The sequence below is a fragment of the Afipia sp. P52-10 genome (assembly GCF_000516555.1).
GTDB lineage: Bacteria > Pseudomonadota > Alphaproteobacteria > Rhizobiales > Xanthobacteraceae > P52-10.
The window spans coordinates 2,578,279-2,633,582 of the sequence record NZ_AZSJ01000003.1 but is presented as its reverse complement, the minus strand read 5'-3'; the positions used below and the strand labels follow the sequence as shown (position 1 = coordinate 2,633,582).

The following is a 55,304-nucleotide window of genomic DNA, read 5'->3' as shown; positions in this document are numbered from 1 at the left end:
CCGAGCGAAACAGAGCTCAACAAGGCCCGGTTGTGGCACCGATGACTGCTGCCTCCGCAACTCCTTCATGCCGACATGTCAGCGCGGCCTTGCGCAGACGCGCACAGAGCGTCGCGCGTGTCAGCCAGCGCTCCCGAACAGACGGAAGATCGTCGAACATCGGAGCGTCGGGCCGGCCCATAGATTGCAAAACGCGAGAAAGGATGCCGATCGCGTCCGCCTCGCGTATTGGATTCTCAGGCCGCGCCGCAATGCGCTTTGGCGATCTATCGTGGCGGATGAAATCCCGCATCGGATCCTCGATCCTCACGTCAGACAGCGGAAACACGTCCACGCCGCGCCGCGTCCCAAGATCGTACAGCGCTTCGGCATAGCGAAACGCCCGATGCGTGGGAGGGATATGCTCGAAGTGCGCACCCGTGACGCTAATCGGAAGTTCAAGACACGTGACCGTCGCCTCTACGAACTCCGCCAGCGTCACGATATCGTCCGGGCGGAACGCGAAGTCGTTGTCAGCCGGCACGAAGCCTTTCAGCGCCGCCCACTGAATGTCGGCAAAGGCCAAATGTTCGGCGTCGACGTCGGCAAAATAGGTCAACTGACCTCCGCGCCGAATGACCTCATCCTGGATCGCGCCGACTGGCACGTCGGCCGGCTTGCAGCCGAGATCGAGCACAAGCGCGGCGGCAATACCTGCGGCAATGCCGGTCTGGATGCGGGCCGCCTCACATCGAAGGGCGCTGAAGGCCACATGGGTCGCGCTGACGGCGCCGCAAACCAGCAAGTTGTCGACGCCGCGCGGCAACAGGCAACCGTAAGGAATCTGGAACGGAGCCTGGGTGACGCGGCAGAACAGAAAGCCCTCGGGATAAGGATACCCCGCACGAACCTCATCTTCACACCCCTGCGATTCGATCATCCAATCACCGACCGCGACAGCGTCGGATTTCAACGGCGGCCGCAATCCGTCGCCCGAGACAAAGGGATTGACGTCGCCTTCGCTCAGCTTTGCGATACCGTCGATCCTCCGGCCCTCGCGCACGTAAAGCTGGCGCGGGAAATGGTTGTTATCGACAAACTCATCATCGGCGAGTCCGAGCTCGGGCATTTGGCCGTCATTCTGGATGAAGTAGAGGAAGCCCAGCGAGTGATCCATAAAGGCGCGCCGGATGGCTCCGCGCTCGAGCGGATGTGCAAGGACATAATCCCGCGCCAGGGCGGCAAGGTTGTTGCCGAAAGCCATCCTGTTGAGCAGGCATTTGTTGTTCACGACATTATAGAGGGTGTTGAAAAAGGTCGGCTGCCCCTGCGCATCCCTGCCCGTAGGCGTCCACTTGTAAGCGCCTGCATCGTATCCGGTCGGAGGCGCGATCAGACGGTGGGCAGCGTCACGACCCGTGTCAGGATAGAGCTTACAAATCATCCGGAAGCTGAACGCCATAATAGCGTCACTCGCCTCGCCGGTGCTGCCAGGCAAGAGCGACTGTGCCAGGTAGCCCTCCGGCGCCGCTTCCAAATTATTCGAATAGATGACGCCGGCATGCGGCTCGGCCCGGCTATAGGCTTCGCGGCCGATGGTGAAGGGAGCGCCAGCCCAGGCGGCAATATCTCCCTCATAGCTCGCATCGACAACGATGCGCGCGGCGACGTCCCGGTCCTGACTCGAGTCACCGCCTACGGCGCCCATGGAGTCGCTGGCTGGGCGCCAGGTCACTCGCGCGATCCGCCCCCCGCGCACACTCACGGCGACCGGAACAGCACCGCAAATCGCTGTGATGTGGGGCTCGTCGGCAACGAGTTCGGTCCAGATTCGCGCTGCAACGTGAGGCTCCCACACCTGGTCCGAGCGGCGCTGCTGCAGGGGATCATCAGGAAGGGTCTGCTCATAGTATTTCTTGAACAGCCCCTCGACCTCCTTGGCCAAGCCGCTCAGTGCGGCTGGCCGGGCAGTATCGAACCCGCAGACGCCGTTGGCGTTCATGCCGCCAAGCGTCGAGGTGGCCTCCAGCAAGACCACGCGACACCCGGAACGCGCTGCGGAGATGGCGGCTGCGCAGCCGCCCGGATTGCCGCCGATGACGACAACGTCCGTCTCAACGGCTCTGGTAGTCATGATGGCCCCTTCTCGCGAGGCGTTATGATGTCAGCAGGCTCAGGACGTTGAACTTTCGGTTCAAATCCGCGACGTGCGATCACAACCGTTCGTGCGCACTGAAGCACGATGACACCTTCCTGCGTATAACCGACAGTCTGCAAGGTTATGATCCCTGCGTCCTTGCGGCTTGCTGATGGACGCAGCGCCTCGACCATCGACTGGCTATAGATTGTATCTCCTTCGAAGACCGGCGCCGGCAGGCGCACCTTGTCCCAGCCAAGATTGGTAATGACGTTGGGAGTGAGGTCCGCGACCGACTGGCCGGTGACGAGCGCAAGCGTGAGCGTCGAGTTCACGATAGGACGGGTGTGGCCCATCGCCTTGGCGAAATGCTTGTCGATATGCAGCGGAGCCGGGTTCTGCGTCATCAGCGTGAACAGCATATTGTCGTATTCAGTGATCGTCCGCGACTGGCGGTGCTTACAGACATCGCCGACCGCGAAATCTTCGAAGCATCGATCGCGCCACAGCATCTCGTCCATGTAAACGTCCCGCACATGATGATGATCAGAGCGACTGGTTCGGAACCACCGATACGTCACGTCGACATCACTACCGTCGATACGGAGGCGCCGTCCGTTCCGTTCACAGTGCCACCCTTGCAATAGCCGAGCGCAAGCCGTGCGTTCTCGACTTGACGCCCGCCGGCCTGCCCCGTCAGTTGCCAATATAGCTCACAGACCTGGGCCATGCCGGTGGCGCCGACGGGGTGACCACGCGACAGGAGACCTCCACTAGGGTTGACCGGCAGCGCCCCACCCAACGAGGTTCGCCGCGTCGCGGTCCATCGCCCACCCTCGCCGCGTGGGATAAGCCCGAGACCTTCCATCCTCACAATCTCAGCGATCGTGAAGCAATCGTGCATCTCGACGAAATCAATGTCTTTTGGATCGATCGCGGCAGCGGCATAGGCGAGCTCACCCGCCCGACGCGAGATATCTTCCTCGTTGAAGTCGTAGAGGCCGGTGCGTAGCGTCCCACTGACAAGCCCGACCGCACGCACTTCTGGCAAGTTCGAGGGCCGGTGGAGCCGCGTGAGACCTTTCTCGCTGCAAAGCACGGCCGCAGCCGCGCCGTCGCTGATCGGACTGCAGTCGAGCACGCCGAGCGGATCGGCAATCAAGCGGGCGCTTGTGACGGCTTCGAGTGTCACCGCATGCTGGTACTGAGCGTAGGGATTGAAGCGCGAATGGGCATGGTTTTTTACTGCAACCATCGCGATCTCCTCGCGGGACGCGCCATGATCCTCCATGTAGCGGCGGGCGCTCATCGCATGCCCTGCCGTCATGATGAAGCCATGGACGGCATCAAGGTCCGACGGATCCGGCGCCACGCCCCCTTTCACGCGATCGGTCATCTTTTCGGCGCCGATGACGAGAACGATATCATAGAGCCCGGCAATGATGGAAAGCCAAGCCTCGCGGAGCGAAGTCGCGCCGCTCGCACAGTAATTTTCATGGTTGCTGACCGGCAGGCCGCCCAATCCGAGTTCCACCGCGACGCGTTGTCCGGCGACCGGGCCGCCGAAGACGTGCCCAAGATAGACCGCCTCAATATTGGCACGCCCCGCGCCAGCATCCTTCATCGCCGAAGCCGCGGCGCCGACAGCGAGCTTCTCGAATGTGACGGTTGGATCGTATTTTCCAAACCGGACCATACCTGCTCCCGCAACAAAGGCCCTAGTCATCATGAAGCTCCCATGCTGGCCGGAGCGGGCTCGAACGCATAGATCGCCATGGAGCTCGCATCCGTTGTCCGGATGTAGAATGCCGCCCGGACCTTCATGCCAATATGGACGGCTTCCGGTTCTGCGCGCACCTGCGCCATGATGCGAACGCCCTCATGGAGATCGACGAAGGCGAGCACGTATGGCACCGCATGCCCCGCCGGAGCCTGACGAACGACAGTGAAAGTGAATACCGTTCCCTCGCCCCGAAGAGGTCGCCGTTCAAGCTTGTCTGCGGAGAAACACGCCGGGCAAAATGCGCGGGGCGGAAACGAGAAGTTCTCGCACGCCTTGCAACGCGCACCGACGAGGGCCAAAGGATCGCCGCCGATAAGGTCCCCTCCGATCGCAGTCATGTTGGGAGATAATGCTGTGATTGGTTCGAATTTCATTGTTGCTTCTCACCACGGGCGAAGGCTGGCGTACATCAAATGCCATCGATCGCATCGCGGATTCAACGTCCTAACAGTTATGTTGTCGCGCTATAGGGAACGGCCCTGAACCCTGGTCAGCCACCGGGCCGATGTGACTCGGGCGCTGCAAAAGAAGGTGCCGAAAAGCTCGGAGACTTCGACGGCGCAGCCGGGTTCGCTGCTCAAGTTCAAGGCGATGCGCGCCGGGACCGAGAAAGAAGCGTGCGCGCTCGATGGGAAAAGTTCACCTCCCAACGTGATGTATCTGAAGATCTCCCAGCGCAAATACGGCCCGGCCTCGGTGCTGTCGACGTCCGTGTTCTTCTACGACATGAAAGCCGGCGGGAGATTGCGGTCGAGATCGAGGATGGCAAGACGCTGGTGGTTATGTTCACCGCCCTCGCCAACACGCGCGAGGACGGGCACGTCGAGGTGTTCTTCGGGCTGAAGTCCAGCCGCGCGTCATCGCAGTTTCGAACCACTGGTGCGAGCGTAAACGCGCGACGCAACGAGAAGGACAGTTACGACGCGTACATGGCGGCGCCGATGCCGGCCTTGGTAACGTCGATCAGCGTCGCAGTCGGGCAGAGAATCAGGGTCGCTGGATTAATGCATCAGCCGGACCGCACGCGACCGAACTAACAGCGTCGACCGTCCGCTCCGAAGGCAGTCGCGCTGTACTCTGCCAGAGTCGAGACATATACGAGGAGCAACTCACATGTCTCGATGAGACGCGGCCAAGGTTGCCACGGCCGGAAATGCGAGACCGCAGGAACCTCAGACTTGGTCGACACGGACTTGGTCGAAACTGTCACTGTGTTCCCTGATCCAGGATGCCAAGCATAGCCGTATGGCCGTCGAGATAGCAGGCCGGCTAACGCCGTGCTCGGGGAAAGGCCTACCCAAATCGGGTCGAAGGAGGCGGGAAAGGTGGTAGCGGGGGAGGGACTCGAACCCCCGACCCCAGGATTATGATTCCCGTGCTCTAACCAGCTGAGCTACCCCGCCAACTGTTCGCGGCAGCGAATGCCGAAAGCCGACGGGCGGCTGCGAACGGGCGCATATAAGGAAGCGGCCAAATCCCTGTCAAGCAAAGGAAGCCCCTTCCTGATCATCTTATTTGGGACGGGTTGAAGGATCGCCGCCCGGTTGGCGCGGCGGTGGGATCACCGGCGTTTTACCGACGTCCGGGGCTTCCTTCTGCATCTCCTGATCGAGATGGGCCGGCGGGCACAAGACGCCGTCCGATTGGGAGAGCCGATCCGTCAGCGATCCCGGCGCCTGTCCAACCGTACCAGACGGCGCCCGTTCGCTGCCCTGCCCCGGGTTCTGTGGCATAGGCGCGCAGCGCGCTGTCCCCTGTTGCGGTGGCTGAGCTTGCGCACTGTCCCGCGATGGCGGCATCTGAGCTGTCGCCGCCGTCGTGATGACCAGGAATGTCGTCAACACCATGAGGGTTCGCATGGACGGTCAACGGATGGGACGGCCTCAAGTTCCGGCCTATCCGTGTCGCAGCGCATTCGTGAACGCCTCCGCTCCGCAGCGAGACAGTTGCCTGAACCTTGCTGGTTCCGCTGACGATGTCAGGCCTTGCGGTAGCGGATCAGTGAGAAATGCCCGAGCGGCGGCATCGGCCGGCGTTCGATCATGGTCACGCCACCATGCCGCGACGCCCAATTCACCAGCCGCTCCCAGGGGAATTCCGGCCGCCAGCCAAGTTTGCGCGCCACCGGGGCAAACGCTGTTTCGAACATGCGCCGCGGTCCCGCTTCCGCTCCGATATGATTGACGAGGATCAGCTCGCCGCCGCTCTTCAACACGCGCACGAAGTCGTCGAGCGTTCCCTCCGGATCGGGGACCGTGGTGATGACATACTGCGCCACCACGGCGTCAAACGTGTTGTCGGCGAAGGCCAAGGTCTTGGCATCCATCACCGCCAAGGTTTCCACGTTGGTCAGGTTCATGGTCCTGACCCGCTCCTGAGCCTTGCGGAGCATCGGCTCGGACAGATCGACCCCGCAGATTCGCGTCGTCGGTGCATAGTCGGACAGCGAAAGTCCGGTGCCGACCCCGACGTCGAGCACCCGTCCGCCAACCCTGTCGGCGGCTTCAATCGATGCACGCCGGCCCTTCTCGAACACCGCGCCGAATACGAGATCGTAGACCGGCGCCCAGCGCGCGTAGGCCTTCGCGACGCCATCGCGGTCGATATCGTTGGTCATCCCCCGCCCCAACTCACCTATTCTAGAACTTGCTCAGTTCTGATTGAATCAGAACCGAAGCTCTCGATTCTTGTCTCGACGCGTTTCGTCGCAGAGCGATTCTTTCGGTCCAGGATCGGCCGATCCCGCTGCGGCAGCGGATGACCAACGGCCGCGATCGAACCGCTAAACCGGTGATGCCGCAACCAGCGGCCTCCCCGCAAGGGTCGGCTGCGCCGCATCGGCCATCGCGACTGTTCGGGCGATGAAGCCGCCGCCAAGCACGCGCGCCTGCCCGGCTGGGGCATCGTAGAAGACGCAGGCCTGACCGGGCGAGACGCCCTCCTCGCCATCGACGAGCTCGACCTCGCAACGGCCATCGACTGCGCGCAACAGTGCTGGCCGCGGCGGCCGGGTCGAGCGAACACGAACGTAGATCTCGCGCGCTTCGCCGGCATGCGGCAACGCGCCGTCACCGATCCAGTTGATGTCGCGCAATGCGATCGAGCGGGTGCGCAGTGCCGCGCGGGGTCCGACCACGACGCGATGAGTATCGGCTTCCAGACGGACCACGTACAGCGGTTCGGCCGCAGCAATGCCGAGGCCACGCCGCTGGCCGACCGTGAAATGCACGATCCCCTCATGCCGGCCAAGCACGCGTCCGTTGAGATCGACGATCTCACCGGGCTCGACCGCATGCGGCTTCAGCCGTTCGATCACATCGGTATAGCGGCCTGTCGGCACGAAGCAGATATCCTGGCTGTCGTGCTTGTCGGCCACCGACAGACCATAGGTCCGGGCGAGATCACGCGTCTCGGCTTTCGTCATATCGCCGAGCGGGAAACGGACGGTGGCCAGTTGGTCCTGCGTGGTCGCGAACAGGAAATAGCTCTGATCGCGGTCGGCATCCTTCGCACAATGCAAGGCGCGCGATCCATCCGCCAATCTGCGCGAGGCAACATAGTGGCCGGTCGCGAGCACGCGCGCGCCGAGCTGCCGCGCTGTCGTCAGCAGATCATCGAACTTGATCGAGCGATTGCACTCGATGCACGGCACCGGCGTCTCGCCGGCCGCATAACTCTCCGCGAAGCGATCGATCACCGCTGCGCGGAAACGATCCTCGTAGTCGAGGACATAGTGCGGAATGCCGATCCGCTCCGCCACCATCCGCGCGTCATGGATATCCTGGCCCGCGCAGCAGGCACCCTTGCGATGGGTCGCAGCGCCGTGGTCGTAAAGCTGCAAGGTCACGCCGACCACGTCGTAGCCTTCCGCCTTCAGCAGCGCAGCCGTTGTCGAGGAGTCGACGCCGCCCGACATGGCGACGACGACACGGGTGTCCTGCGGACGGCCTTCAAGATCGAGGCTGTTGAGCATGGGTCCGGCTGGTTTCAGCGGCCTCAGGGCCGCGCTTGAATCGCTGTTTCTGGTGTAGTGCCATGTACTTATAGCCCGCGCCGGGGCTGTGCAATCATGCAAGCCAAGAAACAGCCTGACAGGGTAATTCTTGCCGCTGGGCAAAATGCCGCTGCGCAGGACAACCGAGCGGCCTCCCCTCGATCAGGGTAAGCGCCTGGAAAATATGGACTAATTTTGCGGACCGGGTGGCCCGCTCCTTGCTGAAGACAGGAGGAAATCTCCTTCCCGTGTGAGGCGAGCCTTGTCCAGCGTTGCAGTCGAAGCCAGTTTGAATGGTTCCAATCGGTCCTCCGCGCCCCGGTCGGGCGGCAAACCCGCTGCAGAGCGGCAGGACGGCTTTGCGACCCTGGTCGACAGCAATCTGTCGGCGTCCTCCCGCAACCAGCCGCGATCACCATCGGCCGCCGACGATCCGGCTGTCACCCGGCGACCAGTACCGGCGGAGTCCCCGCAATCCGAGCGGCAAACACAGCCTCCGGCCGAGGGCGGGACGCGGATCGAGCGCAGCCCGCAGGCCGAGAGCTCCGCGAATACAGCCGCGCAGACCACGACCGATGCCACGGACAACAAGGACGACGCGGGCGATCCAGCCGCGAACGCGCCGGACCCGGCGCTCGTCACCTCGGTCGTCAGCGCCGATGATGCGATCCCGGTGGTGAACCCGCCGGCGACGGTGGTGCCAACGCCAGCAGAAACAGCCGCGGCCGCGTTGAGCCGCGTTGCCGCCGATACGGCACCGCCGGTTGCAGCCGCAACCGCCGCAGGCGCCGAAGCCACAACCGAGACCGCCGCGGCGGCACTGCCGACCGAGATCAAACCCGAAGGCGATATCAAGGCCGACACCGTCGCCGCCCAGGTGGACGCAAAGGCGCAGAACGAACTCGCATCGCCAGCCAAAGCGACCGATGCAAAGCCCGGCACTGTCGAGCACGGCCAGTTCATCCGCGCAGCAGAGGACGCCAAGCCGAACGGCGACCCGAAACCGGTGGAAGCCACGCCGGATCCGCGCAAGCCCGGCACGACACCGGATGCCCGCAGCAGCACGCAGCCGCACCTGGCTGCGGACCGATCCGACGTCGAGACGCCGAAGCCGGCCCGAGCCACGGCATCGGATGCGAACGTGACAGCAGCGCCGGCTCATACGCAGTCCGCATCCGACCTGTTACAGCCGAACGGCTTCGGCGTTGCCCATACCACCGCGCCGCAGGTCGCCGCCCCCGCTCAGATGGCGCAGCTTACGGCGGTCGCAGCGTCTTCAGTGCCGGTGCCGCTCAATGGTCTGGCCGTCGAGATCGTCGCCAATGCGCAGATCGGTCGCAGCCGCTTCGAGATCAGGCTCGATCCGCCGGAGCTCGGCCGCATCGACGTCAAGCTCGACGTCGATCGGCACGGGCAGGTCACCTCGCACCTGATCGTCGAGAAATCCTCCACCCTGGACATGCTGCGCCGTGACGCGCCGCAGCTCGAACGCGCGCTGCAGGATGCGGGTCTGAAGACCTCCGACAGTGGCCTGCAGTTCTCGCTGCGCGACCAATCGCAGTCGCAGCGCAACGACGACAACGACACCGGGCGCAATGCCCACCGGCTGCACATCATCGAAGACGACCAAGCCACGCCCGAGCCTGCGACGCGCAGCTATGGCCGTATGATCGGCGCGCGCGGCGGCATCGACATCAGAGTATAAGGACAACGCCCATGGCCATTGACGTCTCGCTGCCCTCGCAGGTGATCTCGGCGCCGTCGACCAACACGTCGTCGTCATCGACGTCGACCGGCTCGATGGGCTCTGGCAGCGGCGCAACGCTCGCCGGCAACTTCCAGACGTTCCTGACCTTGCTGACGACCCAGCTGCAGAACCAGAACCCGCTCGATCCGCTGGATACCAACCAGTTCACCCAGCAGCTCGTGCAGTTCGCGCAGGTCGAGCAGCAACTGAAGCAGAACGATCAGTTGAAATCGCTGATCGACCTGCAGAAGACCTCCCAGGCGACTCAGGCCCTCAACCTGGTCGGCGCAACCGTGGTGGTGGACGGCACCAGCGCTGCGTACAAGGATGGTATGGCCACCTGGACCCTCACCACGCCGAAGGATGTCCGCGCCACCGTCAGCGTCGTCAATGCGAGCGGCCAGACGGTCTATAGCGGCACCTACAATCTCAATGCCGGCAACCACAACTTTGTCTGGGACGGCAAGGGCAACGACGGCGTGCAATGGCCGGAGGGCACCTACAAGGTCTCGATCAAGGCGGTCGATGCCGACGGACAGGCCGTCACCATGTCCGCGGACTCCAAGGGCGTGATCGATTCCGTCGATCTGACATCGACCCCGCCGCTCCTGATCATCAACGGTGAAAGCATCACCCTCGACCAGATCAAGCGCGTGGTCCGCCCGACCAGCAGCGGCAGCGATACCACCAGCTGAGCGGCGGTCAACCTTTTACTTAAATCTTAACGACGCCCCCCGGCGCTCCTGACAGGAGGCCATACACGGGCATGTGCAAGAAGGATCGTATTGCAACCTTGCACTTAGCCAAATTTTAAGCCGCCTAGAGTACCGTCCAACTCACGAGTTCAGTCAGTAGAGTTGTGAGTACGCCATGACAGAGCCCCACCGCCCGAGGGTCAAATACGTCATCGGGCCCGACGGAAGCCCGTTGACCATCGCGGATTTGCCCGCACCAGGTACGAAACGGTGGGTGATCCGCCGCAAGGCCGAAGTCGTTGCCGCCGTCCGCGGCGGACTGCTCTCCCTGGAAGAAGCCTGCAGCCGCTATACGCTGACCGTCGACGAATTCCTCTCTTGGCAGTTCTCGATCGACCAGCATGGTCTCGCCGGACTGCGCACCACCCGGATTCAGCAGTACCGCCAGTAACCGCCTTTAAGATTTCGTTAGGATTTCCATAAGCGCCGGCTCGACCCTCGAGCCGGCGTTTTACGTTTGCGGTGTTTAAGAAGCGTTAACTATATCGAAACCATCCGTAGGCAAATTTTGCCCAGTGGCGCGTGACGCCGAATCGGCAGGGGCTGGTACCGTTGCAAGGGCTGTTGGGATTTTTGCGGAGTCTGGGCGCTGCGCGCCTGGCAGCGATGGTCGCGGTCACCGTGGCCCTGGTCGGCTTCTTCGCCTTCATCATCATGCGCGTCACAGCGCCGCAGATGACCACCCTGTTCACCGACCTCTCCTATGAGGACTCCTCGGCGATCATCAAGGACCTCGAGCGCCAGTCGATCCCCTATGAGATGCGCAACGACGGCGCCGTGCTGCTGGTGCCGAAGGATAAGGTCACTCGCCTGCGCATGAAGCTCGCCGAGTCCGGCCTGCCGAAGGGCGGCGGCGTCGGTTACGAAATCTTCGACAAGTCCGATGCGCTCGGCGCCACCTCCTTCGTCCAGAATATCAATCACCTGCGCGCGCTGGAAGGCGAACTCGCCCGTACCATCCGTGCCATCGACCGCGTCCAGTTTGCCCGCGTCCATCTGGTGCTGCCGGAACGACCGCTGTTCTCGCGGGAAACGCCTGAGCCATCGGCATCGATCGTGCTGCGCGTGCGCGGTGCGCTGGAGCCGGCGCAGGTCCGTGCGATTCGCCATCTCGCCGCCTCGGCGGTGAACGGACTGAAGCCGCAGCGGGTGTCGATCGTCGATGAACGCGGTAATCTGCTGGCCAACGGCGCGGCCGAAGGCACCATTGACGGCATCAGCAGCGAGGAGCGCCGGATCGGCTTCGAACGGCGCCTGCGCGATCAGGTGGAGGCCATCGTCTCCTCGGTGGTCGGCTCGGGCCGTGCCCGCGTGCAGCTCGCGGCCGATTTCGACTACAACAAGATCACCCAGACCTCCGACCAATACGACCCCGAGAGCCGGGTGGTCCGCTCCAGCCAGTCGCGCGAGGAATCGTCGCAAACGGCGGACTCCCGCGACAACCAGGTCACCGTCAACAACGAGCTTCCCGGCGCCCAGCGTCAGGACGGCCAGCCCGCCGCCACGCCGAAGGATCTCAGTAAGAAGACCGAAGAGATCGTCAACTACGAGATTTCCCGCACCACCAAGACCGAGGTGATCGAAGCCGGCCGCGTCAACCGGATTTCGGTCGCCGTGCTGGTCGATGGCGTCTACGGCAAGAACGAGCGCGGCGACGTCACCTATCAGCCGCGCAGCAAGGACGACCTCGACCGCATCGCCGCCCTGGTCCGCTCCGCCATCGGCTTCGACCAGAAGCGTGGCGACCAAGTGGAGGTGGTGAACCTGCGCTTTGCCGACGGACCGATGGAGCTGCCGCTCGCCGAGCCGGCCGGCCTGCTCGGCAAATTCCAGTTCACCAAGGACGACATCATGTCTGCCATCGAACTGGCGGTGATGGCCTTCCTCGGCATCGTCGTGCTGCTGTTCGTGGTGCGGCCACTGGTGAAGCGCATCCTCAGCCCTGAGGCGATCGCCGCCGCGCTGCCCGCTCCTGCAACGCCGGCCGTCGCCGGTCCATCCGACAGCACCGCCGTCGCTCTCCCGGGAACGATGCCGACCAACCTGATCGACGTCGCCCAGGTGCAGGGCCAGGTGCATGCCCAGTCTGTGCATCGCGTCGGCGAGTTGGTCGACCGCAACCCGTCCGAAACCGTATCCATCATCCGCCAGTGGCTCTCCGAGCCCGCGACCCCGTAAACCGTCATGAACGCCGCCAATCAGACCGACATCGCAGGCACCCTGGCCACGCTCGCCACGCGACAGGCCGGGCGGAGCAAGACCACCAAGCTGCCGGGGCCGAAGCGCGCGGCATTGCTGATGCTCGCCCTCGGCGAACAGTACGGCGGCAAGATCTGGTCCTTGCTCGACGACGACGAACTGCGCGAACTGTCCCTGGTGATGTCCTCGCTCGGCACGGTCGAGGCGGATGTGGTCGAGGACCTGCTGCTCGAATTCGTCTCGCGGATGTCGGCGTCCGGCGCACTGATGGGCAACTTCGACGCCACAGAACGCCTGTTGCAGCAGTATCTGCCGAAGGAGCGCGTCAGCGGCATCATGGACGAAATCCGCGGCCCCGCCGGCCGCAACATGTGGGAGAAGCTCTCCAACGTCCAGGAAGAGGTTCTCGCCAACTACCTGAAGAACGAGTATCCGCAGACCATTGCCGTCGTCCTCTCCAAGCTGACGGCTGAGCATGCGGCTCGTGTGCTGGCGATCCTGCCCGAGGAGCTTGCGCTCGACGTCGTCAACCGTATGCTGCGGATGGAGGCGGTGCAGAAGGAAGTGATCGAGCGGGTCGAACAGACCCTGCGCCTCGAATTCATGTCGAACCTTTCCCAAACCCGCCGGCGCGACGCCCACGAGGTAATGGCCGAGATCTTCAACAACTTCGACCGGCAGACCGAGACCCGCTTCATCACGTCGCTGGAAGAGGAGAATCGCGAATCCGCCGAACGCATCAAGGCGCTGATGTTCACCTTCGACGATCTGGTGAAGCTGGACACCGCCTCCGCCCAGACGCTGATGCGCCACGTAGACAAGGACAAGCTCGGCATCGCGCTGAAGGGCGCCAACGAAGACATCCGCGCCTTCTTCCTCGGCAACATGTCGAGCCGCGCCGCCAAAATGCTGCTGGACGACATGCAGGCGCTCGGCCCGGTGCGGCTGCGCGACGTGGACGAAGCGCAGGCGCTCTTGGTCAACCTCGCCAAGGACCTTGCCGCCAAGGGCGAGATCATGCTGGCGAAGAGCCGCGCCGACGACGAGCTGGTGTATTGAGATGGCAGCTCCCGCAAAGTTCCTGTTCGACCTGGACTTCTCCAGCCCCTCCTCGCGCAACGACGCGGCAAGCACAGCCGATGTCGCGCGCAAGGTCGCGGAAGCCGAAGCCCGCGGATCGCGCACCGGCTATGCCGCGGGTCAGGCGGATGCCGCCAACGAAACCGTGCGCCGCAACGCGATCGCCATGGAAGGGCTGGCGCAAGCGATGGCGCGCATCGCCAATCAGCTCGGCGCGGCCGAAACCCGGATCGAGACCGAGGCGGTCGCCGTTGCCGTGGCCGTCGCACGCAAGCTGTGCGGCGAACTGATCAACCACGAGCCCTTAGCGGAGATGACCGCGCTGTTGACCGACTGTTTGCGTCATCTCGTTTCGACGCCGCACCTCGTCGTCCGCGTCAACGATGCGCTCTACGACGAGGCGCGCGGTCGCATCGAAGCAATCGCCAAGCAAAACGGCTTCGAGGGCCGGCTGGTGATCCTGTCCGACCCGGACATCCAGGGCGGCGACTGCAAGCTAGAATGGGCCGACGGCGGCGTCGCCACCGATCGTGCCGCGACCGATGCGAAGATCGCCGAACTGGTGAACCGATACATGGCCTCGCGTAACGTGGCGGAGACTTAAACGATGAGCGATACAGACAGCCAGGTTCCGCTTCCGAATCTGGACGGGCCTCAGCAAGGCCCTCCGGACGACATCGAAGCCTACAGCCCGGACGAGCAGACCGCGCGCGTCGCCGCCGATCTCGAAGCGGTGTTCGACGTACCGGTGCAGGTCTCGGCCGTGCTCGGCCGTTCGCGCATGGATGTCGGCGAACTGCTGCGGCTCGGCCCCGGCACGGTACTGGAGCTCGACCGCCGCGTCGGCGAAGCGATCGACATTTACGTCAACAACCGCCTGGTGGCGCGCGGCGAGGTGGTCCTGGTCGAGGACAAGCTCGGCGTCACCATGACCGAAATCATCAACAACAACGAGCGCGGATAACGATCCGCCGTCGCGCCCGGCGCGACACGCTATGACAGGAGCAAGACATGCGGCTTCTCATCGCCGGTACCCTGAAGGGCCAGCTTACGACCGCAACCAAGATCGCCATGGACAACGGCGCGACTGTCACTCACGCTGCCGACATCGAGCAGACGATGCGGGTGCTGCGCGGCGGCAAGGGCGCGGACCTGCTGATGGTCGATGTCGCCCTCGATATCCGCGACCTGGTGATGCGCCTCGAAGCCGAACACATCCATGTGCCGATCGTCGCCTGCGGCATCACCAACGACGCCCGCGCGGCGGTCGCCGCGATCCACGCCGGCGCGAAGGAATACATCCCGCTACCGCCGGACCCGGAGCTGATCGCCGCCGTCATCGCTGCGGTCGCCAATGACACCCGCGAGTTGATCTATCGCGACGAGGCGATGGCCAAGGTCATCAAGCTTGCCCAGCAGGTTGCCGCGTCGGAAGCCTCGGTGATGGTCACCGGCGAATCCGGCACCGGCAAGGAGGTGCTGGCACGCTACGTTCACTCACGTTCCAACCGGGCCAAGCGGCCGTTCATCTCCGTCAACTGCGCCGCGATCCCCGAGCACCTGCTCGAGTCCGAGCTGTTCGGCCATGAGAAGGGTGCCTTCACCGGCGCCATCGCCCGCCGCATCGGCAAGTTCGAGGAAGCCAATGGCGGCACGCTACTGCTCGACGAAATCTCCGAAATGGACGTACGACTGCAGTCCAAGCTGCTGCGCGCGATCCAGGAGCGCGTCATCGATCGTGTCGGCGGCACGCGGCCGGTGCCTGTCGATATCCGCATCATCGCCACCTCGAACCGCAATCTTGCTGAAGCGGTGCGCGCCGGGACTTTCCGTGAAGATCTGCTGTTCCGCCTCAACGTCGTCAACCTGAAGATCCCGGCGCTGCGCGAACGCCCGGCCGATATCATCGAGCTCGCACAACACTTTGCGCGGAAATACGCCGAAGCGAACGGCCTGCCGCCCCGGCCGTTGTCGACGGAGGCGCGCCGCGTGCTAAGCGGAAATCGCTGGCAAGGCAATGTGCGCGAACTGGAGAACACGATTCACCGCGCGGTGCTGATGGCAAGCGGCGACGAGATCGGCGCCGACGCGATCCTGTCGCCGGAAGGCGACCGGCTCGATCTCGCCAAGACCTCGCCAGTGGTCGCGCATGCCACGCTCGCAGCCGAGCAGGTCACCCGCGCGCTGGTCGGCCGCACCGTGGCCGACGTCGAACGCGACTTGATTCTGGAAACGCTGAAGCATTGCCTCGGCAACCGCACCCATGCGGCCAACATCCTCGGCATCTCGATCCGCACCCTGCGCAACAAACTGAATGAATATGCCGACGGCGGCTTGGCCATTCCGCCGCCAGGCCAGGGCGAACCGCGCTTCGCGCTCTAACGCCTGAAGCCTCCGACGCTCACGATGCCCGGCCTCGCGCCGGGCATCGGCTTTTTTAAGAATGCGTCGTTCTGAAGCAGCCGCCAGCGCAACCGGCTGATGGTCCGCGGCATTGTACCGGTTTTCACCGGAGCCGCGCATGGAGGACGATCTTGGACGACGATCTCGACCTGCTCGATCGGGAGGCGCTGCTGGCTGAGGCCAAGCGCCTCCGCGTCGCGATCCGACAACATCGCGACAGCACTGGACACGACCTGTGCTGGCATCATCCCGATCTCTGGGACCTGCTACCGGAAAAAACCCCACCCCAGATCGAAGTGCCGGAGTGGCCGCAATTCATGCGCGGCTGCATCCGCTATCGCCAGTCGCTCGATCGCGACCGCGCCGGCGCACCGCGCATCTCCGCTGAGTATGACGCCGGCAAGGGCGAGCAAGAATGAAGCTCGCGGGAATGAGGCTAGGTCTTGTCGCGATCGAACGGCCACTCGCGATTGAGCACCTCGACCAGATCCGCCGGCTGAACCGAAGCCCGCTCGTCCGCAGACGGTTCAATCCTGGGCCGTTCACCCTTCGCCGGTTCGGCTTTTGGCCGCTCACTGCGCAAACGTTCAAGCGCCGGTAGTTCGTTTGGCAGCGGCTTGCGCTGCGACGGCGCAGCCGGTCTGGCCGCTGAGGGCCGCGCGATCGCGCGCATTGCGAGGGCCTGGCGATAGTAGCGACGCGCCCACCAGCCCTGATGATCGGCGCCCTCGCGGACAAACGGACTGAAAAAATAGCTGCGCAGCAGGCGGCGGTTGACGATGCGCGCCGGAAATTTCAACGGCTTCTCGAAATCGACGAACAGAACGACCCGCGTATAATCGCTCTCGTTGCGCGCCTCATGCTCGTAGGTGTCGTCGAAGATCAGCGCGCGCCCCTCGTCCCAATGATGCACCTTGCCATCGACGCGGATCGCCACCGCCTCGCGCGGCTCCGGCACGATCAGACCGAGATGCAGCCGCAGCAGGCCGTTATAAGGACCGCGATGCGGCGGCAGCCGCCTGCCGGGCTCCAGCACCGAGAACATCGCACTGACGAGACCCGGCACCTTCTGCACCAGCCGCCACGTCTCCGGACATTGGGCGATGTTGTGCTCATACTGCTTGAAGTAGTTCGCGAGCATGAAGGTGGTCCAGCCGCGATCCTCCCCAATCGTGGCGGACGACGCGGGCGATTGGCCTACCAGCGCCTCACGACGCATCATCAACCTGGCAAGCTCACCACGGATGATCGTCCAGCCGCTTTCGAGATCGGCGGCCCAGGGGAAGATGCGGCTATCATAAACGGATGGATTGCCGTGCACGGCGGCTGCGCGGTTCTTCCGCTCCGCCCACTGCACAGCATTCATGAATTGGCGCATGATCGCGCTCGGCGCGCGGACCGGCGGCACATGCTCCTGCAAAGGCGTATTCTCGTTCGCAAACGGTTGCGCGGGTGTGGCCGATGAAGCCCGCACTGAACTGTTTTGCGCCATGATGTCGTCCCCAACACACGCGCGAGCCGCGACTGATTCGCCACCTTCAACCATTTAAAGGTATCACACGGCGCAATTTCCAGCGTTAATTGCAGGTGATGGCAAGGATGTGGCGCTCCACATCACAGACACAATTCGACCGGGGCACCAACAATGCGCGATCGCTCAAATCCGAGTCGAATGCGGCGCGAATGTTTCGCCCGAGCGCTATCGGACGAAATGGAACTGCCGCCCCGCGGCTAACTCCAAGGGACCGTGGCAATCACGCATGTCGGATGATACCAGGACGCAGCTTCGCGGCTGTGGAGATCGTCGCGTTCCGCCGCACCGCCCCTGCAAGCGCGAACAAAATGACGGAAAATGAGAAGCTGCAGAGGCTACTCTTGATCGCCGCCGGCGCCACGTCCCTGAAAAACAAAAGCCCCGATCTTTCGATCGGGGCTGAATGGTAGTGATGCTCCGGGTTGAGCCCCGGATTGGTATTGATATCGGTCTTACTCCGCGGCCTGAACCTTCGGAGCGATGTTCTTCATGTTGCCGCCGTAGCGCTCCTTGAAGGCCGTGGTGTCGATCTCCTCGAGGTCGATCTCGCGGTTCAGCACCTGCTCCTTCCACTTGAGCAGCTTCGGATGTGCGTCGTGGAACTCCGGCATCACTTCCTTGGCGAACAGCTCGAGCGACTCGCAGATGTGCTCGTGCGTGTTCTTGCCCGCCTGGTTCAGCAGCACGACCTGATCGATGTTGGACGACTGGAACTTGCGCAGCTTCTTGCGGATGGTGTCCGGAGAGCCGATCAGGCCGCCGCGCAGCGCCGCTGCGTGGGCTTCCGGGTTGGCCTTCTTCCACTTGTTGTACTCGTCCCACATGTTGACGGTGCCCGGCGGCGGACGCTGACGGCCCGACGACGCGCCATAGTACTTCAGCGAGAACTGGAAGAAGGTCTCGCCGTCGGCGCGCTCGCGCGCTTCCTCGTCCGTCTTCGCGCACATGAAGAACGACACCAGCGCGATGTTCGGGTTGGTCTGGTAGTCGGCGAGCTTCTTCTGCCGCTTCACGAATGCATTGTAGTAGGCATGCACCCAGGCGTGCGCGGCGTCCGCCGACACGAACTGGAAGCCCAGCGCGCCCATGCCCCATTCGCCGCACTTGGCCAGCGTATCGAGCTGCGAGCAGGCGACCCACAGCGGCGGGTGCGGTTTCTGCAGCGGCTTCGGCAGCACGTTGCGCAGCGGCATGTTGAAGTATTTGCCGTGATGCTCGCTGCCGCCATCCTTGAACATCGGGATGATGGCCTGCACCGCCTCTTCGAAGATCTCCCGCTTGTTCTCCATGGCGACGCCGAACGGCTCGAGCTCGGTCGACGACGCGCTCTCGCCCATGCCGAATTCGCAGCGGCCGCTCGACAGCAGGTCGAGGCAGGCGACACGCTCGGCGACACGGGCCGGATGGTTGGTGGTGAGCTGATAGATGCCGTGGCCGAGCCGGATCTGCTTGGTGCGCTGGCTGGCGGCGGCAAGGAAGGATTCAGGCGACGGCGAGTGCGAGTATTCTTCGAGGAAGTGATGCTCGACTTCCCACGCGTAGTCGTAACCGAGCTTGTCCGCGAGTTCGACTTGGCTCAACGCATTTTGATAGAGCTTGTGCTCGTCACCCTCTTTCCAGGGGCGTGGCAGCTGCAGCTCATAGAATATGCCGAACTTCATTCAGGCGTTCTCCCGCTCGATCACTTGGATTGACACGCATTCTACTCTGCGAAATTCGTTCGTCCATAGCAGGTGAGCCGCAAACACCATGCATTGCTGCCGTAAGCCTGCTCGAAAAATGAAATGATGCAGCGCGATCCTGTATAGGTGTCGTTCGCGATCCAGCACGATTCGCGATGGTTTGCCGCAAATCGCGGCATCGACTAACACTCACGCACCCGTTCGTTCCGAATACTGAAACATGACCGCCTTTACGCCGCATCAGGATCTCGCGTTGAAAGCCGTTGCCGATTGGCTCCGCGCCAAACCGGGCCAAGGCGCAACGCCGCTGGTGTTTCGCCTGTTCGGCTACGCGGGTACCGGCAAGACCACGCTCGCGCGGCACATCGCCGAGAGCGTCGAGGGCCAGGTGAAGTATGCCGCCTTCACTGGCAAGGCCGCGCTGGTGATGCGCAACAAGGGGTGCGATGGCGCCTCGACGATCCACTCGCTGATCTATCGCGCCCGCGAGACGATGGACGAGACGCCGACCTTCGAACTGTGGGACGATGCACCGGCCTCGAAGGCGAAGCTGATCGTCATCGACGAATGCTCGATGGTCGATGCCGAGCTTGGCCGCGATCTGATGTCATTCGGCTGCCCTCTGCTCGTGCTCGGCGATCCGGCGCAACTGCCGCCGATCCAGGGCGCAGGCTTCTTCACCAATGCCGAGCCCGACGCGATGCTGACCGAGGTGCATCGCCAGGCGCAGGACGATCCGATCGTACGGCTGTCGATGGACGTGCGCGAAGGCCGTACGATCGAAGCCGGCCAGTACGGCGAGACCGAGGTGGTGCGCCGCACGTCGCTCGATCCGGACCGCGTCATGAACGCCGACCAGGTGCTGGTCGGCCGCAACAACACCCGCCGCGCCTACAACCTGCGCATCCGCGAGAAGCAAGGCATCACCGATCCGTTGCCGGTGGCCGGCGACAAGCTGGTTTGCCTGCGCAACAACCGCAAGAAGGCACTGTTCAACGGCGGGCTGTGGCGCGTGAAGGCCCGCGCGCAGTCCAAGTCGCGCATCGTCACCATGCGCCTCGTGCCGGACGAGGAGTTCGCCGCCAAGGCCGTGAAGGTATCGGTCCGCGCGGACTGCTTCGCCGGCGGCATCGAGGACCTCGCCTGGGAGCAGCGCCGACCCTACGATGAATTCGATTTCGGTTACGTCTTGACCGTGCACAAGTCGCAAGGGTCGCAATGGGACGATGTGGTCCTGTTCGACGAAAGCTTCGCGTTTCAGGAGAGCCGTGCACGCTGGCTCTACACCGGCATCACACGCGCGGCAAAACGTCTCAGTATCGTGCTATAATCCTTCCTGCGGAGACTAAAAATTGATTCTGGTCCGGAACCAGCCATCAATCATTCGGGTTATCTCCCGATGACTGACACGGCCGTTCGGATCAGTATACTCCGCAATATACGTCCATCTTAGTCCACGGCCCATCGACGTAATCCACCACCGAAGGAGACATCATGAAACTTGCACGAGCTTGTGCGGTCACCCTGTTCGCGGCCTCTACCGCGCTGGCGCTCAGCATGCCTGCGCAGTCCGCGCCGCTGACGCAGGACAAGGCCCTCGCATCGGCAGCCGCCACAGGCGTCGAGACCGTGCAGTGGCACGGTGGTCATCGTCACCGCGGCTATTATGGCCCGCGCTATCACCACCACCATCATCATCGTGGCCCGAGCGCAGGCGCAGTGATCGGCGGTCTCGCCGCAGGCGCAGTGATCGGCGGCATCATCGCCGGCAGCCAGGCTCAGGCGGCGCAGAACAACGCGATCGCTTATTGCTCGCAGCGCTTCCGCTCCTACGATCCGGCCTCGGGCACCTATCTCGCCAAGGATGGTTATCGGCGTCCGTGCCCGTGAGCTGACGACAGATCGTTCGTCCGACTATGTTCGTTTGATTGTGAAGCCGCGGGCAGTGTCCCGCGGCTTTCGCGTTTGTCTCTCGTCTAGATCTCTCGGTCGCGCGCAGCGGATCACTTCTCGACCGCTTCCTTCAGGCCAGCGTCGGCATGCGGGAATTGCCCCGCCGCTTGCAGCTTCACGGCTCGCGCCAGCGTCAGCGCGGCGTTGCGGACGTCGCTCTGAAACGCCTCGTCCTCGTCCAGCGCCTGATGCGAGGTAGCATAGGGTTCGTTGTAACCGACGTAGCCGTCGCACTCGGCGAGCGCACCGGCCGAGATCATCTTGATGTCGGTCAGCCAGTCCGACAGCGACCGCCGCAACGTCTCCGCACCGATCACGTCGCCGTGGACGATGACCGCGAACAGCCGCCCTGCGAGATGGCGCGGATAATTCCAGCCCTTCAGTTCCAGCGCCTTTGCCTCGTCGGGATGTTTGCCGTGCGTCGAGGTCGGATCGGGATTGCCGCCGTCGGCGCAGACAAGCCGGTCGATCATCGCCTTCAGACCGCCCGGGACCTGATACCAGTTGACGGGTGTGACGATCATCACGCCGTGCGCGGCGATCCACTTCGGATAGATCTCGTTCATCCAGTCGCCGGTCTGGCCCAGAGCATGGTTCGGATAGCAACTGCAGGGCCAATGGCACAACGGCATGGCCGTCGAGACGCACGCCTTGCACGGATAGATCACGCGGCCGGCTTCCGATGCGAGCAGCGACAGATCGAGAAGCTCCACCTCGCACCCGGCATCGCGCAGGACCGTCTCGGCGATCTTCACCAGCCGCCAGCTCTTCGAAATTTCGCCGGGACAGGTCTGGTCCGAGCGCGCAGACCCGTTGACCAGCAGGATGCGGCGCTTGGCATTCCTGTCCTGATAACGCGTCTGGGCGGCGGCGATCGCCTCATGCGCCTCGATCCAGTCCAGCGAGAGATCATAGTCCGGATCGGCGAAGCCCGGCCCCGCCTTTCGCGTGCGCGGCGACTTGCGGTACTTGATGTAGCCGTCCCAAGCAACCTCTGCGACGGCTGCGATCTCGCGCGCGACCGCGGCGAACGCCGGATCCTCGAAGTGCCGGCGAAACCGGCGCTCGAACTCCTCACGGGACAATTCGACCGATGGCATTCCCTTGCGAACGTCCGGCTGCGGCATGGCATCGTTCCTCTGGCTGGCATCAGACTGGCTCGTCCATGACCAACTGTCGGGCCGCGGCAATCGATCCGTCCACGGTTTTCACCACCGCATTTTCACGCTTTCGTGTGCGCCGTAACGGGCCCGCAGAAATCGCGTATCTTCAGGGCGTCCGGCCGACGCCGACGCCCCTTTGAGGAAAGCTCCTATGCGCCCCACCCTGAAGTCCGGACTGTTCGCCACAGCCTTTGCGGCTCTTGCTGCGACGAGCTTCGCCCACGCGTCGTCCGAGCCGGTTGCGATTCCGCCGCCGGCGCAAGACCTGCCTGCGGCAAGTGGCCCGCAAACGGCTGTGTTTGCCGGCGGCTGCTTTTGGGGCGTGCAAGCCGTCTTCCAACACACCGATGGCGTGATCAACGCAGTATCAGGCTATGCCGGCGGCGCGAAGGAAACCGCCACTTACGATCGCACGACCGCCGGCGACACCGGTCATGCGGAATCGGTGCGCGTGACGTATGATCCGAATAAGATCTCTTACGGCAAGCTGATGCAGATCTACTTTTCGGTGATCCACGATCCGACCGAGCTCAACCGCCAAGGCCCAGACGTCGGCACGCAGTATCGCTCGACCATCTTCGTCCAGAACGACGCGCAAAAGAAGACCGCCGAAGCCTACATCGCCCAACTCAATGCCGCGAAGGTGTTCAAGAAGCCGATCGCCACCACCATCGAGACCGGCAAGCCGTTCTACAGCGCCGAAAATTATCATCAGGACTATGCGACGCTGAATCCACACAAGCCCTACATCGTGATCAACGACGCCCCCAAGGTCGGCAACCTGGAGAAGTTCTTCCCCGCCAACTTCCGCGCCAAGCCGGTGCTGGTGCGCGACGCCAAGGCGACCAACTGACGGATCGCCGTCCAGCTGCATCGCGCCACAGGGTTGCAGATTTCCGCGCCGATCGTGCTTATATAGCGACGAGACGGCCGATCTCGGAGACCACCCGAACATCGGCGCAGACGAAGCCGGACACGACTGGGACTACGACAAGGAGCAGATCATGAGCGATGCGAAGACTGCCGACAAAGTGCACAAGAGCGAAGCCGAGTGGCGCGCCGAACTCACGCCGATGCAGTACGCCGTGTTGCGCGAGAAGGCGACCGAACGCCCCTTCTCCGGCGAATACGAGCACACCACCGCGAAGGGCACATACGTTTGCGCCGGTTGCGGACAGACGCTGTTTGAATCCGACACCAAGTTCGATTCTGGCTGCGGTTGGCCGAGCTTCACTGCGCCGGCCGTCGAAAGCCATATCGACGAGGAGCGCGATTTCAGCCACGGCATGATCCGCACCGAGGTTCTTTGCTCGAAATGCAACGGCCATCTCGGCCACGTCTTTCCAGATGGTCCTGCGCCGACAGGCCTGCGCTACTGCATCAATTCGGCCGCGCTGAAATTGAAGCCCAAGGGTTGAACGGAAGATTGTCGGGCATTTCTGTGGACGCTCGAGGCGCGCAGATGTTTACGCGAGCGGCATGATAAGCGGGTTCCCGCACGCGTAACATCGTTTCACGTGAACAGGTGAGGCGAACGAAAAGTTCGCCTTACACCGGGCTTTCAACCACACCGCGTAAATTTTCCCGCTTTGTTCCGTTAACCTTTTGCTGCGTCTGTGCGAGACGCATGAGAGGATCGGCTGCCATGCGGCTTCTTTGCTCGCAATTGCAGCATACAACCCTTATATTCCTGTCATGAAAGCCGGGCTGGTTCGCCGCGTATGGCGCGTGCCCGATGTCTCCATTCAGCAGAACAGGATTAGACGAAGGCGTCCAACCATGTCCGCATTCAACTACAATCGTAGCGCAGAACTCTTCCCCGCTCCCATCCGCAACAAGAAGCGCGCCGGCTTTACCTATCGCCGCTTCGACAGCGCAGCCGAGGCGATCCGCTTCGCGGTCGAGCAACTGCCTGCGGATTCGCTGAACGGCGCCTATCTCGAAGTGAACGAGAAGCGTTTCGATCAGGCCGGTATCCGTGCGCTCTACAACAGCCCGGACTTCCCGCTCGAGCGCAAGGCGAAGGCCGCCTGATTACCGAAGACATCGCGATCTGTGCGAATGGCCCTGGACCTCGTCCGGGGCCTTTGTCTTTCAGCGCAGCGTCTTTCAGCGTGTTGCCGTTCTGAGCAGTCGCTTTCGGGCCGCCCCTCACGGCGCTCGCCATCGTCCTCAGCGCCTCTTCATCGCCTGCTTGTCGATCCAGCGCTGCAGCATGCGGATGTTGCGAACGTTGGCCTTGAAGGCAACGTCGAACGCATCGCCGACCAGCGGCACCATGCCGACCACACCATCGACCGCCACGTTGGCGAGCATCCGTGCCACGAGGTAACGCGGCGCTCCGAGCGCGCGGGCTTCACGCACCACCCATAGCGCCAGCGCCGTGGTGATGATGTCGCCGACGATCGGAATGAGGCCGATCAGGCCGTCGAGGCCATAGCGAACGTTGGTGCCCGGCACGATGAATGCCATGTCGAGCAGGTTGCCGATCGCCTCAAGCCGCGCCAAGCGCTGCTCGCGCGTGAGCGGCTGCGCGCCGAAGCCGAAAGCATGGAACGCGAAGTCGTCGCCGCCGAACGCGCCTTGCGAAAAGCCGTCGCGGGCGAAGCGATCGCGCGCGACTTTGCTGTCGCGGAACCCGTCCCCGGCGAGGGTGCCGGGGCTGATTTCGCGGCCGTCCTGATCGATGACCGGCCCGTGGCGGGGGGAGCGATCCTGGCCGCGGGCCTGTGAATGGGGACGTTGCACCATCAGCGTCACATGGGCAGGCGAAGCACGAAAGGCAAGCGCCTGCGTCATCCTGCCAGCGCGGTCGAAACCGCAGCGTGGCGGTCGAGCCGGAGCGTCAGGCACGCCGCCGATCCGCCGCTCTGCAGGAAGGTGTCGAGCAGCGTCTCCACCACGGCGTAGCCACGCGCGGCAAGCTCCGCCCGCAACGCCGCCGAGCAGCGCGACATCACCACGGTCCCGCCGACGCAGACCGCATTCGCCGCGAACTGCACCGCATCGTCCTCACCGAGCGCGATGCGCTGACGCGCCGGCACCTGCGCCTCGATCGCCGCGCGGCCCGCCTCGCTGAACGCCCCCGGATAATAGATGAGATCGCCGGTCGGCAGCGGGCACAGCGCCGTATCGAGATGATAGAAGCGCGGATCGACGAGCTGCAGCGGCACCACCGACACGCCGAAGGTCGCCGCCACGGCCTCCGCCGCGCGCGGGTCCGAACGCGGGCCATGCCCCATCCAGAACAGATCGCGCGCCGGATCGAACAGGCAATCGCCCGCGCCTTCCAGCACCACATCGTCCGGCAGCGCCACCACCCGCGACAACAGCCCACGCGTACGCAGGCCCTCGAACGCCGCGGCGAACACCGGCTCCTCGCCCTGCCGCTCCGGATGGCGGAAACGCGCCAGCAGCGCGGTGCCGTTCAGCACCACGGCGGCGTTGGCGGTGAACACCAGATCCGGCAGGCCTTGCACCGGCGGCACGGTCTCGATCGCCGCGCCGGCCGCGGTCAATGCCGCATGCAGCGCGCTCCATTGCCGGCGCGCCTTCGCCTGGGCCGCGCCGCCGTCACGCACCGCAGCTGCGGCCCACGCGGCCGGGTCCATCCAAGGATTGATGCTGTAGTGAACCGCAAAGTGCTCCGGCGCGCACATCAACAGGCGCGGCACCTCCGCACGCGCCATCCGATCGGCAACCGGCTGATGAACTGTCTGTAACATGTCCCTGCCACCGTCATCGATCACGCAAACAGCTTACGCGATTCTCGTCGCGGATATGGTCCGTCGCGAGCGAAATTCAATGGCAAAAGCAAATCGCCGGGCTTGCGCCCGGCGACTGCGTGTTGCGTCTTCGTGAGACGGCTATCGCGTCAGCGGCAGCGCTGCACCGTCCTGAACGTGACGGTGCCGTTCGGGCGCACGACCCGCTGGCGCTCGGTGAAGCAGCGCGGCCGCGGACGGGTGAAGCCCGGCGTGCAGATTTCGCGCGTGCGCCAGACGACGGCACCGTTCGGCCTGCGGATGCGCTCGCGCACGGTACGGCAGGCGACATGCTCGACCGCCGACGGCGCATGCAGACCGGGATCGGCCATGCGCGCCTGCGCCGGCGCAGAAATGGCAACGGCGCCGCCCAACAGGGCGGCTGCGGCAGCAACGGTGCAAATGAATTTCATCTGTCTTGTTTCTCCGTGATGCAGATGGTGCTTGGGATGCATTTTTGCCCCAAGACGCGAACGGCTAACCGACGATTACGTTCCATGCGCGGAAAGAACAAGGCAATGCATGCCGCAAGCCTGAACATGCATTCACACGTGCAATCCCTGCACGGCCGGCGCAAGCGAGAGACGGCCCGCGCGCCGCGCCTGCGTCTCCGCGGCCTCGCTTTTTAGGCCCTTGCTTTCCCGCCCTTGCTTTCCCGCGCGCTTACACACTTTTGCACCTTCTTGTACGCCTCTTGCACGCTGACAGGCCGCGCCGGATTTCGTCACCGCCCCCTCACGCGCATGAGCGCATCCATCGGCTGTCGTGCTGCTGGTCGACGCTCGGCTTGTTTTCGATCGCGCGCTGCGTCGCGTCCTTCAATGGCGCGCTGCGCCGCTGCCGTCCGCAGCCTCAGCCACGAACGCTGGTCTTCGCCAAGTCTCGCCCCTATCCGGGGCGGCGGAGCGCCGCAAGACGCAACCGTCGTTCAAGGGACGCGATCCGAACCGCGGACCGCGCAACGCCTTTCGGCGCTCCGCACGCGGCGATTTCCGTCCTCGGGACCGTGCTTCCGGCACGGGAGCCGCGCATCGCGCGAGCTGATCCGGCAGGCTTTCGCCCGCTTTCATCCCGCCCCGTCCAGCCATTCAAAGGCAGAGTCCCGTAGTGGACCCGGACGGTGACCCGAGGCCTCCCGAGAGCGTGGATGCGAACCACGCGCGCGGGCGCCGCCGCCCCCGCTCCGCCTGCCGAACGCCTCCGGAAGGCGCCCCGGATGAGCGAGGGTATAAGGACTATAGTCCTACATGCCATTCCTGTCAACCGCGCATGGCAGAAAATCCGACCGCCTTTTGCTTTGACAGAACGTCGCACATGGCGGAAAAGCCGCCCATGCCAAAGAAACCCGGGACCAATCCGAAGGGCGAATTCGCCTTCTTCAACGTCGTCTATGAGGACGGCTCGCTCCGCTCCAACCGGCGCGTGCCGACCGACATCCTCGGCGGTCTCGAAGGCGACGAGCCCGCGCGGGGCTACATCATGGAGCAGGACCGCGAGATCGCCGAGAAATCCGGCAAGCCGCCGCTCGCCATCAAGAGCATCGAGCGGGTCGGCGCGAAGAAGAAAAAGCCGGCCTGAGCCTGCGGCCGCCGACAGCAGCCCGCGTTGGGCCTCGTATCCGCGCCCTCCTTGGTGCTCTGCCGCGGCGATCACGTCGGCAGGCTGTGCAGAAAATCGATCATCGCCGCATTGACCTCGGCAGGGCGCTCCTGCTGGGTCCAGTGACCGCAGCCGGGCAGCATTTTGACCTCGCGCAAATTCGGCACAACCTGACGCATGTTCGCCAGCGCCTCCGTCATGCCCGGCGCCGCGACCACCATGTCGTGGTCCCCCGCCATGTAGAGCGCCGGGACCGTGACCTTGGTGTCGGCGAAGGCCGCCATCAGCTCCCAGTTGCGATCGAGGTTGCGATAGTAATTGAGCGGACCGCGAAAACCGCTGCGGGCGAATGCACCGGCATAGAGGTCGAGCTCGGCCTCGCTCAGCCATGATGGCAGCGGTGGCGTTTCGCCCGCTTGCAGCAGGCCGCCGTGGCGCGGCACCATGCCGATGCCCGGCGCCGCGCCGCCGCTTGCCATCCTCGCGCGGATCACGGCGACGCCTTCACCCGAAGCGCCATAGAGCATGGTGCGCAGGGTCAAGCGAGGGTCCTGCTCGAACTCGGCCTCGGCGACACCGGGCGCCTGGAAATACAACTGATAGAACTGGGCGTCCTCGGTCTGCGGCATCAGGCTGGTCGGAGGCGCCGGGCTCCGCGGCCGGAACGGCACGCTGAGGCAACGATCGCGCGGAAGCGATCCGGCCGGAGCCGCGCCGCCTGCCAGGCGATGTTCGCGCCCCAATCATGACCGACGATGACCGCGTGCGGGGCGCCGAGTGCATCCAAGACGCCGACGAGATCGCCGACCAAATGGAAGATGGTGTACTGGTCGATCGCCGCGGGCCGGTCGCTGTTGCCGTAGCCGCGCATGTCGGGCGCGACAGCATGGAAGCCCGCGGCCGCCACCGCATCGATCTGATGCCGCCAGGAATACCAACCTTCCGGAAAGCCATGGCAGAACAGGACCACCGGCCCCTGCCCCAACTCGGCGACATTGAGGCCGATGCCGTTGGCCTTGATGGTCCGCTCGATCGGCCTGGTCATCGTCCGCGCTCCACCGCTTGCATCCGCAACTCCGCCCCGCATCGCGCCGCTTCGGCTTGCCGCTGGAGAAGGAGCGATTCGAGCAGCCTATGCGCGTCTTAAACCCTCACCGCCCGACCAGCTTGTCGGCGAAGTAGGCGATGGTCTTGCGGTAGACCACCGCCCTATTCCACTCGCGCATCGCCTCGAAGTTGGACGTGCCCTCGCCATAGGGACCGGGCTTCCAGCCATTGGTGCGCAGCAGGTTGGCGGTGGAGGCCAGCACGTCCGGCACGCTGCGGCGCAGATCGACATGGCCGTTGCCGTCGAAATCGACGCCGTACTTGATGTAGGACGACGGCAGGAATTGCGTCTGGCCGATCTCGCCGGCATAGGCGCCGACCATCTCGCCGAGCGGCAGGTCGCCGCGCTGGACGATCTGCAGCGCCGCCAGCAGCTCGCGCTGGAACAACTCGGTGCGGCGGCAGTCATGCGCCATGGTGGCGAGCACGCGGAACACCGATAGCTTGCCCATGTCAGCGCCGTTGTCGGTCTCCAGCGTCCAGATCGCCACCACGATCTGCGGCGGTACGCCGAAGCGCTGTTCGATGCGCGAGAGCAGCGCCGCATGCCGCTGCATCATCGCCGAGGCCCGCTTGATGCGGGCGGCGCCGACGCGGGTCGCCACATACTGCTCGAAGGTCTTGTTGAAGGTGCCGCGCTGGCGCCGATCGAACGCCAGCACCGCCTGGTCCTGCGTAACGTTGCCGAGCGCCTGGCTCAGCACCGCCTGCGAAATGCCCTGCGCCTGCGCCTCGCGCGAGAAGTTGGCGATGAAGGTGTGGAAGTCGCCGCCGCACTGGGCGGCCATGGCCGGAAGGGCGAGGAGGGACGAGAGAACAAGAGCCGCAAGCGTGCGCGCGATCATGAGGATTCCTGCTGTCGTTGCCGTCGTGGGCGCGATCATGGCACGGCAAATGCGACGGAACAACGATGACCACCGGCGGCATCGGCCCGCATCGCACAGGCGCGAGCCGCTTTTTTTGAAGGGTTCTCAGCCGTTTCCGCTGGCGTCCAACGCCGCGCCCTTCTATAAGCCTGCCGATGCTGGCGCCCTGCCAGCCGTAAGCGTCTCACGTCAGGCAACGCATTCCATCCGGCCGTTCCGACCGGCACGAATGCTTAACCATGCCCGTGATCGACCCGGCCGACCTTCCAAGCGAGACCTCCATGACTGACCTGTCCACGCCGCGCCGGCGCGGCAAGCTGCCCGCGCGCTACGCCAGCATCATCATGCCGCTGGTGCTGTCGATCATCATGACCTTCGTGGTCTCGGCGATCGCGACCTTCAAAAGCCTCGGGCCGACACCGGCCTTTCTTGCGACCTGGCCGAGCGCCTGGGCGCTGTCGTGGCTGGTGGCGTTTCCGACGCTGCTGGCGGTGCTGCCGCTGGTGCGGCGGATCGTCAACTGGCTGGTCGAGCCGCCGCACCGCTGACGGGCGGAGCGATCTTGGAGCGGTCGTTCGCGACCGCCTCCCGCGCGGCCTCAGGCTCTGGGCTTCGGCTCTAGCTTCGGCTCCGCCCCTCAGGCGCGCTCCGGCTCGTCGCGCAACGCGGCAAGCGTAGCGAAGGATTTACGGCGCGCAACGCGCGCAAGCACGGACGAAGCAAAAAAAGAGCGGCATCGCTGCCGCTCTCATTCACATCCGGTTCAGATGCGGCGTGCGCCGCAACCTCACGCGCAGCTCAGTTATCGAGGAAGCTACGCAGCTTGCGCGAGCGCGAGGGGTGCTTCAGCTTGCGCAGCGCCTTCGCCTCGATCTGACGAATACGTTCGCGCGTCACCGAAAACTGCTGGCCGACCTCCTCCAGCGTGTGGTCGGTGTTCATGCCGATGCCGAAGCGCATGCGCAGCACGCGCTCCTCGCGCGGCGTCAGCGAGGCGAGCACCCGCGTCGTGGTCTCGCGCAGGTTCGACTGGATCGCCGCATCGATCGGCAGAATCGCGTTCTTGTCCTCGATGAAGTCGCCGAGATGCGAATCCTCCTCGTCGCCGACCGGCGTTTCGAGCGAGAGCGGCTCCTTGGCGATCTTCAGAACCTTGCGCACCTTCTCGAGCGGCATGCCGAGCTTCTCGGCCAGCTCCTCCGGGGTCGGCTCGCGGCCGATCTCGTTCAGCATCTGGCGCGAGGTGCGGACGATCTTGTTGATCGTCTCGATCATGTGCACCGGGATACGGATGGTGCGCGCCTGGTCGGCGATCGAGCGGGTGATCGCCTGCCGGATCCACCAGGTCGCGTAGGTCGAGAACTTGTAGCCGCGGCGATACTCGAACTTGTCCACCGCCTTCATCAGGCCGATGTTGCCTTCCTGGATCAGGTCGAGGAACTGCAGGCCGCGGTTGGTGTACTTCTTGGCGATCGAGATCACGAGGCGCAGGTTGGCCTCGACCATCTCCTTCTTCGCCTGGCGCGCTTCGCGCTCGCCCTTCTGCACGCTGAGCACGATCTTGCGGAATTCGCCGATCTCGAGCCCGGTCAGTTCGGCCAGCGAATGAATCTCGGCGCGCAGGTCGCGGATGCGGTCCTTCTCGTGGGCGACGAAGTTCTTCCAGCCCTTGGCGGACAGCTTCGACACCCGGTTCAGCCAGCGCGGATCGAGCTCCGAGCCCGTGTAGTTGCGCAGGAAGTCCTCGCGGCTGACGCCATGACTGTCGCCGAGGCGGAACAGGCGGCCTTCGTACGAGACGAGCTTCTTGTTGATGTCATAGAGCTGCTCGACCAGGCTGTCGATGCGGAGCTGGTTCAGCCGCAGCGACTTCACCTCGGCGATGATCTCGTCCTTCAGCTTCTTGTACTTGCGCTCCTGGCTCGGCGAGAGCGTCTCGTTCTGCAGCCGGTTCTGGATGTCCTGCTCCTGCAGGCGACGCAGCTTCTTGTACTCGTTGGCGATCTTGTCGAAGGTCTCGACCACCTTCGGCTTCAGCTCGGCCTCGATGGCGGCGAGCGACATCGCGTTCTCGAACTCGTCGTCGTCCATGTCCGCTTCGGCGGCGGCCTCACCCGGATCCTTCTCGGCATCGGCAGCATCGCGCTGCGGTGCCGGGCGGAACGGCGTTGCAGCCGGCGGCGCCGCAGGCGGCGCGACATGGGTCGCCGCAGCCGACAGCGCCTGCGCCGGTGCGTCCTCGTCATCGCCCGCGCTCGCGGCGCCATCCTCGCTCGCAGCAGCCACCGCGCCGCCGCCCTTCGATTCCGGGCCGGCATAGGTCGCTTCCAGATCGATGATGTCGCGCAGGAAGATCTTGCCTTCGTTGAGTTCGTCGCGCCAGATGATGATCGCCTGGAACGTCAGCGGGCTCTCGCAGAGCCCGGCGATCATCGCCTCGCGGCCGGCCTCGATACGCTTGGCGATCGCGATTTCGCCCTCGCGCGACAACAGCTCGACCGAACCCATCTCGCGCAGATACATCCGCACCGGGTCGTCGGTGCGCTCGCCCGGCTCCGACTTCTTGGTTTCGGTGACGGCCTTCTGCGTGACCTCGACGAGATCGGTATCGGGCTCGTCGCCGTCCTCGTCCTTCTCCTCTTCGTCGTTCTCGTCGTCGTTCTCGGAGACGTTGATGCCCATGTCGGACAGCATCGCCATCACGTCCTCGATCTGCTCGGGCGAGGTCGATTCGGAGGGCAGCACTTCGTTGAGCTGATCGAAGGTGACGAAGCCGCGCTTCTTCGCCTGCTTGATCATCCGCTTGACGGCCGCGTCGGACAGGTCGAGCAGCGGCCCGGTGGGGGCGTCGGCGGCCTCCTTCTCGGGAGCCTCGGCGGGCTTCTCCACTCTCGCGACTTCCTTAACCTGCTGCGCTTTCGCCTTCGTGGCCATTCAATCGCTCCTGCAACGTGCGGTCGGCACGTCTACCTTCACTCACAGGGGGCAAGCACCGCGCCCCCAATTTGTTCATCCCAGGCCGCGCCCTTAATAACCTACCGACGCGGATAAACCAGCATGGCGGCAGGCCAGACGCGGAAATGGGCGGTGCCAAGGGCACCACCCCGATTCGATGCCCTCACTGTTTAGGGCTAGCCTCGTTAATAGAACCTTGTCCCGTTAAGCCTCGATTAACCCTGTTCTTGCGGCCAAATATCCATTTTGGCGAGTCTTTTCATGGTCCTAGACCGACAAAAAGCGCACCGCGGCCACCTCTCCTATGAACTTTTCAGCGCCCGGCCGGAGGATTCACCGAAGCCCTCGATCAGCGCTTCGGTTCCATCGACGGTTGCGAGCCGCATCTTCACGTCACGCAGCCAGCCATAATTGGAGTCGGTTGCGTCCTGGCCAAGCGCCAGTTCGGCATCTCTCAATTCCCTAAGTAGGGAATGCCACTGGTGATGCAAGGCGACGAGCTGCTTCCAGGTCGCCAAAACATCCTCGATCGCCGCCCCGCGCTGCGCCCCCCACACCGCGCTGGTCGTGATCGCGCGCTCAACCCTTTGAAGGAGTTCCGAGAATCCAGCCCGGATCAGATCGGCGCGGAGCTGCTCGCTTTGCTCCTCCGGCTCGCCATTGTGGTGATGGTCGGCGGCGAAGGCGGCAATGATCGCCGCCCGCAGCCGATGCGCCTCCGGATGCGCGAGCTCCAGCGCCGCGACCTCCTCCAGGTGCTCGTGCAGCAGCCAGGGATGGTTGATCAGGGTCTGCAGGATCAATGCCTCCCGCCGCGACAGCGCCGAGCGCTGGCCCCGCACCAGCGGGCTTGCCGCGAGCTGCGGGCTCGCCGCCTGATAGGCGCCGGGGCGGAAACCGCCGGGCCCTGGTCCCTGTGCAAAACTCCCGCCCGGACGGCCACGGCCCCCCGCGCCACTGTTCCGGCCGGAAAAACCGCCCGCCGATTCGCGCCGCTGCAGCCGGGCTCCGCCCCAGCCGCCGCCCGCGCCACCGGCGCGGCGATAGGGATCGCCCGCAGGCGCGAACAGCCGCTGCAGCCGCTCCTGCAGGTCCTGCCGATAATACTTCCGCACCACCTCGTCGCGAATGATCGCCGCCAGTTCACCGATGCGCGCCTCCAACGCCGCGCGCCGTTCCGGCGTCGCATAGGCGCCACCCTCGACCTCGCGCTGCCAGACCACGTCGGCGAGCGGCCGCGCCGCCGCGATCACCTCCTCGATCGCCGCGCGACCGCCGGAACGGGCGAGATCGTCCGGGTCCTGCCCTTCAGGCAGCAGCGCAAAGCGCAGGCTCTTGCCAGGCTTCAGCAACGGCAGCGCAATGTCGGCGGCGCGGAACGCGGCGCGCTGGCCGGCCTTGTCGCCGTCGAAGCAGAGGATCGGCTCGTCGGCCATCCGCCACAGCAACGCGAGCTGGTTTTCGGTGAGCGCGGTGCCGAGCGGCGCGACCGCGGCGGGGAAACCCGCGCCGACCATCGCGATCACATCGACATAGCCTTCGACCACCACCGGCGTTGCACCGTCATGCGCGGCCTGGCGCGCCATCGCGAGGTTGTAGAGGTTGTCGCCCTTGTGAAACAGCGGCGTCTCCGGCGAGTTCAGGTACTTCGCCGGCACGTCCTTTTCGAGCGCCCGGCCGCCGAAAGCGATGATGCGGCCGCGCGCGTCAGTGATCGGAAACATCACGCGATCGCGGAAGCGATCATACGGCACTGGAATGTCGTCGCCGTGCACCAGCAACCCCGCCTCGGCCATGTCCTCGACCGGAATGCCCGCGGCGCCGAGATGCTCCTTCAGCGCGAACTTCTCCGCCGGCGCATAGCCCATGCGAAACTTGAGCTGGGTCGCCGGATCGAGGCCGCGATCGGCGAGATAGCCGCGCGCCTTGGCGCCAAGCCGCGAGGCCAGCGTGTCGGCGAAATACTTCGCCGCGAGCTCCATCACGTCATACAGCGTCCGGCGGCGCTGCTCGCGCCGCTCCGCATCGGGCGCGGCCTGCGGGATCGGCAATCCGGCCATCTGCGCGAGCCGCTCCACCGCTTCCGGAAACGACACGCCCTCGGTCTGCATCAGGAAATCGAAGATGTTGCCGTTCTTGCCGGAGGAGAAGTCGAACCACGCCTGCTTCTGGTCGTTGACGAAGAACGACGGCGTCTTCTCCTGCTGGAACGGCGACAGCCCTTTCCACTCGCGACCGGCCTTCTTCAGCTTCACGCGCCGACCCACGACTTCCGACACCGGCAGCCGCGCACGCAGTTCGTCAAGAAATTGGGGCGTAAAGCGCATTCACCTGGCTTGTCAGCTTGGCCCGCCGCGGCAGGGCCGGTCACCAATCATGGATATAGGCTGCCTCTCGCCCGAAGCCGAGCGTTGCCGCGCTTGTCCCCGGCTATTCACAGGGGCCGACCCGCCTTGCCAAGGATTCAGGCGAACCCTGGACAAGGATTCGCACGGCTGCGCGGCAAGGAATCGTTTGCTGCTTTGCAGCATAGCAGCCTCGCGCCCGGCGGTCTTCCCCATCGATCCGCAGGGAACCACATGCAGACGACATGTCTCCGGCCGATCCAGCCCCGCTGGTCTGCTCCTCCCGGTCTGCCTGCTGCCATGCCCCACACGTCCCCTGACGCGGCGCCTGCCCCACGGCCCGCACCAAGTCCAGCTGCACCAAGCCCAACCGTCCTAAGCCGGGGCCTGATCCTGTCGCTGTCGGTGGCGGCCGGCGTCACCGTCGCCAACCTCTATTATGCCCAGCCGCTGGCGGGCCCGATCAGCCAGTCATTCGGCCTCGACCTCGCCGAGGCCGGGCTGATCGTCACAGTGATCCAGCTCGGCTACGTCGCGGGGCTCCTGTTCCTGGTGCCGCTCGGCGACCTGATCGAGAACAAGACGCTGATCATCACGACGCTGGGCGCGCTCGCTGCGAGTCTCTTGCTTGCCGCCGCGGCGCCCATAGCCGCCGTGTTCGTGCTCGCCTCGGTCCTGCTCGGCCTGACGACGACGGCGACGCAGATGATCGTGCCGCTGACGGCACACCTGTCGCCGCCGCACCAGCGCGGCCAGACCGTCGGTACGCTGATGAGCGGGCTGCTGCTCGGCATCCTGCTGGCGCGGCCGCTCTCGACATTGCTGTCGGGCTTCGTCGGCTGGCGCGGCGTCTACGTGCTGGCGACGCTGTCGATCACAGCCATCATCGCGCTGATGGCCCGCACGCTACCGCGCCGTAAGCCGGATGCAACAATGAGCTATGCGGGCCTGCTGCGCTCGCTGTGGACGATCCTGCGCACCAATCCGGTGCTGCAGCGGCGCGCGGCCTATCAGGCGCTGCTGTTCGCAGCGTTCAGCGTGTTCTGGACCGCATCACCGCTGCTGCTGCAGCAGCCGCCATTCGCGCTCGGCCCCACCGCGCTGTCGCTGTTCCTGCTGAGCGGCGTCACCGGCGCGCTGATCGCACCGGTCGCCGGGCGGCTCGCCGACAAGGGCTATGGCCGCACGGTGACCGGCGTTGCGATCCTCGCGGTTGCCTTGAGTTTCGTGCTCGCCTGGATCGGCGGCCACGGCGCAGACAGCTTCGGCACGGCCGGGCGCAACCTCGCGCTCGCCGCCCTGGTCGCCGCAGGCATCGTGCTGGACGCCGGCGTGCAGGCCAACATGGTCGCCGGCCAGCGCGCGATCTATGCCTTGCCGGCGGAGATCCGCAGCCGCCTCAACGCGCTCTACCTCGCGCTGTTCTTCCTCGGCGGCGCGGTCGGCTCCGCCGTCAGCGGCTATGCCCTCGCCCATGGCGGCATCGCCACCGTCAGCGCGATCGGCTTTGCATTCGCGCTGATCGCGGCCGGCCTGTTCGCCACCGAATTCACCGCCGCGCGCAAGCCGTGCCCGACCTGACGAGGTGCCCGGCCTACGATGCCGCTTCAATGCGCCAGGAACCGGCCCGAGGCGATCCGTGGCAGGTGCGCCACTGGACGGTTGTAGAGATAGGTCCAGGCCTCGCTGCGGCTGCCGTCGATCAGCGTGACGGTGCAGCGTCGCCGCACGAACTCGGTCGGTTCCGCGTCGGCTTCACCGCATCCTTCGTAGTCATCGAGCGCGCGCAGCAGCGCCGGCCCGCGCAGCCGGTACAGTTCGCCGAACACCTGCTCGGCGGGATCGTCCGACGGCACCATGCCGGGATAATGCCGCACGAGATAGAGACGGCCGCTGCAGCGCGCCTCGCCGACGCGATCGGCCTCGCGCGCGAGCCTGCGCGCCATCGGATGATCGTAGCCGCTCAACAGCGTACCGAAGACGAACAGGCGATCCTGCATGGTCCCTCCCAACGCGACCTGTCTTGAGGCGGCCTGTTTACAGCGCGCGCAAGCGCGGCACGAGCCAGGAAACCATGCTCCCGCTGCCTAGCAATTGAGCGATCTTTTCCCCCGCCGGGCGGGTATGCCCCGGTTGCATCGCAGCGGGCTTGCCTCAACCGCGCGGCTGCTGGCAAAGCAAAGGTGCAATCACTCGTGCCCCAGGGGACCACCATGTCGAACGCTACCTCACGAAGCCTGCAACAGGACCTGCTCGGTCTGAACAACCGGCCGCTGACCTGGCAGGCCGGCGCCGTCGTGTTCGGCACGGCGTTCCTGACCCTGTCATCCTACATCAGCGTGCCGATGATTCCGGTGCCGGTGACGATGCAGACCTTCGCGGTGCTGCTGGTCGGCGCGCTCTACGGCGCCCGGCTCGGCACCATCACCGTGCTCGCCTGGCTGCTGGAAGGCGCGCTCGGCTTGCCGGTGTTCGCCGGCGGCGCGGCCGGCATCGCTCCGTTCCTCGGCAAGACCGGTGGCTACCTGGTCGCGTTCCCGTTCGCCGCGGCGTTGACCGGCTGGCTGGTGGCGCAAGGCTGGAACGGCAACCGCGTGATGCTCGCCTTCGCAGCGATGGTGCTCGGCCATGTGGTCTGCCTCGCCGGCGGCGCGGCCTGGCTCGCGGTGCTGATCGGCGGCAAGCTCGCCTTCATGTACGGCGTGGTGCCGTTCATCGTCGGCACGGTGCTGAAGTCGGCGCTCGGCGCGGCAACGCTGAAGGCGGTCACGCATCTGACCGCGAAGCCGGCCAAGTAAGCCAACTGAAATCGTAACCACGCGAACCCCGGTGACGATCCGCCTGCGCGCCCACCACCTGCTCTGCATGCTGACCTATGTCGGCAAGGGCTACACGCCCGCCTTCACGGCGAACTACGACGTGATCGCGAAGCGGCTGGGCGGCGGCGAGGACATCCTGATCGTGGCGGGGCCGGACGACGTCTGCGCCCCGCTGCTCGCCGAAGCCAATCCCCACTGCCACCGCGCGAGCGTCATCGAGCGCGACGCGCACGCCGCCCGCGACGTCGGCGAACTGATCGGCCGGCCGGTCGCGCCCGGCACCACGCTGACGCTCGATGCGCCGCTGCTTACGCGCATGCGCGAGGGCTTCGCCGCCGGCACGACGCGGGCCGCCTGCAAGAGTTGCGAGTGGTTCAAGCTGTGCAGCCACGTTGCCGCGGGCGGCTATCCCGATGCGCGGGTCCAGAGCCGCACGCCGTGCTGACCGCCGCTCATTCGATGATGTCGGTGACGTCGTCGGTGAACACCGCGAAACGCTTCAAGCGAACGAATCCGAAACTCGTGGTCAGCGCCACGTCGGCTGCGTCGCGCCCGGTCGCCATCAGGATGCGGCCGATGCGGGGCTGGTTGTGGCGGGCATCGAACGCATACCATCGGCCGCCGAGATAGGCCTCGAACCAGCCCGAGAAATCCATCGGCAGGGCCGCGCGCGGCACGCCGATGTCGCCGAGATAGCCGGTCGCATAGCGCGCCGGAATGTTCATGCAGCGGCAGAGCGTGATCGCGAGATGGGCGAAATCCCGGCAGACGCCGCGCCGCTCGTGATAGGCGTCGCACGCGGTCTTGCCCGGGTGCGCGTGCTGGTAGCCGAACGCCAGATGCCCGTGCACGAAATCGCAGATCGCCTGGACCCGCCGCCAGCCGGGCTCGACCTTGCCGAACAGCGACCAGGCGATGTCGCCGAGCTTGTCGGTTTCGCAATAGCGGCTCGCCATCAGATAGAGCAGGCAGGCATCGGGAAGCTGCTCGACCGGCAGCTGCGGCGCCTCCAGCGCTTCCGCATCCGGCAGTCCGGTATCGGCGACGACGNCATGGCCGCGCAGGCGAATGCCGCCGGCGGGCGCCGTCAGCCGGCCGCAGACGTTGCCGAAGCTGTCGAGATAGCAGCGGATCGGCACCGGTGGATCGGTGACGACCACTTCGCGGCCGATGATGTCACCCCGGCGCGAGGGATGAATGTTGAGCAGGGTCACCAACGGCGTCGGCGCCGTCGTCTCGTAGGCGATGTCGAAGCCCACCTCGATCCGCATCGGCAAGGCATCGCGCGGCATTGCAACGGCGACGGCCGCATGCTCGGCCGCGAAATCCTGCCTGGGCTGCACAAGAGCATTCATCATAACACCGCACTTTCCTTTTCCATCAGCGCAGTTCAATGGTGGACCGTTCCGCCGCTGGACGATCGGCAGGTTGCTGCAAGACTCACCACGCCAAGACTCACCACGACACCAAGACTCACCACGCCGAGGCGAATGATTGAGGCGAATGATCGATGAGCCACCCGATGAAGGCTGATGATGTTTCAAGACTCCTGAGCGCCGACGAAGTTCCTCCAGTGCTTGAGGAAAACGTGCGCGGCGCTTCGCCGCTGCTGCTCACCTGCGATCATTACGGGCGGCTGTTTCCGCGCGCGCTCGGCGACCTCGGCGTGTCGGAGAGCGAACGGCAGCGGCACATCGCCTGGGACATCGGCATCGCCGGCGTCGTGCAGCGGCTGGCGAAGAGCCTCGATGCGCACCTGATCGCGCAGCGCTACTCGCGCCTCGTCATCGACTGCAACCGCCCGCCCGGCGTGCCGTCGTCGATCCCGGTCCTCAGTGAAGCGACGCCGATCCCCGGCAACGAAAACCTCGCGCCGGCGGCAGCCGAGGCGCGCCGCATCGCGATCTTCCAGCCTTATCACGACCGCATCGCGCAGGTTCTCGACCAGCGCGCCCGCGAACGGCAGCCGACGATCCTGCTGGCGATGCACTCGTTCACGCCGGTCTATGCCGGTGTGGCGCGGCCCTGGCACATCGGCACGCTGTACAACCGCGACAAGCGTCTCGCGACGATGCTGCTGCGGCTGCTGCATGCGGAAGGCGATCTCGTGGTCGGCGACAACCAGCCCTATGCGGCGAGCGACGCGACCGACTACGCGATCCCGGTGCATGCCGAGCGACGCGGCCTGATCCACACCGGCATCGAGATCCGCCAGGATCTGATCGCCGACGCGGCCGGGCAGCACGCCTGGGCCGAACGGCTGACGCGCATCTTCAAACAGGTGCTGGAGGAGAGCGGCGAACTCGGCCTGATCGTCGGCGATCCGGCCGATCCCGCACTGTGAGCTAGCGCGCCCGCGTCAGCGCCAGCCAGACGCCGCCGCCGATCATGAACAGGCCCGACATCCGCGACAGCAGCTGTGCCCGCCGCGCCGACAGGAACGCGCGGGCGCGGCCCGCGAGCAGCGCGTAGATCGCATCGGTGACGCCGGCCGCGACCATGAAGGTGACGCCGAGCAGCGCGACCTGGCTGAAGTGATCGCCCTTCATGTCGACGAATTGCGGGATGAAGGCGCCGAAGAACACCAGCACCTTCGGATTGGAGAGCAGCACCAGCAGCCCCTGCAGGAAGAAGCCGCCGCGTGGCGGCGCGGCGTTGTCGTCCGCGGTGAACGTCGCCTTCGCCCGGAGCATGCCGATACCGAGCCAGATCAGGTAGGCCGCGCCCGCAAGCCGCAGCCAGTCGAACCAGTAGCCCATGGTCGCCATCAGCGTCGTCAGCCCTGCGCCGACGATGGCGATGACGATCGCGAGTCCAAGCTGCGTGCCGGCGAGGCAGAGCATCGCCGCGCGGGTGCCATGCCGCAGGCCGTTGGCGATCAGCAGCGTCACGTTCGGCCCCGGCACGATCGCCAGCGCGATGCAGGCCACGACATAGGCGAGATAAAGCTCAAGGGACATTGGCGCGCTCCAGGATCGCACGCGGTTATACGGCGCGGCCGAAGCACGCGACAGCCACCGCCACGCAACGCTGGTTTCCCAGGGCCCGCCCTTGACGCTGTCGTCGAAAGCCGCTTGACATGCAACCAAATGGTTGCATATTATCCAACCCATGGACGAGGTCTTCAGGGCGCTGGCCGATGCATCCAGAAGGCAACTGCTCGACCGGCTGCACGCACGCAACGGGCAGACGCTGAACGAGCTGTGCGATGGGCTGGCGATGACCCGGCAGGCGGTGACGAAGCACCTGGGAATTCTGGAAGACGCCAATCTCGTGGCCACGATCAAGCACGGCCGCGAGAAGCTGCACTACCTCAATCCGGTGCCGATCCATCAGATCGGCGAACGCTGGATCAAGAAGTTCGAGCGGTCGAAGCTGGATGCGCTCAGCGAGCTGAAACGTCAGTTGGAGACGCGTGATGAGTAAGCCTGAATACGTCTACGTCATCTACATCCAGACCACGCCTGAGAAGGTCTGGCGTGCCCTGCAGGACCCCGAGATGACCAAGGACTACTGGGGCCGCCGCACCAACCGCTCGGACTGGCAGCAAGGCTCGCCGTGGCGACACGAAAGCTATGATGACAGCAGCGACGTCGCGGTCGCCGGCACCGTGGTCGAGAGCAAGCCGCCGCACCGTCTCGTCATCACCTGGGCGCGTCCCGACGACGTATCGAAGCCGGAGAAAACCTCCCGCGTCGCCTTCGACATCGAGGACGCGTTCGGCGCGGTGAAGCTGACCGTCACCCACAGCGAATTGGATGCGGAGATGCTGCGCGCCATCAGCGGCGGCTGGCCGGCCATTCTCTCCAGCCTGAAGACGATGCTGGAAACCGGCGCGGCGATGCCGATGACGCAGCGGTCGTGGAAAGGCTGACAGACCGGCCGACGGCCTCGTCAGAACGTTTTCCGGAGATACGCCATGCACAAGCCCGAATTCGTCTACGTCACCTACATCGAAACCACGCCTGAAAAGCTGTGGCAGGCGTTGACCGACGGCCACTTCACCGAACACTACTGGTTCGGCTACCGCTTCGACTCGAGCCTCAAGATCGGCGCGCCGACCGCCCTCGGCAAGGACGGCAAGGTCACCGACGAGGGCGTGGTGATCGAATGCGATCCGCCGAAGCGCCTCGTCTACACCTGGCACCCGCTCTACGACCCGGAGCTGGCGAAGGAGACGCCGTCGCGGGTCAGCTATGACCTCGTGCAGCACGGCGACCATGTGAAGCTCACCGTCACCCATGCAGGCTTCCCCGAGGCCAGCAAGGTGCTGCCGAGCATCGCGACCGGCTGGCCGCTGGTGCTGTCGAGCCTGAAGAGCTTCCTGGAAAGCGGCCGGCCGCTGCCGCTGTCCGTGATGCAGTCCTGACAACGCTGGAGCGTGAGCCGATGGATATCAGCCAGTACAAACCCGGCATCGTCTATTCGATCTATATCGCCGCGACACCTGACCAGGTGTGGCAGGCGCTGGTGTCGGCGGAATTCAGCCGGCAATACTTCTCCGGCCTCGCCGTCGAGGTCGAGGAGAGGATCGGCGGCGCGTTCGTGCTGCGCGCGCCCGACGGCTCGGTCCACATCAGCGGCGAAGTGATCGAGTGCGAGCGGCCGAACAAGCTGACGGTGACCTTCAACGTCAACTGGCCGGGCCTCGTCGAAGCGCTCGGCGTCGAACTGGTGCGCTACGAGATCGCGCCGGCGGGCGACACCGTGAAGCTCACCATGTCGCAACTGCACGCGCAGCCGATCAGCGATGACATCCTGTCGGGCGGCCGCGAGGGCTGGCCGGCGATCCTGTCGAGCCTGAAGAGCCTGTTGGAGACCGGCAAGGCGCTGACGATCCCGATGGCGCCGCCGCAACGCATGCTGGATGCGCTGAAGGCGCTGGGGATCACGATTCCGGGAGAGGCATAAGCCGCTTTAAGGCCAACGATTCGAGAATCGTCATTCCGGGGCGATGCGCAGCATCGAGCCCCGAATCCATATCCCCTGTTTCTGTTGGTCGGCGGGAGATATTCCTAGAAACGGCAACTAGCACCGGGCGTATGGATTCCGGGCTCGCGTCTTCGACGCGCCCCGGAATGACAGCAACACTTGTCGAACCACTTCGCAACACTCACCCCCGCGCGCGCAGCGCGCGGCGGATCACCTTGCTGGTCGCGGTCATCGGCAGGCTATCGGTGAAGGCAACGTAGCGCGGATACTCATGCGCCGAGAGCTGCACCCTGACGAACGCCTGGATCTCGCGCGCGAGATCGTCGCTGGCCGCAAAGCCCGGCCGCAGCACGATCCAGGCTTTGATCGCCTCGGTGCGGATCGGATCGGGGATGCCGACCACCGCGGCAATCGCCACCGCCGGATGCTTGATCAGCGTGTTCTCGATCTCCGAGGGGCCGATGCGATAGCCGGCCGAGGTGATGATGTCGTCGTCGCGGCTGACGTACCAGAAGTAGCCGTCCGCATCGCGGCGGCCGAGGTCGCCGGTCATCAGATAATCGCCGACGAACTTCGCCCGCGTCGCATCCGGATTGTTCCAGTAGGCGAGCAGCGTCGCCGCCGCGCTGCGATGAATGCCGATGCTGCCGGTGTCGCCATCAGCGACTTCCCTGCCCTTCTCGTCGAGGATGCGCACGTCGAATCCCGGCACCGGGCGGCCCATCGAGCCGGGACGGATCGGAAACAGCCGCGGGCAGTTGCCGACCGCGATGTTGCACTCGGTCTGGCCGTAGATCTCGTTGGCATCGATGCCGAAGGTCGCGCGCACCCAGTCCACCAGCTCGGCGCCGAGCGACTCGCCGCCGGAGATGATGCTGCGCAGCTTGACGCCCTCCGCCGTCACGTTCGCCTGCCGCATCAGCTTCAGCGCGGTCGGCGGGAAGAACACGTTGCGCACCTTGTGCTCGGCCATCAGCCGGACCGCCGCCTGCGGCTCGAACTTGCGCGCGCGGCTGGCGACGATCGGCACGCCGAAATACCAGGCCGGAAACAGCGCATCGAACAGCCCACCGAGCCAGGCCCAGTCCGCCGGCGTCCAGTAGAGGTCATCCGGCTTCGGAAAGAAGTCGTGGCACATCTGGATGCTCGGCAGGTGACCGAGCAGCAGACGATGCGCATGCAGCGCACCCTTTGGATTACCGGTAGTGCCGGAGGTATAGACGATGATGGCCGGATCTTCGGCGCGGGTCAGCGCCGGCGTGAACGCCGCCGATGCCTTCTCGATCGCCTGGCGGAACGAGGCCGCGCCGTCCGGCACCCGTGCGCCGGTCACATAGATGCGGGTCAAGGCCGGCAGCCGGTCGCGGATGCGCGCCAGCTTCTCGAAGCCTTCGGCATCGGTGACGACCACCTTCGCCGCGCTGTCGATCAGGCGAAACTCCAGCGCATCCTCGCCGAACAGCGTGAACAGCGGCACCGACACGAGGCCGGAGCGGAACGCGGCGAGATGAACCACCGGCAGCTCCATCGACTGCGCGAGGAACACGCCGACGCGATCGCCGCGCACAAGCCCGTCCGCCTGCAGCACGTTGGCGAAGCGGCCGGACAGCGCCTTCAGATCGTCGAACGAATAGCGCTGTGCCGAGCCGTCGGCGGCAACATCGATCAGCGCCAGCTTGCCGGAGCCGTCCGCATGCGCATCGACGCAAGCGGTGCCGATGTTGAAATGCTCGGGGATGTCCCAGCGAAAATCGCGATAGAGCCTGTCGTAATCGTCGGTCTCGGTGAGCATGCGGGAGAGACTAAAGCAACTGCGCCGACTCTACAATTTGGATCCCTGGCCCCGAGCGGACGGGAGCATCGCAATATCAAACATCGGTCGATCCGCGGCGCCGCAGCTTGTGCGTGAGCGGGCTCTCACGCCCCACAGGCAAAGCGCGGCCCACTCAGCTACCGGACTTCTTGCGCACGCTTCTCAAAGCGAAACATGCCGTCGTCGCCCGGCAGATCAGGTTCATGCGGGCGGTTCGGATCCGGGTGGCCGGCGTGGTAATATTCCACGATGTGGAAGCCGCAGACGTTGACGTAGAAGTGGATGTTGCGCTTTTCGAAGTAGGGAGTGTGGGTCGTCCAGACCGTTGTGTCCGGGTATGTCGCCTCAATCGCGGCCCAAGCCTTGCGGCCGATGCCACGGCCCAATTCATCGGCGCGCACGAAGAAGAAGTCGAGTGAGTTCCGCTGCGTCTCGGTATCGATCGAAACCACGGCCCCACCGACCCATCGGCCGTCCTCGAGGATTCGGTGAGCAACGGCATTCGGGGCCGTGAAGGAGGCGGCCACGTCTTCATCGGGCGGGATCGGCCCATCGTTGACCGATCCGAAGGTTTGCACGACAGCGATCGCAAACGCTTCCTGAAGATCCTTGCGGAAGCGCGGCAGGTCGGCCTTGGTCGCAAGGTCAAGTGTCACATGGCCGGTTGCCGCGGAGGCATTCATCGGCGTTCTCCAAAACTGAAACATGAGAAGGGGCAGGGAAGAGCCGCCGATCATGGCCGGGAGTTGGAAAAGTGGGCATAGCCTAGAGATCAATGACAGCGGCCCGGACGTTCAGCCGGTCAGCGCGGCCTTCACCAGCGCGCTGGCCTTGCCGAAGTCCATCTGGCCCGCATACTTCGCCTTCAGGACGCCGATCACCTTGCCCATGTCCTTCATGCCGGCCGCACCGGTCTCGGCGATGGCGGCGGCGATCGCCGCCTTGACGTCGTCCTCGCCAAGCTGCTTCGGCAGGTAGGCGGAGATCACCGCGATCTCCTCGCGCTCCTGCGCGGCAAGCTCGGCGCGGCCGCCCTTGTCGTACAGCTCCACCGACTCCTGGCGCTGCTTGATCATCTTCTGCAACAGGCCGAGCAGGTCCTCGTCAGTGAGCGGCGGTTTGCCCTGGCCGCGCGCGTCGATGTCGGCGTTCTTGATGGTGGAGTTGACCATGCGCAGCGTGGAGAGCTTGCGCTCGTCCTTGGCCTTCATGGCCTCCTTGACAGCGGTGTTGATGGCGTCGCGCAGCATGACAGTCTCCTTCGTCAGACGCACGCATGTAAGGGGTTTCGCCGCGCTTCACAACGGCTTGCGCGATCAGGGATGGGGCGTGATCCGATCATCTGATCCGAACACTGTCCGCGATCACGCAGCCAGCCAGTCCTCCAGCGCCTCGCTCACCGCTTCCGGCTGCTCGGCCGGCGCCAGATGGCCGCAGCGCGGCACGATCACGAGCTTGGCGCCGGGAATGAGGTCCGCCATCTCCCGCGAATACTCGTTGGAGATCGAGCGGTCCTGATCTCCCGACAGCACCAGCACCGGCACGCGGATGTCCTTCAGGAACGGCCGCGAGTCCTTGCGCGCCATGATCGCCGCCTGCTGGCGTAGGAACGCCTCCGGGCCTGCGTCCTCGCGCGTCAGCCGCGCCATCTCGATCAGCTCCGGGTCCTCCGCGCGCGAGGGATGCACGCTGACGGGGAAGTTCGCCGCCTGCATCTCCGCATAGCGGCCGGCCTTGGTCTCGGCGATCCGATGCAGCCGCAGCGCCGTGGTCTCCGGCGCATCGAGCCGCGCCTGGGTGTTGAGCAGCGCCAGCCGGGTGATCCGCTCCGGCGCCTGGCGGATCATCTCCAGCACGATGTAGCCACCCAGCGAATGGCCGATCAGCGCAAAGCGCGGCGGCGCTTCGTCCAATGCCCGTTTCGCCATCGCCGCGATGGTGTCGTCGCGGGTCTGGTTGATCACCATCACCGAACCGTGCCGCCAGAGCGTCGGCAGGATCGCCAGATGGTTGCGGACCGAGCTGCCCAGGCCTGGAACGAGCACAATCGGCAGGTCGGGCATGGGCGGGCTCCGTTTTCGACAGAAATCGACAAGGTCGCGGTTGCTCCAACGAGCATAGGAGGCCGGAAACTTGTGTCAAATCATGCGTTTTTCATCAGGCATGTTGACAGTTTGCGGCAATGCGGAAAGTCGACATTGACGCAGAAAGTCAACAGGGACTATGAGGTGAGCTCATGACACAAAATGACGCTGCATCAGCCTGGCCGGAACCGAAACCGACCGCGCTCCTCGTGCTTGCCGACGGCACCGTGCTGGAAGGCTTCGGCCTCGGCGCGGAGGGCTTCGCGGTGGGCGAAGTCTGCTTCAACACGGCGATGACCGGCTATGAGGAGATCCTCACCGATCCCTCCTATGCGGGCCAGATCATCACCTTCACCTTCCCGCATGTCGGCAATGTCGGCACCAACGAGGAGGACATCGAGGCGCTGAACATGGCGGCGACGCCGGGCGCGCGCGGCGTCATCCTGCGCGCCGACATCACCGATCCGTCGAACTACCGCGCGACGCGCCACCTCGACCAGTGGCTGAAGGCGCGCGGCATCATCGGCCTCGCCGGCATCGACACCCGCGCGCTGACCGCGCTGATCCGCACCAAGGGCATGCCGAACGCGGTGATCGCCCATGCCGCCGATGGCACGTTCAACCTCGACAGCCTGAGGCAGGAAGCGCGCGAGTGGCCGGGGCTCGAGGGCATGGACCTCGTGCCGATGGTGACCAGCGGCCAGCGTTTCGTCTGGGACGAGACGCCGTGGGAATGGGGCAAGGGTTTCGGCCGGCAGGACAAGCCGGAATTCAACGTGGTGGCGATCGACTACGGCATCAAGCGCAACATCCTACGCCTGCTCGCCGGCGAAGGCTGCAAGGTCACCGTCGTTCCGGCGACCACCCCGGCGGAGGACATCCTGGCGCTGAAGCCGGACGGCGTGTTCCTGTCGAACGGCCCCGGCGATCCGGCGGAGACCGGCAAGTATGCGGTGCCGGTGATCAAGCAGGTGATCGAGTCCGGCGTGCCGACGTTCGGGATCTGCCTCGGTCACCAGATGCTCGGCCTCGCGCTCGGCGGCAAGACCGTGAAGATGCATCAGGGTCATCACGGCGCGAACCACCCGGTGCAGGACATGACCACCGGCAAGGTCGAGATCACCTCGATGAACCACGGCTTCGCCGTGGATAAGGATTCGCTGCCGAAGAACGTGCAGCAGACGCATGTGTCGCTGTTCGACAACTCGAACTGCGGCCTCGCGCTGACCGACAAGCCGGTGTTCTCGGTGCAGTATCACCCGGAGGCTTCGCCGGGCCCGCGCGACTCGCACTACCTGTTCAAGCGCTTCACGGATTTGATGCGCAAGCGCAAGGCAGCGTAAGCGGCTCTTCAGGGCTTGTGCCGCAGGCTCGGCCTTATCCTGGGGAAACCGCTTAGCGGCCGTCGCGACGGATGAGGCCCGTGTGGCCTTGCATCGTCGGCCTCATGGTTCGCGATGGTCCTGCGGACCTCCTCACCACCATGAGGATTGAGCTCAGAATGAGATTGAGGTCGGAGACTGCGTCCTCAAGCTGGGTCGTCACGCCAGCGCCAGCAGCTTCGTCCGCACCGTCTTCAAAATCTCGTCGGACAGCGCACGGTCCGCGATCGTCGCCCGCGCCAGCACCAATGCGCCGACCATCGTTGCAACGTTGGCGATCGCCGATGCGCGCTGCTCGGCCGAGAGCGGCTTGCCGCCACTCATCGCCACCACGCTCAGCATCTGCTCCACACCCTGCTTGAACGCCTGCTGCAACGGCGCGCCGGCGCGCTGCGCCTCGCCGCCGAGCAGCGCGATCGAGCAGCCGGCGCCGGGCTCGTCGCGATGCAGCCGCGAGACATAAGCCTTCATCAGCCGCTCGAACGCGGCCCGTTCGTCCAAGCCCTCGGTCAGCGCGAGCCAGCCGGCCATGGAGTCGGCCAGCGCGTGCGAGACCGCGGCCGCGGCCAGCGCCTCCTTCGAGTCGAAATGGCTGTAGACCGCCCCGTGGGTCAGCCCGGCCGCGGCGGCCACCGCATCGATGCCGACGCCGGCCAGCCCCTCCTCGCGGAACAGACGCGCGGCTGCGGCGACGATCCGCGCCCGGTTCTGCGCGGCTTTTTCCTTGGTGATGCGCATGCAGCCTCCCGCTGGGATGTCGCGTCGCGGCCCCGGCGAGCCCTTCGGGCTCGACCACCGCATGGCTGGCCTTCCGGCAGGCCGATGGACAGGGTGCGATTTATTCGTTACGAACGTAATCATAATCAGCCAGCCAGGATGTTGCAATCATGAACGTGTCGCCGCCGAAGGACATCGCCGCGCTGCTGCAGGAGGAGCGCCGCTACGACGTGGTGCCGCCGCAGGTGCTGGCCTCGATGTCCGGCCTCGCCTTCATGCAGGCGATGCTGGACGGCAAGCTGCCGGCACCGCCGATCACCCGGACGATGAACTTCCTGATCACCAAGGTCGAGAAAGGCTATGCGCGCGCCGAGGCGATCCCCTCGTTCGACTTCTACAACCCGATCGGCTCGGTGCATGGCGGCTACGCGGCAACGCTGCTCGACACCGTGCTCGGCTGCTCGGTGCATACGACGCTGGAGCAGGGCCAGGGCTATACGACGCTGGAGTTCAAGGTCAGCCTGGTGAAAGCAATCACCAAGGACACCGGCCCGATCCAGGCCGAGGGCCGGGTGATGACCGCCGGCCGCCGGGTGGCGACCGCCGAGGCGCATTTGCGTGACGCATCAGGCCGCCTGCTGGCGCACGGCACCACCACCTGCCTCGTGTTCGATCTGCCGACGGGATCGGCCCCCGGCAAGGGTTAGGGCGGATCATTTTCCGGGGCGCGATCCCTCTCACGTCCCGCTTCGCCCGCCGCAAGGCGGGCGCTTTTTTTGTCATAACGCTGCGCGGGTGACCCTGACCAGAACGGCAGCCGCCGGGTGCGATCAGCGCGCGTTGTCTCCTTGGGCGCGGCTCGCCTCGAACAGGAACCACACCCGCTTCTCCGCCGCGTCGATGAAGTTCTCCAGCAGACTCGCGGTGGCGGTGTCGTCGTATTTGTCGGCGATCTCGTGCGCCTCACGCATCGCCTTCACCACCTTCTTGTTGTCGTTCATCAGCTCGCGCAGCATGTCGATGGCCGGCACGAACGCCTCGTCGTTGTCCTCCAGCGTCTGCAGCTTGCCGATCTGGCCGATCGAGCGCAGCGTGGTGCCGCCGATCTTGCGCACGCGCTCGGCGATCTCGTCGGTGGTGCCGAGGATCTCGGTCCCCTGCTCGTCGAACATCAGGTGCAGATCGCGGAAGTGCGGCCCCGAGACGTGCCAATGGAAGTTCTTGGTCTTGAGGTAGAGCGCGAAGGTATCAGCCAGGATGGTGTTCATCGCCGCGCTGATCTTGTCCACGCCCTCCTGCGACAGGTCGGTGGGGGTATCGAGCGCGGCGGCAACCTTTTCTTTCGACGCAAGTTTGACGGGCTTGTTCACGGTGGAAATTCCTTCGGTTGTGACGCTTGCGGTTGTGACGCTTGCTGCCGGTGTCAGCACCGGCGATGGACATAACGCTGCAGGGGCCTTAACGTCGCAATCCTAGCAGGAGTTCCGGCATCGGAACCTGGATTTCCTCAAATCAGGATCCCCTCATCAACCAATCCCGGCCGCGCCGCTAGCACGCCGCCAATCGCATCCGCCCGACCGCCATTCCCGATCATTGCCCCGCACACAACAGCTCCACGACGGCCTTATGTCAGAGAAAGACTGGATCAGCTTCTGGAACTCGCAGCACTCGATTTACGTCAACGCACGCCACCTCGACCTGCACTATCGCGACGTCGCCGACCGCATCCTCGATCTGCAACCGGCCGGCGACGCCAGGGTGCTCGACTTCGGCTGCGGCGAGGCGCTGCATGCGGACCGGGTCGCGGCGCGCGTCGGGCGGCTGTGGCTCTGCGAGGCCGCCTCGCGGGTGCGCGACAGCATGCGGAGCCGGTTCGGCGCAGTGGCAAACATTGCGGTGATCAGCCCGGAGGAGCTTGCGGCCCTGCCGGATGGATCGCTCGATCTGATCGTGGCGAATTCGGTGGCGCAATATCTGACGCGGGACGAACTCGACGCGCTGTTGCGGCGCTGGCGGGTGCTGCTCGCGCCGCACGGCCGGCTGGTGCTGGCCGACGTGATCCCGCCCGGCGTGAGCCCGGCCTCGGACGCGCTGGCGCTGCTGCGTTATGCGTGGCGCAACGGTTTTCTCACCGCGGCGATCGGCGGACTGATCCGCACCGTGCTGTCGCCCTACCGCCGCATCCGCGCCGAGCTCGGCGTCACCACCTATTCGGAACAGGAGATCGTCGGCCGCATCAATGCGGCGGGCTTCGCCACCGCGCGGCTGCCGTTCAATTTCGAACATCAGCCGGCGCGGCTGTCGTTCGTCGCGACGCCTGCGCCTCCAACGGTCAAGGGTTAACCATAGCCGCAGGTCACCCGTCGCCCGGGTAGCGACTCGTTAGGAGACGCGAGTAAAAATAAAGACGGCCCGGTGGCGGAACGTCTACGCAAAGAGCCCTGCACGGTTCTTAATCCTGGTTAAACTCCAGGCCGGGCCTCCAACTCCCTTCCCATCCTCCCCAGGCGCTGGCCGGCGCCGGTGAACATGCTGAACATGCTGGTGGATTGGCCGTTTTAGCCCTTCCCCACCCCGCCGTTCTGGTCTAGATACGGCCCGCGCAAGGTTCGACCCTGGCGCGGGGGTTTCGCAGGGGACGCGCGGCAGGCGCGCCCTTTTTTTGTGCGCCGTCATCCCCTTCGTGTGGTGGTTCAGACCGGCACTTGCGGCCGCAGGACGCTTCCGGATCGAAACCACCCAAAAATCATGGGCTTGCGGTATCCCAGGTGAACCCAGCGTTCACCGCGGAGCCGGCCACCCAGCCAGACGAGTTTCGGGTTAGAACGAGAGCCAATGCCGAAAAGAACTGACATCTCCACCATCCTGATCATCGGTGCCGGTCCGATCGTGATCGGCCAGGCCTGCGAGTTCGACTACTCCGGCACCCAGGCGGTGAAGACGCTGAAGGCCGAAGGCTACCGCGTCGTGCTGGTGAACTCGAACCCGGCGACGATCATGACCGATCCGGAACTCGCCGATGCGACCTATATCGAACCCATCACGCCGGAGATCGTCGCCAAGATCATCGAGAACGAACGCCACGTCATTCCCGGCGGCTTCGCGCTGCTGCCGACCATGGGCGGCCAGACCGCGCTGAACTGCGCGCTCTCCTTGCGCAAGCAGGGGACGCTGGAGAAGTTCGACGTGGAAATGATCGGCGCCACCGCCGACGCCATCGACAAGGCGGAAGACCGCCAGCGCTTCCGCGACGCGATGACCAAGATCGGCCTCGAGACGCCGCGCTCGCATCAGATCAAGACACTGCCCGACGCGCTGCGTACCCTCGACGAGATCGGCCTGCCGGCGATCATTCGCCCCTCCTTCACCATGGGCGGCACCGGCGGCGGCATCGCCTACACCAAGGCGGAGTTTATCGAGATCGTCGAGCGCGGCATCGACGCCTCGCCGACCAACGAGGTGCTGATCGAGGAATCCGTGCTCGGCTGGAAGGAGTACGAGATGGAGGTTGTCCGCGACAAGAAGGACAACTGCATCATCGTCTGCTCGATCGAGAACGTCGATCCAATGGGCGTTCACACCGGCGATTCGATCACGGTCGCGCCGGCGCTGACGCTGACCGACAAGGAATACCAGATCATGCGCGACGCCTCGCTGGCGGTGCTGCGCGAGATCGGCGTCGAGACCGGCGGCTCGAACGTGCAGTTCGGCGTCAATCCAGCCGACGGCCGGATGGTCGTGATCGAGATGAACCCGCGCGTGTCACGCTCCTCCGCGCTGGCCTCGAAGGCGACCGGCTTCCCGATCGCCAAGGTCGCAGCCAAGCTCGCGGTCGGCTACACCCTGGACGAGATCGCCAACGACATCACCGGCGGCGCCACGCCCGCCTCGTTCGAACCGACCATCGACTACGTGGTGACGAAGATCCCGCGTTTCGCGTTCGAGAAATTCCCCGGCGCCAGCACGACGCTGACCACTTCGATGAAGTCGGTCGGCGAGGTGATGGCGATCGGCCGCACCTTCCAGGAAAGCCTGCAGAAGGCGCTGCGCGGACTCGAGACCGGTCTCACCGGCCTCGACGAGATCGAGATCGAGGGCATCGGCCGCTCCGACGACAAGAACGCGGTGCGCGCCGCGCTCGGCACGCCGACGCCGAACCGGCTGCTGCAGGTGGCGCAGGCGATGCGGCTCGGCTGGAGCGACGAGGACATCTTCGCCTCCTGCAAGATCGATCCCTGGTTCCTGGCGCGGATCCGCGACATCATCGAAACCGAGGCGAAGGTCGCCAAGCACGGCCTGCCGCCGCACGCGCCCGGCATGCGCGCGCTGAAGGCCAAGGGCTTCTCCGACGCGCGGCTCGCGGTGCTGGCGAAGAAGAGCGAGGCCGAGGTGAAGGCGCATCGCCGCGGCCTCGGCGTGCGGCCGGTATTCAAGCGCATCGACACCTGCGCCGCCGAATTCGCATCCCCCACCGCCTACATGTACTCCACCTACGAGGCGCCGTTCGCAGGCCCCGCCGCGGACGAGAGCGCACCGTCGGACGCCAAGAAAGTCGTCATCCTCGGCGGCGGCCCGAACCGCATCGGCCAGGGCATCGAGTTCGACTACTGCTGCTGTCACGCCTGCTTCGCGCTCGGCGATGCCGGCTATGAGACCATCATGGTCAACTGCAACCCGGAAACGGTTTCCACCGACTACGACACCGCCGATCGCCTCTATTTCGAGCCGCTGACGGCCGAAGACGTGCTGGAGATCATCGACACCGAGCGCTCCAACGGCACGCTGCACGGCGTGATCGTGCAGTTCGGCGGCCAGACCCCGCTGAAGCTCGCGCACGCGCTGGAAGAGGCCAAGGTGCCGATCCTCGGCACCTCGCCGGAGGCGATCGACCTCGCCGAGGACCGCGACCGCTTCAAACGCATCCTCGACAAGCTGCAGCTCAAGCAGCCGAAGAACGGCATCGCCTACTCGGTGGAGCAGGCGCGGCTGATCGCCGGCGAGCTCGACTACCCGCTGGTGGTGCGCCCCTCCTACGTGCTGGGCGGCCGCGCGATGCAGATCATCCGCGACGAAGGCCAGCTCGGCGACTACCTGCTCGGCACGCTGCCGGAGCTCGTGCCCGCCGACGTCAAGGCGCGTTATCCGAACGACAAGACCGGGCAGATCAACACCGTGCTCGGCAAGAATCCGCTGCTGTTCGACCGCTACCTGTCGGACGCGGTGGAGGTGGACGTCGACTGCCTCGCCGACGGCAAGGACACGTTCGTCGTCGGCATCATGGAGCACATCGAGGAAGCCGGCATCCACTCCGGCGATTCCGCCTGCGCGCTGCCGCCGCATTCGCTACCGGCCGCGACCGTCGCCGAACTCGAACGGCAGACGCGCGAGCTCGCGCTCGGCCTCGACGTGGTCGGCCTGATGAACGTGCAGTACGCGATCAAGGACAGTGAGATCTACGTGCTCGAGGTCAACCCGCGCGCCTCGCGCACGGTGCCGTTCGTCGCCAAGGTGATCGGCCGCCCGGTGGCGAAGATCGCCGCGCGCGTGATGGCCGGCGAGAAGCTCGCCGACTTCAAGCTCGCCCCGCGCAAGCTCGACCACATCGGCGTCAAGGAATCGGTGTTCCCGTTCGCACGCTTCCCCGGCGTCGACACCGTGCTCGGCCCGGAAATGAAATCGACCGGCGAGGTGATGGGCCTCGACAAGTCGTTCGCGATCGCCTTCGCCAAGAGCCAGCTCGGCGGCGGCACCCGCGTTCCACGCAAGGGCACCGTGTTCGTCTCGGTGCGCGACGAAGACAAGGTGCGCATCCTCGACGCGGTGCGGCTGCTCGCCTCGGCCGGTTTCAAGATCATCGCCACCTCCGGCACCCAGCGCTTCCTGGTCGACAACGGCGTGCCGACCGAGAAGATCAACAAGGTGCTGGAAGGCCGGCCGCACATCGTCGATGCGATAACCAACGGCGAGATCCAATTGGTGTTCAACACCACGGAAGGGCCGCAGGCGCTGGCCGACAGCCGCTCGCTGCGGCGTGCCGCCCTCTTGCATAAGGTGCCATACTACACCACCCTGTCCGGGGCCTTGGCCGCGGCGCAGGGCATCAAGGGCTATCTGGGCGGCGATCTCGAGGTCAGAACCCTGCAGAGCTACTTCCCGGCGGCGTGATCTTCCGGGACTTCTGGTATATAGTTGGAACCGGTGCGCCTCTGCGCTGTTCTGTTCCCGCATCATGAGATGAGTACCGGCGCTCCTTACGGAGGCCGTAAACTGTACGCAAGACACGGGACTCGCGCTCTGGCGTACAACGTGAAACGCTGCGTGGCGTGAATCCGAACGCGTGACTGAAGCACGCAACACTAACGGGTTTTGTACGGCCGGTGCGAGACCGGACCGCACGGAACTGAAGGAAGACGAAGAATGGTTGACAAGATTCCGATGACCCAGGCTGGCTACGTCGCTTTGGAGAGCGAACTGAAGCATCGCCAGCAGGTCGAACGGCCGCGGATCATTCA

54 protein-coding genes, 1 tRNA gene and 1 pseudogene (1 of these 56 running past the window's edge) are annotated in these 55,304 nt (G+C 65.0%); 30 read left to right on the top strand and 26 right to left on the bottom strand.

Annotation, left to right across the window (positions count from 1 at the left end):
* Positions 1 to 16: 16 nt before the first annotated feature.
* Genes X566_RS13740 through X566_RS13725 form a run of 4 tightly spaced genes read right to left on the bottom strand, consistent with a single transcriptional unit; the run spans position 17 to position 4,273 of the window.
* A complete protein-coding gene (locus X566_RS13740; RefSeq protein WP_034467117.1) occupies positions 17 to 2,113 on the bottom strand; it encodes an FAD-dependent oxidoreductase in 2,097 nt (698 codons plus the stop codon).
* Positions 2,110 to 2,637, bottom strand: a complete 528-nt coding sequence (locus X566_RS13735) for a MaoC family dehydratase (RefSeq protein ID WP_034467115.1) — start codon at positions 2,635 to 2,637, stop codon at positions 2,110 to 2,112. The genes X566_RS13740 and X566_RS13735 overlap by 4 nt, the downstream gene beginning before the upstream one ends.
* 56 nt (positions 2,638 to 2,693) lie before the next feature.
* Positions 2,694 to 3,842: a thiolase family protein gene (locus tag X566_RS13730; RefSeq protein WP_034468647.1), complete on the bottom strand. Its 1,149-nt coding sequence runs from the start codon at positions 3,840 to 3,842 to the stop codon at positions 2,694 to 2,696.
* Complete coding sequence (locus tag X566_RS13725) at positions 3,842 to 4,273, bottom strand: Zn-ribbon domain-containing OB-fold protein (protein ID WP_081740172.1); 432 nt, start codon at positions 4,271 to 4,273, stop codon at positions 3,842 to 3,844. Before X566_RS13725 ends, X566_RS13730 begins: the two co-directional genes overlap by 1 nt.
* A gap of 243 nt (positions 4,274 to 4,516) precedes the next feature.
* On the opposite strand from X566_RS13725, the gene X566_RS13720 reads away from it, so the two are divergent.
* Positions 4,517 to 4,936, top strand: a complete 420-nt coding sequence (locus X566_RS13720) for a hypothetical protein (protein ID WP_034467113.1) — start codon at positions 4,517 to 4,519, stop codon at positions 4,934 to 4,936.
* Between the two features lie 289 nt (positions 4,937 to 5,225).
* On the opposite strand, the gene X566_RS13715 is transcribed toward X566_RS13720, so the two are convergent.
* From X566_RS13715 to mnmA, 3 genes are all read right to left on the bottom strand, one after another.
* Positions 5,226 to 5,302: transfer RNA gene (locus X566_RS13715), tRNA-Met, on the bottom strand.
* Between the two features lie 575 nt (positions 5,303 to 5,877).
* Positions 5,878 to 6,516, bottom strand: coding sequence for a class I SAM-dependent methyltransferase (locus tag X566_RS13710; protein WP_034467112.1), 639 nt, complete (start codon positions 6,514 to 6,516; stop codon positions 5,878 to 5,880).
* Between the two features lie 165 nt (positions 6,517 to 6,681).
* Positions 6,682 to 7,872: a tRNA 2-thiouridine(34) synthase MnmA gene (gene mnmA / locus X566_RS13705; RefSeq protein WP_034467110.1), complete on the bottom strand. Its 1,191-nt coding sequence runs from the start codon at positions 7,870 to 7,872 to the stop codon at positions 6,682 to 6,684.
* A 283-nt stretch (positions 7,873 to 8,155) separates the two neighbouring features.
* Between mnmA and X566_RS25325 the strand changes: the two genes are divergently transcribed.
* The 9 genes from X566_RS25325 (at position 8,156) to X566_RS13660 (ending at position 16,496) form a co-directional block, all read left to right on the top strand.
* Positions 8,156 to 9,598 carry a flagellar hook-length control protein FliK gene (locus tag X566_RS25325; protein ID WP_051444078.1) on the top strand — a complete coding sequence of 481 codons (1,443 nt, stop codon included), beginning with the start codon at positions 8,156 to 8,158 and terminating at the stop codon, positions 9,596 to 9,598.
* Between the two features lie 11 nt (positions 9,599 to 9,609).
* Positions 9,610 to 10,335 carry a flagellar hook assembly protein FlgD gene (locus tag X566_RS13695; RefSeq protein ID WP_034467108.1) on the top strand — a complete coding sequence of 242 codons (726 nt, stop codon included), beginning with the start codon at positions 9,610 to 9,612 and terminating at the stop codon, positions 10,333 to 10,335.
* Positions 10,336 to 10,510: 175 nt separating this feature from the next.
* Positions 10,511 to 10,786: a DUF1153 domain-containing protein gene (locus X566_RS13690; protein WP_002714638.1), complete on the top strand. Its 276-nt coding sequence runs from the start codon at positions 10,511 to 10,513 to the stop codon at positions 10,784 to 10,786.
* A gap of 161 nt (positions 10,787 to 10,947) precedes the next feature.
* Positions 10,948 to 12,573 carry a flagellar basal-body MS-ring/collar protein FliF gene (gene fliF / locus X566_RS13685; RefSeq protein ID WP_034468639.1) on the top strand — a complete coding sequence of 542 codons (1,626 nt, stop codon included), beginning with the start codon at positions 10,948 to 10,950 and terminating at the stop codon, positions 12,571 to 12,573.
* A 6-nt stretch (positions 12,574 to 12,579) separates the two neighbouring features.
* Entirely contained in the window at positions 12,580 to 13,653 is a 1,074-nt protein-coding gene (fliG, locus tag X566_RS13680) for a flagellar motor switch protein FliG (protein ID WP_034467107.1), read from the top strand.
* A gap of 1 nt (position 13,654) precedes the next feature.
* A complete protein-coding gene (locus X566_RS13675) occupies positions 13,655 to 14,278 on the top strand; it encodes a FliH/SctL family protein (protein ID WP_034467105.1) in 624 nt (207 codons plus the stop codon).
* 3 nt (positions 14,279 to 14,281) lie between these two features.
* Positions 14,282 to 14,638 (top strand): flagellar motor switch protein FliN, encoded by a 357-nt coding sequence (gene fliN / locus X566_RS13670; RefSeq protein ID WP_034467103.1) that lies wholly within the window; start codon positions 14,282 to 14,284, stop codon positions 14,636 to 14,638.
* A 47-nt stretch (positions 14,639 to 14,685) separates the two neighbouring features.
* The gene (locus tag X566_RS13665) at positions 14,686 to 16,056 is read left to right on the top strand and encodes a sigma-54-dependent Fis family transcriptional regulator (protein WP_034467102.1); all 1,371 of its coding nucleotides are present in this window, start codon (positions 14,686 to 14,688) and stop codon (positions 16,054 to 16,056) included.
* A 152-nt stretch (positions 16,057 to 16,208) separates the two neighbouring features.
* On the top strand, positions 16,209 to 16,496 hold the full coding sequence (locus X566_RS13660) for a hypothetical protein (RefSeq protein ID WP_034467101.1): 288 nt from the start codon (positions 16,209 to 16,211) through the stop codon (positions 16,494 to 16,496).
* 17 nt (positions 16,497 to 16,513) lie between these two features.
* On the opposite strand, the gene X566_RS23955 is transcribed toward X566_RS13660, so the two are convergent.
* Positions 16,514 to 17,569, bottom strand: coding sequence for an aspartyl/asparaginyl beta-hydroxylase domain-containing protein (locus X566_RS23955; protein ID WP_081740170.1), 1,056 nt, complete (start codon positions 17,567 to 17,569; stop codon positions 16,514 to 16,516).
* Positions 17,570 to 18,063: 494 nt separating this feature from the next.
* On the bottom strand, positions 18,064 to 19,272 hold the full coding sequence (locus X566_RS13650) for an LLM class flavin-dependent oxidoreductase (protein ID WP_034467099.1): 1,209 nt from the start codon (positions 19,270 to 19,272) through the stop codon (positions 18,064 to 18,066).
* Between the two features lie 241 nt (positions 19,273 to 19,513).
* Here X566_RS13650 and X566_RS13645 point away from each other — a divergent pair, with 241 nt between their 5' ends.
* Positions 19,514 to 20,623 carry an ATP-dependent RecD-like DNA helicase gene (locus tag X566_RS13645; protein WP_034467097.1) on the top strand — a complete coding sequence of 370 codons (1,110 nt, stop codon included), beginning with the start codon at positions 19,514 to 19,516 and terminating at the stop codon, positions 20,621 to 20,623.
* A gap of 164 nt (positions 20,624 to 20,787) precedes the next feature.
* Complete coding sequence (locus X566_RS13640; RefSeq protein WP_034467095.1) at positions 20,788 to 21,183, top strand: BA14K family protein; 396 nt, start codon at positions 20,788 to 20,790, stop codon at positions 21,181 to 21,183.
* A gap of 113 nt (positions 21,184 to 21,296) precedes the next feature.
* Here X566_RS13640 and X566_RS13635 read toward each other — a convergent pair whose 3' ends face one another.
* A complete protein-coding gene (locus X566_RS13635; RefSeq protein WP_034467093.1) occupies positions 21,297 to 22,373 on the bottom strand; it encodes a flavodoxin family protein in 1,077 nt (358 codons plus the stop codon).
* Positions 22,374 to 22,560: 187 nt separating this feature from the next.
* Between X566_RS13635 and msrA the strand changes: the two genes are divergently transcribed.
* The 3 genes from msrA (at position 22,561) to X566_RS13620 (ending at position 24,443) form a co-directional block, all read left to right on the top strand.
* Entirely contained in the window at positions 22,561 to 23,262 is a 702-nt protein-coding gene (gene msrA / locus X566_RS13630) for a peptide-methionine (S)-S-oxide reductase MsrA (protein ID WP_034467091.1), read from the top strand.
* A gap of 151 nt (positions 23,263 to 23,413) precedes the next feature.
* Positions 23,414 to 23,827 carry a peptide-methionine (R)-S-oxide reductase MsrB gene (gene msrB / locus X566_RS13625; protein ID WP_034467088.1) on the top strand — a complete coding sequence of 138 codons (414 nt, stop codon included), beginning with the start codon at positions 23,414 to 23,416 and terminating at the stop codon, positions 23,825 to 23,827.
* A gap of 361 nt (positions 23,828 to 24,188) precedes the next feature.
* A complete protein-coding gene (locus tag X566_RS13620) occupies positions 24,189 to 24,443 on the top strand; it encodes a hypothetical protein (protein ID WP_034467086.1) in 255 nt (84 codons plus the stop codon).
* Positions 24,444 to 24,581: 138 nt separating this feature from the next.
* On the opposite strand, the gene X566_RS13615 is transcribed toward X566_RS13620, so the two are convergent.
* The 3 genes from X566_RS13615 to X566_RS13605 all read right to left on the bottom strand — a co-directional run bounded on the left by X566_RS13615 (position 24,582) and on the right by X566_RS13605 (position 26,586).
* Positions 24,582 to 25,160, bottom strand: coding sequence for a DUF4112 domain-containing protein (locus X566_RS13615; protein WP_034468627.1), 579 nt, complete (start codon positions 25,158 to 25,160; stop codon positions 24,582 to 24,584).
* 44 nt (positions 25,161 to 25,204) lie between these two features.
* Positions 25,205 to 26,134 (bottom strand): dimethylarginine dimethylaminohydrolase family protein, encoded by a 930-nt coding sequence (locus tag X566_RS13610; RefSeq protein ID WP_081740169.1) that lies wholly within the window; start codon positions 26,132 to 26,134, stop codon positions 25,205 to 25,207.
* A 149-nt stretch (positions 26,135 to 26,283) separates the two neighbouring features.
* The gene (locus tag X566_RS13605) at positions 26,284 to 26,586 is read right to left on the bottom strand and encodes a hypothetical protein (protein ID WP_034467082.1); all 303 of its coding nucleotides are present in this window, start codon (positions 26,584 to 26,586) and stop codon (positions 26,284 to 26,286) included.
* Between the two features lie 919 nt (positions 26,587 to 27,505).
* Here X566_RS13605 and X566_RS13595 point away from each other — a divergent pair.
* Complete coding sequence (locus X566_RS13595; protein WP_034468623.1) at positions 27,506 to 27,751, top strand: hypothetical protein; 246 nt, start codon at positions 27,506 to 27,508, stop codon at positions 27,749 to 27,751.
* A 71-nt stretch (positions 27,752 to 27,822) separates the two neighbouring features.
* Here X566_RS13595 and X566_RS13590 read toward each other — a convergent pair.
* Together X566_RS13590 and X566_RS13585 are read right to left on the bottom strand one after the other, a co-directional pair.
* A pseudogene (locus tag X566_RS13590) lies at positions 27,823 to 28,817 on the bottom strand (alpha/beta fold hydrolase).
* A 106-nt stretch (positions 28,818 to 28,923) separates the two neighbouring features.
* The gene (locus tag X566_RS13585; RefSeq protein WP_034468622.1) at positions 28,924 to 29,724 is read right to left on the bottom strand and encodes a lytic transglycosylase domain-containing protein; all 801 of its coding nucleotides are present in this window, start codon (positions 29,722 to 29,724) and stop codon (positions 28,924 to 28,926) included.
* Positions 29,725 to 30,026: 302 nt separating this feature from the next.
* Between X566_RS13585 and X566_RS13580 the strand changes: the two genes are divergently transcribed.
* Complete coding sequence (locus X566_RS13580; protein ID WP_034468621.1) at positions 30,027 to 30,293, top strand: DUF2798 domain-containing protein; 267 nt, start codon at positions 30,027 to 30,029, stop codon at positions 30,291 to 30,293.
* A 250-nt stretch (positions 30,294 to 30,543) separates the two neighbouring features.
* Here X566_RS13580 and rpoD read toward each other — a convergent pair whose 3' ends face one another.
* Entirely contained in the window at positions 30,544 to 32,679 is a 2,136-nt protein-coding gene (gene rpoD, locus X566_RS13575; protein ID WP_034467076.1) for an RNA polymerase sigma factor RpoD, read from the bottom strand.
* A 323-nt stretch (positions 32,680 to 33,002) separates the two neighbouring features.
* A complete protein-coding gene (dnaG, locus tag X566_RS13570; protein WP_034467073.1) occupies positions 33,003 to 35,027 on the bottom strand; it encodes a DNA primase in 2,025 nt (674 codons plus the stop codon).
* Positions 35,028 to 35,345: 318 nt separating this feature from the next.
* Here dnaG and X566_RS13565 point away from each other — a divergent pair, with 318 nt between their 5' ends.
* Positions 35,346 to 36,626, top strand: a complete 1,281-nt coding sequence (locus X566_RS13565) for an MFS transporter (protein ID WP_034468618.1) — start codon at positions 35,346 to 35,348, stop codon at positions 36,624 to 36,626.
* Between the two features lie 26 nt (positions 36,627 to 36,652).
* On the opposite strand, the gene X566_RS13560 is transcribed toward X566_RS13565, so the two are convergent.
* Positions 36,653 to 37,045 (bottom strand): gamma-glutamylcyclotransferase, encoded by a 393-nt coding sequence (locus X566_RS13560; RefSeq protein WP_034467069.1) that lies wholly within the window; start codon positions 37,043 to 37,045, stop codon positions 36,653 to 36,655.
* A gap of 213 nt (positions 37,046 to 37,258) precedes the next feature.
* Here X566_RS13560 and X566_RS13555 point away from each other — a divergent pair, with 213 nt between their 5' ends.
* Together X566_RS13555 and X566_RS13550 are read left to right on the top strand one after the other, a co-directional pair.
* On the top strand, positions 37,259 to 37,843 hold the full coding sequence (locus tag X566_RS13555; RefSeq protein ID WP_034467067.1) for a biotin transporter BioY: 585 nt from the start codon (positions 37,259 to 37,261) through the stop codon (positions 37,841 to 37,843).
* Between the two features lie 31 nt (positions 37,844 to 37,874).
* The gene (locus X566_RS13550; protein ID WP_034467057.1) at positions 37,875 to 38,309 is read left to right on the top strand and encodes a DUF1284 domain-containing protein; all 435 of its coding nucleotides are present in this window, start codon (positions 37,875 to 37,877) and stop codon (positions 38,307 to 38,309) included.
* Between the two features lie 7 nt (positions 38,310 to 38,316).
* Here the strand turns inward: X566_RS13550 and X566_RS13545 are convergent, their stop codons facing one another.
* Positions 38,317 to 39,135 (bottom strand): transglutaminase family protein, encoded by an 819-nt coding sequence (locus X566_RS13545; protein ID WP_034468616.1) that lies wholly within the window; start codon positions 39,133 to 39,135, stop codon positions 38,317 to 38,319.
* Between the two features lie 239 nt (positions 39,136 to 39,374).
* Here X566_RS13545 and X566_RS13540 point away from each other — a divergent pair, with 239 nt between their 5' ends.
* Positions 39,375 to 40,208 (top strand): N-formylglutamate amidohydrolase, encoded by an 834-nt coding sequence (locus tag X566_RS13540; RefSeq protein ID WP_152539871.1) that lies wholly within the window; start codon positions 39,375 to 39,377, stop codon positions 40,206 to 40,208.
* 1 nt (position 40,209) lies between these two features.
* On the opposite strand, the gene X566_RS13535 is transcribed toward X566_RS13540, so the two are convergent.
* Positions 40,210 to 40,824, bottom strand: a complete 615-nt coding sequence (locus X566_RS13535) for a LysE family translocator (protein WP_034467055.1) — start codon at positions 40,822 to 40,824, stop codon at positions 40,210 to 40,212.
* Between the two features lie 151 nt (positions 40,825 to 40,975).
* Between X566_RS13535 and X566_RS13530 the strand changes: the two genes are divergently transcribed.
* The 4 genes from X566_RS13530 to X566_RS13515 are packed head-to-tail and all read left to right on the top strand — an operon-like array spanning position 40,976 to position 42,775.
* Complete coding sequence (locus X566_RS13530) at positions 40,976 to 41,290, top strand: helix-turn-helix transcriptional regulator (protein WP_034467053.1); 315 nt, start codon at positions 40,976 to 40,978, stop codon at positions 41,288 to 41,290.
* Positions 41,283 to 41,738: an SRPBCC family protein gene (locus tag X566_RS13525; protein WP_034467050.1), complete on the top strand. Its 456-nt coding sequence runs from the start codon at positions 41,283 to 41,285 to the stop codon at positions 41,736 to 41,738. The genes X566_RS13530 and X566_RS13525 overlap by 8 nt, the downstream gene beginning before the upstream one ends.
* Positions 41,739 to 41,783: 45 nt before the next feature.
* The gene (locus X566_RS13520; RefSeq protein ID WP_034467047.1) at positions 41,784 to 42,233 is read left to right on the top strand and encodes an SRPBCC family protein; all 450 of its coding nucleotides are present in this window, start codon (positions 41,784 to 41,786) and stop codon (positions 42,231 to 42,233) included.
* Between the two features lie 20 nt (positions 42,234 to 42,253).
* Positions 42,254 to 42,775 carry an SRPBCC family protein gene (locus X566_RS13515; protein WP_034467043.1) on the top strand — a complete coding sequence of 174 codons (522 nt, stop codon included), beginning with the start codon at positions 42,254 to 42,256 and terminating at the stop codon, positions 42,773 to 42,775.
* A 202-nt stretch (positions 42,776 to 42,977) separates the two neighbouring features.
* Here X566_RS13515 and X566_RS13510 read toward each other — a convergent pair whose 3' ends face one another.
* From X566_RS13510 to X566_RS13495, 4 genes are all read right to left on the bottom strand, one after another.
* Positions 42,978 to 44,588 carry an acyl-CoA synthetase gene (locus tag X566_RS13510; protein ID WP_034467041.1) on the bottom strand — a complete coding sequence of 537 codons (1,611 nt, stop codon included), beginning with the start codon at positions 44,586 to 44,588 and terminating at the stop codon, positions 42,978 to 42,980.
* Positions 44,589 to 44,746: 158 nt separating this feature from the next.
* Positions 44,747 to 45,292 carry a GNAT family N-acetyltransferase gene (locus X566_RS13505; RefSeq protein WP_034468611.1) on the bottom strand — a complete coding sequence of 182 codons (546 nt, stop codon included), beginning with the start codon at positions 45,290 to 45,292 and terminating at the stop codon, positions 44,747 to 44,749.
* Positions 45,293 to 45,403: 111 nt separating this feature from the next.
* Positions 45,404 to 45,859 (bottom strand): GatB/YqeY domain-containing protein, encoded by a 456-nt coding sequence (locus X566_RS13500; RefSeq protein WP_034467038.1) that lies wholly within the window; start codon positions 45,857 to 45,859, stop codon positions 45,404 to 45,406.
* Between the two features lie 114 nt (positions 45,860 to 45,973).
* Entirely contained in the window at positions 45,974 to 46,672 is a 699-nt protein-coding gene (locus X566_RS13495; RefSeq protein WP_034467036.1) for an alpha/beta fold hydrolase, read from the bottom strand.
* Between the two features lie 173 nt (positions 46,673 to 46,845).
* On the opposite strand from X566_RS13495, the gene carA reads away from it, so the two are divergent.
* Positions 46,846 to 48,036: a glutamine-hydrolyzing carbamoyl-phosphate synthase small subunit gene (gene carA / locus X566_RS13490; RefSeq protein ID WP_034467033.1), complete on the top strand. Its 1,191-nt coding sequence runs from the start codon at positions 46,846 to 46,848 to the stop codon at positions 48,034 to 48,036.
* 198 nt (positions 48,037 to 48,234) lie between these two features.
* Here the strand turns inward: carA and X566_RS13485 are convergent, their stop codons facing one another.
* Positions 48,235 to 48,813 (bottom strand): TetR/AcrR family transcriptional regulator, encoded by a 579-nt coding sequence (locus X566_RS13485; RefSeq protein WP_034467030.1) that lies wholly within the window; start codon positions 48,811 to 48,813, stop codon positions 48,235 to 48,237.
* Positions 48,814 to 48,962: 149 nt separating this feature from the next.
* Between X566_RS13485 and X566_RS13480 the strand changes: the two genes are divergently transcribed.
* Positions 48,963 to 49,499, top strand: a complete 537-nt coding sequence (locus tag X566_RS13480; RefSeq protein ID WP_051444075.1) for a PaaI family thioesterase — start codon at positions 48,963 to 48,965, stop codon at positions 49,497 to 49,499.
* Between the two features lie 123 nt (positions 49,500 to 49,622).
* On the opposite strand, the gene X566_RS13475 is transcribed toward X566_RS13480, so the two are convergent.
* Complete coding sequence (locus X566_RS13475) at positions 49,623 to 50,162, bottom strand: DNA starvation/stationary phase protection protein (RefSeq protein WP_034468606.1); 540 nt, start codon at positions 50,160 to 50,162, stop codon at positions 49,623 to 49,625.
* A gap of 256 nt (positions 50,163 to 50,418) precedes the next feature.
* Between X566_RS13475 and X566_RS13470 the strand changes: the two genes are divergently transcribed.
* The 3 genes from X566_RS13470 to greA all read left to right on the top strand — a co-directional run.
* On the top strand, positions 50,419 to 51,135 hold the full coding sequence (locus tag X566_RS13470; RefSeq protein WP_034467028.1) for a class I SAM-dependent methyltransferase: 717 nt from the start codon (positions 50,419 to 50,421) through the stop codon (positions 51,133 to 51,135).
* A gap of 492 nt (positions 51,136 to 51,627) precedes the next feature.
* Complete coding sequence (carB, locus tag X566_RS13465; RefSeq protein WP_034467026.1) at positions 51,628 to 54,957, top strand: carbamoyl-phosphate synthase large subunit; 3,330 nt, start codon at positions 51,628 to 51,630, stop codon at positions 54,955 to 54,957.
* 252 nt (positions 54,958 to 55,209) lie between these two features.
* A protein-coding gene (gene greA / locus X566_RS13460) for a transcription elongation factor GreA (RefSeq protein WP_034467024.1) crosses the window boundary here: on the top strand, positions 55,210 to 55,304 show its beginning. Its footprint extends 382 nt past the window's final position; only the first 95 of its 477 coding nucleotides appear in the window; the start codon lies at positions 55,210 to 55,212; its stop codon lies beyond the right edge, outside the window.

What these genes read in the sequence shown, in the direction of transcription:
- X566_RS13610 (WP_081740169.1), bottom strand. Translation starts at nt 26,134, where the DNA reads ATGTTACAGACAGTTCATCAGCCGGTTGCCGATCGGATGGCGCGTGCG.
- X566_RS13605 (WP_034467082.1), bottom strand. Translation starts at nt 26,586, where the DNA reads ATGAAATTCATTTGCACCGTTGCTGCCGCAGCCGCCCTGTTGGGCGGC.
- X566_RS13645 (WP_034467097.1), top strand. Translation starts at nt 19,514, where the DNA reads ATGACCGCCTTTACGCCGCATCAGGATCTCGCGTTGAAAGCCGTTGCC.
- msrB (WP_034467088.1), top strand. Translation starts at nt 23,414, where the DNA reads ATGAGCGATGCGAAGACTGCCGACAAAGTGCACAAGAGCGAAGCCGAG.
- X566_RS13540 (WP_152539871.1), top strand. Translation starts at nt 39,375, where the DNA reads ATGAGCCACCCGATGAAGGCTGATGATGTTTCAAGACTCCTGAGCGCC.
- X566_RS13595 (WP_034468623.1), top strand. Translation starts at nt 27,506, where the DNA reads ATGCCAAAGAAACCCGGGACCAATCCGAAGGGCGAATTCGCCTTCTTC.
- X566_RS13650 (WP_034467099.1), bottom strand. Translation starts at nt 19,272, where the DNA reads ATGAAGTTCGGCATATTCTATGAGCTGCAGCTGCCACGCCCCTGGAAA.
- X566_RS13620 (WP_034467086.1), top strand. Translation starts at nt 24,189, where the DNA reads ATGTCCGCATTCAACTACAATCGTAGCGCAGAACTCTTCCCCGCTCCC.
- X566_RS23955 (WP_081740170.1), bottom strand. Translation starts at nt 17,569, where the DNA reads ATGGCGCAAAACAGTTCAGTGCGGGCTTCATCGGCCACACCCGCGCAA.
- carA (WP_034467033.1), top strand. Translation starts at nt 46,846, where the DNA reads ATGACACAAAATGACGCTGCATCAGCCTGGCCGGAACCGAAACCGACC.
- msrA (WP_034467091.1), top strand. Translation starts at nt 22,561, where the DNA reads ATGCGCCCCACCCTGAAGTCCGGACTGTTCGCCACAGCCTTTGCGGCT.
- X566_RS13525 (WP_034467050.1), top strand. Translation starts at nt 41,283, where the DNA reads ATGAGTAAGCCTGAATACGTCTACGTCATCTACATCCAGACCACGCCT.
- fliN (WP_034467103.1), top strand. Translation starts at nt 14,282, where the DNA reads ATGAGCGATACAGACAGCCAGGTTCCGCTTCCGAATCTGGACGGGCCT.
- mnmA (WP_034467110.1), bottom strand. Translation starts at nt 7,872, where the DNA reads ATGCTCAACAGCCTCGATCTTGAAGGCCGTCCGCAGGACACCCGTGTC.
- X566_RS13695 (WP_034467108.1), top strand. Translation starts at nt 9,610, where the DNA reads ATGGCCATTGACGTCTCGCTGCCCTCGCAGGTGATCTCGGCGCCGTCG.
- X566_RS13725 (WP_081740172.1), bottom strand. Translation starts at nt 4,273, where the DNA reads ATGAAATTCGAACCAATCACAGCATTATCTCCCAACATGACTGCGATC.
- X566_RS13730 (WP_034468647.1), bottom strand. Translation starts at nt 3,842, where the DNA reads ATGACTAGGGCCTTTGTTGCGGGAGCAGGTATGGTCCGGTTTGGAAAA.
- X566_RS13585 (WP_034468622.1), bottom strand. Translation starts at nt 29,724, where the DNA reads ATGATCGCGCGCACGCTTGCGGCTCTTGTTCTCTCGTCCCTCCTCGCC.
- X566_RS13530 (WP_034467053.1), top strand. Translation starts at nt 40,976, where the DNA reads ATGGACGAGGTCTTCAGGGCGCTGGCCGATGCATCCAGAAGGCAACTG.
- X566_RS13710 (WP_034467112.1), bottom strand. Translation starts at nt 6,516, where the DNA reads ATGACCAACGATATCGACCGCGATGGCGTCGCGAAGGCCTACGCGCGC.
- X566_RS13485 (WP_034467030.1), bottom strand. Translation starts at nt 48,813, where the DNA reads ATGCGCATCACCAAGGAAAAAGCCGCGCAGAACCGGGCGCGGATCGTC.
- X566_RS13565 (WP_034468618.1), top strand. Translation starts at nt 35,346, where the DNA reads ATGCCCCACACGTCCCCTGACGCGGCGCCTGCCCCACGGCCCGCACCA.
- X566_RS13515 (WP_034467043.1), top strand. Translation starts at nt 42,254, where the DNA reads ATGGATATCAGCCAGTACAAACCCGGCATCGTCTATTCGATCTATATC.
- X566_RS13480 (WP_051444075.1), top strand. Translation starts at nt 48,963, where the DNA reads ATGAACGTGTCGCCGCCGAAGGACATCGCCGCGCTGCTGCAGGAGGAG.
- X566_RS13505 (WP_034468611.1), bottom strand. Translation starts at nt 45,292, where the DNA reads ATGAATGCCTCCGCGGCAACCGGCCATGTGACACTTGACCTTGCGACC.
- carB (WP_034467026.1), top strand. Translation starts at nt 51,628, where the DNA reads ATGCCGAAAAGAACTGACATCTCCACCATCCTGATCATCGGTGCCGGT.
- X566_RS13520 (WP_034467047.1), top strand. Translation starts at nt 41,784, where the DNA reads ATGCACAAGCCCGAATTCGTCTACGTCACCTACATCGAAACCACGCCT.
- X566_RS13735 (WP_034467115.1), bottom strand. Translation starts at nt 2,637, where the DNA reads ATGGACGAGATGCTGTGGCGCGATCGATGCTTCGAAGATTTCGCGGTC.
- X566_RS13580 (WP_034468621.1), top strand. Translation starts at nt 30,027, where the DNA reads ATGACTGACCTGTCCACGCCGCGCCGGCGCGGCAAGCTGCCCGCGCGC.
- X566_RS13640 (WP_034467095.1), top strand. Translation starts at nt 20,788, where the DNA reads ATGAAACTTGCACGAGCTTGTGCGGTCACCCTGTTCGCGGCCTCTACC.
- X566_RS13560 (WP_034467069.1), bottom strand. Translation starts at nt 37,045, where the DNA reads ATGCAGGATCGCCTGTTCGTCTTCGGTACGCTGTTGAGCGGCTACGAT.
- X566_RS13690 (WP_002714638.1), top strand. Translation starts at nt 10,511, where the DNA reads ATGACAGAGCCCCACCGCCCGAGGGTCAAATACGTCATCGGGCCCGAC.
- X566_RS13740 (WP_034467117.1), bottom strand. Translation starts at nt 2,113, where the DNA reads ATGACTACCAGAGCCGTTGAGACGGACGTTGTCGTCATCGGCGGCAAT.
- X566_RS13635 (WP_034467093.1), bottom strand. Translation starts at nt 22,373, where the DNA reads ATGCCGCAGCCGGACGTTCGCAAGGGAATGCCATCGGTCGAATTGTCC.
- X566_RS13510 (WP_034467041.1), bottom strand. Translation starts at nt 44,588, where the DNA reads ATGCTCACCGAGACCGACGATTACGACAGGCTCTATCGCGATTTTCGC.
- fliG (WP_034467107.1), top strand. Translation starts at nt 12,580, where the DNA reads ATGAACGCCGCCAATCAGACCGACATCGCAGGCACCCTGGCCACGCTC.
- X566_RS13555 (WP_034467067.1), top strand. Translation starts at nt 37,259, where the DNA reads ATGTCGAACGCTACCTCACGAAGCCTGCAACAGGACCTGCTCGGTCTG.
- X566_RS13665 (WP_034467102.1), top strand. Translation starts at nt 14,686, where the DNA reads ATGCGGCTTCTCATCGCCGGTACCCTGAAGGGCCAGCTTACGACCGCA.
- X566_RS13470 (WP_034467028.1), top strand. Translation starts at nt 50,419, where the DNA reads ATGTCAGAGAAAGACTGGATCAGCTTCTGGAACTCGCAGCACTCGATT.
- dnaG (WP_034467073.1), bottom strand. Translation starts at nt 35,027, where the DNA reads ATGCGCTTTACGCCCCAATTTCTTGACGAACTGCGTGCGCGGCTGCCG.
- X566_RS13495 (WP_034467036.1), bottom strand. Translation starts at nt 46,672, where the DNA reads ATGCCCGACCTGCCGATTGTGCTCGTTCCAGGCCTGGGCAGCTCGGTC.
- X566_RS13675 (WP_034467105.1), top strand. Translation starts at nt 13,655, where the DNA reads ATGGCAGCTCCCGCAAAGTTCCTGTTCGACCTGGACTTCTCCAGCCCC.
- X566_RS13535 (WP_034467055.1), bottom strand. Translation starts at nt 40,824, where the DNA reads ATGTCCCTTGAGCTTTATCTCGCCTATGTCGTGGCCTGCATCGCGCTG.
- rpoD (WP_034467076.1), bottom strand. Translation starts at nt 32,679, where the DNA reads ATGGCCACGAAGGCGAAAGCGCAGCAGGTTAAGGAAGTCGCGAGAGTG.
- X566_RS13615 (WP_034468627.1), bottom strand. Translation starts at nt 25,160, where the DNA reads ATGGTGCAACGTCCCCATTCACAGGCCCGCGGCCAGGATCGCTCCCCC.
- X566_RS13500 (WP_034467038.1), bottom strand. Translation starts at nt 45,859, where the DNA reads ATGCTGCGCGACGCCATCAACACCGCTGTCAAGGAGGCCATGAAGGCC.